The organism is Terriglobus sp. 2YAB30_2, assembly GCF_052114765.1.
In the GTDB taxonomy this organism is placed as follows: domain Bacteria; phylum Acidobacteriota; class Terriglobia; order Terriglobales; family Acidobacteriaceae; genus Terriglobus.
Genome location: NZ_JBFRFJ010000022.1, coordinates 1 through 53219, shown reverse-complemented (window position 1 = coordinate 53219; position 53219 = coordinate 1). Strand labels below are relative to the sequence as shown.

At 59.2% G+C, this 53219-nt stretch carries 46 protein-coding genes and 1 pseudogene; 29 read left to right on the top strand and 18 right to left on the bottom strand.

Features of this window, described 5'->3' with window-relative positions:
• Window positions 1–819: 819 nt before the first annotated feature.
• Window positions 820–3483, bottom strand: coding sequence for an ADOP family duplicated permease (locus AB4Y89_RS22595; protein ID WP_442303202.1), 2664 nt, complete (start codon window positions 3481–3483; stop codon window positions 820–822).
• Between the two features lie 2 nt (window positions 3484–3485).
• A complete protein-coding gene (locus AB4Y89_RS22590; protein ID WP_442303201.1) occupies window positions 3486–3854 on the bottom strand; it encodes a PadR family transcriptional regulator in 369 nt (122 codons plus the stop codon).
• 138 nt (window positions 3855–3992) lie between these two features.
• Here AB4Y89_RS22590 and AB4Y89_RS22585 point away from each other — a divergent pair, with 138 nt between their 5' ends.
• The 3 genes from AB4Y89_RS22585 (at window position 3993) to AB4Y89_RS22575 (ending at window position 6311) form a co-directional block, all read left to right on the top strand.
• Window positions 3993–5255, top strand: coding sequence for an RNA polymerase sigma factor (locus AB4Y89_RS22585; RefSeq protein WP_442303200.1), 1263 nt, complete (start codon window positions 3993–3995; stop codon window positions 5253–5255).
• A 130-nt stretch (window positions 5256–5385) separates the two neighbouring features.
• Complete coding sequence (locus AB4Y89_RS22580; RefSeq protein ID WP_442303199.1) at window positions 5386–5739, top strand: YciI family protein; 354 nt, start codon at window positions 5386–5388, stop codon at window positions 5737–5739.
• Between the two features lie 173 nt (window positions 5740–5912).
• On the top strand, window positions 5913–6311 hold the full coding sequence (locus AB4Y89_RS22575; protein ID WP_442303198.1) for a YciI family protein: 399 nt from the start codon (window positions 5913–5915) through the stop codon (window positions 6309–6311).
• A 314-nt stretch (window positions 6312–6625) separates the two neighbouring features.
• Here AB4Y89_RS22575 and AB4Y89_RS22570 read toward each other — a convergent pair whose 3' ends face one another.
• From AB4Y89_RS22570 to AB4Y89_RS22555, 4 genes are all read right to left on the bottom strand, one after another.
• On the bottom strand, window positions 6626–7153 hold the full coding sequence (locus AB4Y89_RS22570; protein WP_442303197.1) for a nuclear transport factor 2 family protein: 528 nt from the start codon (window positions 7151–7153) through the stop codon (window positions 6626–6628).
• 477 nt (window positions 7154–7630) lie between these two features.
• The gene (locus AB4Y89_RS22565; protein ID WP_442303196.1) at window positions 7631–8170 is read right to left on the bottom strand and encodes a DinB family protein; all 540 of its coding nucleotides are present in this window, start codon (window positions 8168–8170) and stop codon (window positions 7631–7633) included.
• Complete coding sequence (locus AB4Y89_RS22560; RefSeq protein ID WP_442303195.1) at window positions 8160–8585, bottom strand: hypothetical protein; 426 nt, start codon at window positions 8583–8585, stop codon at window positions 8160–8162. The genes AB4Y89_RS22565 and AB4Y89_RS22560 overlap by 11 nt, the downstream gene beginning before the upstream one ends.
• Window positions 8582–8995 carry an FAD-dependent oxidoreductase gene (locus tag AB4Y89_RS22555; RefSeq protein WP_442303194.1) on the bottom strand — a complete coding sequence of 138 codons (414 nt, stop codon included), beginning with the start codon at window positions 8993–8995 and terminating at the stop codon, window positions 8582–8584. The genes AB4Y89_RS22560 and AB4Y89_RS22555 overlap by 4 nt, the downstream gene beginning before the upstream one ends.
• A 220-nt stretch (window positions 8996–9215) precedes the next feature.
• Here AB4Y89_RS22555 and AB4Y89_RS22550 point away from each other — a divergent pair, with 220 nt between their 5' ends.
• The gene (locus AB4Y89_RS22550; RefSeq protein ID WP_442303193.1) at window positions 9216–10685 is read left to right on the top strand and encodes an FAD-dependent monooxygenase; all 1470 of its coding nucleotides are present in this window, start codon (window positions 9216–9218) and stop codon (window positions 10683–10685) included.
• 375 nt (window positions 10686–11060) lie between these two features.
• Window positions 11061–11396 carry a PadR family transcriptional regulator gene (locus AB4Y89_RS22545; protein WP_442303192.1) on the top strand — a complete coding sequence of 112 codons (336 nt, stop codon included), beginning with the start codon at window positions 11061–11063 and terminating at the stop codon, window positions 11394–11396.
• A 110-nt stretch (window positions 11397–11506) separates the two neighbouring features.
• Here AB4Y89_RS22545 and AB4Y89_RS22540 read toward each other — a convergent pair whose 3' ends face one another.
• Entirely contained in the window at window positions 11507–12031 is a 525-nt protein-coding gene (locus tag AB4Y89_RS22540; RefSeq protein WP_442303191.1) for a hypothetical protein, read from the bottom strand.
• A gap of 438 nt (window positions 12032–12469) precedes the next feature.
• Window positions 12470–13180 (bottom strand): XRE family transcriptional regulator, encoded by a 711-nt coding sequence (locus AB4Y89_RS22535; protein ID WP_442303190.1) that lies wholly within the window; start codon window positions 13178–13180, stop codon window positions 12470–12472.
• A gap of 81 nt (window positions 13181–13261) precedes the next feature.
• On the opposite strand from AB4Y89_RS22535, the gene AB4Y89_RS22530 reads away from it, so the two are divergent.
• The 3 genes from AB4Y89_RS22530 to AB4Y89_RS22520 are packed head-to-tail and all read left to right on the top strand — an operon-like array spanning window position 13262 to window position 14926.
• Window positions 13262–13441 (top strand): hypothetical protein, encoded by a 180-nt coding sequence (locus AB4Y89_RS22530; protein ID WP_147649922.1) that lies wholly within the window; start codon window positions 13262–13264, stop codon window positions 13439–13441.
• 3 nt (window positions 13442–13444) lie between these two features.
• Entirely contained in the window at window positions 13445–13834 is a 390-nt protein-coding gene (locus tag AB4Y89_RS22525) for a helix-turn-helix domain-containing protein (RefSeq protein ID WP_442303189.1), read from the top strand.
• Window positions 13835–14926 (top strand): DnaA N-terminal domain-containing protein, encoded by a 1092-nt coding sequence (locus tag AB4Y89_RS22520; protein WP_442303188.1) that lies wholly within the window; start codon window positions 13835–13837, stop codon window positions 14924–14926.
• Window positions 14927–14929: 3 nt separating this feature from the next.
• Here the strand turns inward: AB4Y89_RS22520 and AB4Y89_RS22515 are convergent, their stop codons facing one another.
• Entirely contained in the window at window positions 14930–15550 is a 621-nt protein-coding gene (locus AB4Y89_RS22515) for a heme NO-binding domain-containing protein (protein WP_442303187.1), read from the bottom strand.
• A 207-nt stretch (window positions 15551–15757) separates the two neighbouring features.
• Here AB4Y89_RS22515 and AB4Y89_RS22510 point away from each other — a divergent pair, with 207 nt between their 5' ends.
• Genes AB4Y89_RS22510 through AB4Y89_RS22485 form a run of 6 tightly spaced genes read left to right on the top strand, consistent with a single transcriptional unit; the run spans window position 15758 to window position 20736 of the window.
• Complete coding sequence (locus AB4Y89_RS22510) at window positions 15758–16816, top strand: type III polyketide synthase (protein WP_442303186.1); 1059 nt, start codon at window positions 15758–15760, stop codon at window positions 16814–16816.
• Window positions 16806–17516 carry a methyltransferase domain-containing protein gene (locus tag AB4Y89_RS22505; RefSeq protein WP_442303185.1) on the top strand — a complete coding sequence of 237 codons (711 nt, stop codon included), beginning with the start codon at window positions 16806–16808 and terminating at the stop codon, window positions 17514–17516. Before AB4Y89_RS22510 ends, AB4Y89_RS22505 begins: the two co-directional genes overlap by 11 nt.
• Window positions 17513–18904 carry an NAD(P)/FAD-dependent oxidoreductase gene (locus AB4Y89_RS22500; protein ID WP_442303184.1) on the top strand — a complete coding sequence of 464 codons (1392 nt, stop codon included), beginning with the start codon at window positions 17513–17515 and terminating at the stop codon, window positions 18902–18904. Before AB4Y89_RS22505 ends, AB4Y89_RS22500 begins: the two co-directional genes overlap by 4 nt.
• Complete coding sequence (locus tag AB4Y89_RS22495) at window positions 18792–19088, top strand: acyl carrier protein (protein WP_442303183.1); 297 nt, start codon at window positions 18792–18794, stop codon at window positions 19086–19088. The genes AB4Y89_RS22500 and AB4Y89_RS22495 overlap by 113 nt, the downstream gene beginning before the upstream one ends.
• Window positions 19085–20299, top strand: coding sequence for a beta-ketoacyl-[acyl-carrier-protein] synthase family protein (locus AB4Y89_RS22490; protein WP_442303182.1), 1215 nt, complete (start codon window positions 19085–19087; stop codon window positions 20297–20299). The genes AB4Y89_RS22495 and AB4Y89_RS22490 overlap by 4 nt, the downstream gene beginning before the upstream one ends.
• 8 nt (window positions 20300–20307) lie before the next feature.
• Window positions 20308–20736: a DUF2147 domain-containing protein gene (locus tag AB4Y89_RS22485; protein WP_442303181.1), complete on the top strand. Its 429-nt coding sequence runs from the start codon at window positions 20308–20310 to the stop codon at window positions 20734–20736.
• 307 nt (window positions 20737–21043) lie between these two features.
• Here AB4Y89_RS22485 and AB4Y89_RS22480 read toward each other — a convergent pair whose 3' ends face one another.
• The 4 genes from AB4Y89_RS22480 to AB4Y89_RS22465 form a co-directional block, all read right to left on the bottom strand.
• Window positions 21044–21484 carry an REP-associated tyrosine transposase gene (locus AB4Y89_RS22480; RefSeq protein WP_442303180.1) on the bottom strand — a complete coding sequence of 147 codons (441 nt, stop codon included), beginning with the start codon at window positions 21482–21484 and terminating at the stop codon, window positions 21044–21046.
• A gap of 199 nt (window positions 21485–21683) precedes the next feature.
• Complete coding sequence (locus tag AB4Y89_RS22475; RefSeq protein WP_442303179.1) at window positions 21684–22322, bottom strand: Vgb family protein; 639 nt, start codon at window positions 22320–22322, stop codon at window positions 21684–21686.
• Between the two features lie 39 nt (window positions 22323–22361).
• Window positions 22362–23582, bottom strand: coding sequence for a helix-turn-helix domain-containing protein (locus tag AB4Y89_RS22470; protein WP_442303178.1), 1221 nt, complete (start codon window positions 23580–23582; stop codon window positions 22362–22364).
• 423 nt (window positions 23583–24005) lie between these two features.
• Window positions 24006–24476, bottom strand: a complete 471-nt coding sequence (locus AB4Y89_RS22465; RefSeq protein WP_442303177.1) for a cupin domain-containing protein — start codon at window positions 24474–24476, stop codon at window positions 24006–24008.
• A gap of 485 nt (window positions 24477–24961) precedes the next feature.
• Here AB4Y89_RS22465 and AB4Y89_RS22460 point away from each other — a divergent pair, with 485 nt between their 5' ends.
• Together AB4Y89_RS22460 and metH are read left to right on the top strand one after the other, a co-directional pair.
• Entirely contained in the window at window positions 24962–26080 is a 1119-nt protein-coding gene (locus AB4Y89_RS22460; protein ID WP_442303176.1) for a homocysteine S-methyltransferase family protein, read from the top strand.
• Between the two features lie 2 nt (window positions 26081–26082).
• A complete protein-coding gene (gene metH, locus AB4Y89_RS22455; protein WP_442303175.1) occupies window positions 26083–28803 on the top strand; it encodes a methionine synthase in 2721 nt (906 codons plus the stop codon).
• Between the two features lie 536 nt (window positions 28804–29339).
• Here the strand turns inward: metH and AB4Y89_RS22450 are convergent.
• Both AB4Y89_RS22450 and AB4Y89_RS22445 read right to left on the bottom strand, forming a co-directional pair.
• On the bottom strand, window positions 29340–30404 hold the full coding sequence (locus AB4Y89_RS22450) for a hypothetical protein (protein ID WP_442303174.1): 1065 nt from the start codon (window positions 30402–30404) through the stop codon (window positions 29340–29342).
• Between the two features lie 251 nt (window positions 30405–30655).
• Window positions 30656–31766: pseudogene (locus AB4Y89_RS22445) on the bottom strand (IS5 family transposase).
• A gap of 377 nt (window positions 31767–32143) precedes the next feature.
• Here AB4Y89_RS22445 and AB4Y89_RS22440 point away from each other — a divergent pair.
• The 10 genes from AB4Y89_RS22440 to AB4Y89_RS22395 all read left to right on the top strand — a co-directional run bounded on the left by AB4Y89_RS22440 (window position 32144) and on the right by AB4Y89_RS22395 (window position 46230).
• Window positions 32144–32965: an alpha/beta fold hydrolase gene (locus tag AB4Y89_RS22440; protein ID WP_442303173.1), complete on the top strand. Its 822-nt coding sequence runs from the start codon at window positions 32144–32146 to the stop codon at window positions 32963–32965.
• A 295-nt stretch (window positions 32966–33260) separates the two neighbouring features.
• A complete protein-coding gene (locus AB4Y89_RS22435; protein ID WP_442303203.1) occupies window positions 33261–33824 on the top strand; it encodes a LysR substrate-binding domain-containing protein in 564 nt (187 codons plus the stop codon).
• A 46-nt stretch (window positions 33825–33870) separates the two neighbouring features.
• Entirely contained in the window at window positions 33871–34353 is a 483-nt protein-coding gene (locus tag AB4Y89_RS22430; protein ID WP_442303172.1) for a lipocalin-like domain-containing protein, read from the top strand.
• A gap of 558 nt (window positions 34354–34911) precedes the next feature.
• Entirely contained in the window at window positions 34912–35238 is a 327-nt protein-coding gene (locus AB4Y89_RS22425) for a PadR family transcriptional regulator (protein WP_442303171.1), read from the top strand.
• Window positions 35235–35954, top strand: coding sequence for a hypothetical protein (locus AB4Y89_RS22420; protein WP_442303170.1), 720 nt, complete (start codon window positions 35235–35237; stop codon window positions 35952–35954). Before AB4Y89_RS22425 ends, AB4Y89_RS22420 begins: the two co-directional genes overlap by 4 nt.
• A 217-nt stretch (window positions 35955–36171) precedes the next feature.
• Window positions 36172–37227, top strand: coding sequence for a tetratricopeptide repeat protein (locus tag AB4Y89_RS22415; RefSeq protein WP_442303169.1), 1056 nt, complete (start codon window positions 36172–36174; stop codon window positions 37225–37227).
• 362 nt (window positions 37228–37589) lie between these two features.
• Window positions 37590–38543: an RNA polymerase sigma factor gene (locus AB4Y89_RS22410; RefSeq protein ID WP_442303168.1), complete on the top strand. Its 954-nt coding sequence runs from the start codon at window positions 37590–37592 to the stop codon at window positions 38541–38543.
• Window positions 38540–39853 (top strand): carboxypeptidase regulatory-like domain-containing protein, encoded by a 1314-nt coding sequence (locus AB4Y89_RS22405; RefSeq protein WP_442303167.1) that lies wholly within the window; start codon window positions 38540–38542, stop codon window positions 39851–39853. The genes AB4Y89_RS22410 and AB4Y89_RS22405 overlap by 4 nt, the downstream gene beginning before the upstream one ends.
• 503 nt (window positions 39854–40356) lie before the next feature.
• On the top strand, window positions 40357–45690 hold the full coding sequence (locus AB4Y89_RS22400) for a carboxypeptidase regulatory-like domain-containing protein (RefSeq protein ID WP_442303166.1): 5334 nt from the start codon (window positions 40357–40359) through the stop codon (window positions 45688–45690).
• Between the two features lie 6 nt (window positions 45691–45696).
• Entirely contained in the window at window positions 45697–46230 is a 534-nt protein-coding gene (locus AB4Y89_RS22395) for a hypothetical protein (protein WP_442303165.1), read from the top strand.
• A gap of 300 nt (window positions 46231–46530) precedes the next feature.
• Here AB4Y89_RS22395 and eat read toward each other — a convergent pair whose 3' ends face one another.
• Window positions 46531–47907, bottom strand: coding sequence for an ethanolamine permease (gene eat / locus AB4Y89_RS22390; protein ID WP_442303164.1), 1377 nt, complete (start codon window positions 47905–47907; stop codon window positions 46531–46533).
• A gap of 170 nt (window positions 47908–48077) precedes the next feature.
• Window positions 48078–48233: a hypothetical protein gene (locus tag AB4Y89_RS22385; protein WP_442303163.1), complete on the bottom strand. Its 156-nt coding sequence runs from the start codon at window positions 48231–48233 to the stop codon at window positions 48078–48080.
• Here AB4Y89_RS22385 and AB4Y89_RS22380 point away from each other — a divergent pair.
• Window positions 48232–49941: an alpha/beta hydrolase-fold protein gene (locus AB4Y89_RS22380; protein WP_442303162.1), complete on the top strand. Its 1710-nt coding sequence runs from the start codon at window positions 48232–48234 to the stop codon at window positions 49939–49941. The two genes, AB4Y89_RS22385 and AB4Y89_RS22380, sit on opposite strands and share 2 nt — an antisense overlap.
• Before the next feature lie 137 nt (window positions 49942–50078).
• Here the strand turns inward: AB4Y89_RS22380 and AB4Y89_RS22375 are convergent, their stop codons facing one another.
• Window positions 50079–50978, bottom strand: a complete 900-nt coding sequence (locus tag AB4Y89_RS22375) for a transaldolase family protein (RefSeq protein WP_442303161.1) — start codon at window positions 50976–50978, stop codon at window positions 50079–50081.
• Window positions 50979–51373: 395 nt separating this feature from the next.
• Here AB4Y89_RS22375 and AB4Y89_RS22370 point away from each other — a divergent pair, with 395 nt between their 5' ends.
• Both AB4Y89_RS22370 and AB4Y89_RS22365 read left to right on the top strand, forming a co-directional pair.
• Window positions 51374–52312 carry an alpha/beta fold hydrolase gene (locus tag AB4Y89_RS22370; protein WP_442303160.1) on the top strand — a complete coding sequence of 313 codons (939 nt, stop codon included), beginning with the start codon at window positions 51374–51376 and terminating at the stop codon, window positions 52310–52312.
• Window positions 52313–52327: 15 nt separating this feature from the next.
• Window positions 52328–52981: a leucine-rich repeat domain-containing protein gene (locus AB4Y89_RS22365; RefSeq protein WP_442303159.1), complete on the top strand. Its 654-nt coding sequence runs from the start codon at window positions 52328–52330 to the stop codon at window positions 52979–52981.
• Window positions 52982–53219: the final 238 nt, after the last annotated feature.

The window sequence follows — 53219 nt, the reverse complement described above, 5'->3', positions numbered from 1 at the left end:
GATTCCCACCGCCTCCACCACTACCTGAGATCAAAAAAACTCAGATACATAAACCTACCGAGCAAAAAGTGTTACCCATCTGCCCGGTCTAAACTGTTACCTATCTCCCAGGCTGCACAGATCTCTACTGGGACGCGGCTTTAGCCGCTGAGGGCATAGCCTCGGTACCTCAGCGGCTAAAGCCGCATGCATTTCAGTGCGGGGACGGGACGGCTGAAGCCGTCCCCTTAAGCAAGGCATTCGCACCTTCGGTGCGAAATGGTTGCGCCGCCGCGCAACGGTTACAGATTTGGAGGCTGAAATATAGCCGGCCATCACCGTCTTCGACCGAAGATAGAGCGATTGGTTTAGGGGATCGCGTCCCCCGAGCTGCATCCAGGATGTTGTATTCCCCTTCCCGGTGATCGCAGCAGTGCTGAGCATCTTCGCGGGTGTTGATATCCCAATTGTTTTCATGAGCATTCGCTGGTGGCGTACCCAGCATCCTTCACCCGTCTTAAGCGGCGACGGCTCACTCGATCGGAGCATGTGGCCCGCGTTCCTGATCAATTTGGCAGCGTGTTTTTGTGGGGATGCACCTTGGTCTATGCTCGCTATGTCATCGTGAGACATGAACAGCGCTCTGTCGAGTGCGATGCCATGGAAGGGATAATGGTTTAACCATGGGTTATACGATCAACAATCTCCACTTCCTATGGGCCGCGGCTCAGGAAGCGCTGGGCAATCGCTAAACGCCAAACGAATGGCAGATAGCCTATCAACCATTGAAACCTGATGGGTGGGCCTATTGCGCCAAAGTCGTCAGCCGGCGGCGCAAAACTATTCTGTTCGCAGGGCAGTCAACGGTTCGATACTGGCGGCGCGCCGCGCGGGCACCGCACTCGCTGCAAGCGCAACGCACACAACCGCGGTAATCGCGAGGAAATAGCTTGCCCCGTCCAACGGCTTCACTCCGTACAGGGATGAGTCCAGAGCTCGCCCCACGAGCATTGCTAGCGGAATGCCCAGGCTGACCCCGATTGCGGTGAGGGCCAGAGAGTCCCGAATAATCATCCAAACCACCTGGCCTCGTCCGGCTCCCATCGCCATGCGTATTCCGATCTCTGCCGTTCGCCTGTTCACTCGATACGCAAGCGTGCCGTAGAGCCCAGTCGCTACCAATGCGACCGCCAATAGTCCGAAGAACCCGGCGAGCCGAGCGAAGAGCATTTGATTCGAGATCGTCAAATCATACTGGGCGCGCTGGGTTATCGGCTGAATCAAGGGAAGATTCGGATCCAACTGCTGTACCATTCTGCGGGCCGAAGGCAGAATGGCAAGCGGCTCTCCCTGCACACGCATCTCCACTTCCATCTTGCCAATGATGGGAATCTGCGCATACATATACCAGGCCATGGGAATCGGCTCTTCATCAATACTGCGGTACTTATGATTCTTCACCACGCCGACAATAGTCATCTGATACATCCCGTTATCAGGACCGATGATATGTCCCAGTGGGTTTTGATCGGGAAGGAAGCGCTTTGCGAACTCCTCGTTGATGATGCCGACGTGAGGCGAAGCCGGTGTGTCGGAATCGGCAAAGTCACGGCCTTCAAGCACGGGAACTCCGAGGGTCGTAAAGAAGCCTGGGCCGGCTACGTTACTGCGAACCGTTCTCGAACTTCCATTTGCAACCTCCGGCAGTTTGCCGTCAACCATCATGTCGCTGTTATCGGACCACCATGCCCCAAGGCGCTCTTCCATGATGGTTACGGATTCGACGCCGGGAAGTCCCCGTAATTTTCCGATCAGCTCGCGGTAGAACTCTCTGCCCTGGGGAAGCGACTTAATATGCGGACTCACCCCGAAGACGACAAGACCATCGACCTTCATCCCAAGCGAAGTGTTTTCGAGATTGCGCAGCGTGCGAAACAGAAGTCCAGCACCGACGAGCAGAACAACGCAAAAGGTCATCTGAAGCGTGACGATGATCCTGCCAGCACGCGACTTTCCTGTATCGGTCGCAGAGGTCGCTGCGGAGGTCTTGAGAGCGAGCGATGGCGCTGCTGCGAGAGCGATGCGAAGAGGGGCCAGTCCAAACAGAATGATCGCCAATGTCAGAACAGCCACAGTGAAACGCAGAACCGTTCCGTCCGGAGCAAGGCTCGATTCGATCTGGGCCCAGGCGCCAAGTGCCCTGGTCGCGAAAACAGCGAAGGTCCAGGCCACGACTCCTCCCGCCACCACGAGCAGCAGGCTTTCCGTCAGCAGTTGCCGCAGCAAGTCACCGCGACCTGCGCCCAGGGCCAGCTTCATGCTGAACTCCCGCTGCCGGCCTGTATTGCGCGCCGTCAGAAGCATCACAACGTTCGTAAGCGCGATCAGCAATACCAGCGCAACCATGCCCATCAACAGCCGCAGAGGCTTGCCGTACTGCTCGGCATATCCAGGGAATCCTTTTGCCTCAACGAGACTTAAGGTTGGCCTCTGCTCGCCGGCCATCGGTGAGCCAAGACCGATGTAAGCTGCTGTCTGAAACACGGGCTGCAACTGCGCCACGGCCTGTGTCTTTGTGACGTCCGGGCTGAGCCGCCCAATCAGCCGCAGACACCACCACGTCGGGTTGGCCATATATGCCTTGCCATCTTCGGGCGGATTTCCCCATGCATTCAGCTCGGGCCGATTCTGTAAGGGCACCCAGAAATCAGTCGACTTCCCGGCCTCCAGACCTTCAAAGCCGTTCGCAGCAATACCAACGATGGTGAAGCCAATGCCGTTTACGTATAGCGTCGTACCCAGCACATCCGGATTGCGCGTAAAACGCCGGGTCCAATACTCGTTGCTGATGACGGCTATCGGCGCGTGGTCCTTCTCGTCCTGTTCCGTAAACCCGTGGCCGCGTTGCAACTTGACACCCAGGCCAGAGAAGAAGGCGCCGCTCACCATATCGCCCTCGGCCTCTTCCGGTTCCGATCCGTAGCGAACTGCCACTTTGTTTCCCGATAGCGGGACGTATGCGATCACTGCGGACATTCCGCCAGCCTGTTTGCGCAGGGCGTCGTAGACCGGGTAGGAGAAGGTCTGCGTGCTATCGATCGTGCCGGTCCCGCGCGGGGCATTCGAGGTATGCAGATAGACGAGTCGATCGGCATCGGCTACCGGCAGCGACTGCAGCAACACCGCATTCATCACACTGAAGACGGCCGTGTTTGCACCCATGCCCAACGCAAGCGTCACGATGGCCGTGATGGTGAACCCTGGGCTTTCCAACAGGGAGCGGACGCCATGCCTGAGGTCGCGCAGCAATTTATCCAGCCATATCCAGCGCCCATGCATGTAAAACTTCTCCTGTGCCGCACGCACGCTGCCGAAATTCCGCCTTGCCTTCCAGTGCGCAGCGTCCTTGCTCAGGCCCTCACGCTGTAACTCCTCGGCTTCCAATTCGATGTGAGCCTGAATCTCTTCTGCAAAATCCTTCGCAGTGCGCTTGCGCCTGAACATACTCATCCCTCCTCGGACCGCGGCTGATTTGCATCCAGAATCAGCCCAACTGCTCGCGTCAGCCGCCGCCATTCACTCGTTTTTTCCGTCAGCTGGTCGCGCCCCTTCTCGGTAAGCGAGTAGAACCGCGCTTTGCGATTGTTTTCGCTTACGCCCCACTTGGCGCGAATCCACTTCCTGTCTTCCAGCCGTTGCAAAGCGACATAAAGCGACCCATGTTCGACAAGGAAGACATCTTCCGATTGCCGTTGAATCGATCGCGCAATCCCCTGACCGTGGCACGAACCGAAGACAAGGCTCTTGAGGATCAGCAGGTCCAGGGTGCCCTGCAACAGGGCAATTCGTTCGTCGTTATTCTCTCGGGTCGACATTCTGCCCAAGTATCCGCTTGCTTGGGTAGAATGTCAACACGAGTCTGAACGTCGGCGATTATGCACTTATTCACAAGGTGTAAGCGATGAATTCCAGGGCAGTTGCCTCCGGCGCCTCCGTTTGTTAAGTTGGCGTACATGCCGTCATCTGTGCCCGAACAACTCAGCAGGACCATTGAAACTCTTTACCGCTCCGAATCGGGCCGGGTTCTGGCGACACTGGTGCGCCTGCTCGGAGACCTGGACCTGGCCGAGGAGTCGATGCATGAGGCCTTCGCTGCCGCATTGGACACATGGCCGAAGAGCGGCATTCCGGACAACCCGCGTCCCTGGCTGATTTCAACGGCACGCTTCAAGGCCATTGACGCCATACGCCGTCGCGCGCGCTTCGATGGAGCGCAGCGAGATCTAGTTGTCCACATGGAGTCGCGCGTCAATGACGAACCGGGCGGAAGTGGCGAGGCGGCGGATGAAGAGATAGAGGACGATCGACTGCGTCTGATCTTCACCTGCTGCCATCCCGCTCTGGCTCCGGAAGGACAGCTTGCGCTCACTCTGCGGGAGATCTGCGGCCTGACCACGGAGGAGATTGCCCGGGCATTTCTGGTGACGCCGGCAACGCTGGCCCAACGCATCGTGCGTGCCAAGACAAAGATTCGCGAAGCGCGGATTCCCTACGAGGTGCCGGCGCCGCAGGAGTTGCCGGAGCGGCTGAACGCCGTGCTTCAGGTCATCTATCTCGTCTTTAATGAGGGCTATTCGGCTGCGGCGGGAGCCGAGGTCACGCGGGCCCAACTCACCGGCGAAGCCATTCGATTGGGACGGCTGCTGATGGAGCTTCAGCCAGAGCCGGAGAGTATGGGGCTGCTTGCCCTGATGTTGCTGCAGGAATCCCGCCGCGCCGCAAGGACCTCGCCGACCGGAGAGCTGATCCTGCTGGAACATCAGGACCGCTCGCTCTGGAACCGGGAGCAGATCGCCGGGGGAGTGGCACTGGTGGAGCGCGCCCTGAGCTCCCGCCGCTTCGGCGTTTACACACTACAGGCTGCGATTGCGGCCGTTCATGCGGAGGCGGAATCGATCGCTGCGACCGACTGGCGGCAGATTGTCGCGCTTTACAACCAATTGGTGCGGATTCAGCCTTCACCGGTTGTGTATCTCAACCGCGCCGTGGCCATTGCCGAGTGCGATGGTCCGGAGGCTGGTCTGACGCAGGTCGAAGCGGTGTTAAAGCAGGGCGAATTGGCGAATTACTACCTGGCGCACTCCGCCCGTGCCGAGATGTACCGCAGACTGGGCCAGACAGCTGAAGCCCGGGCTTCGTATGAGAAGGCGTTGGCGCTGACTCAACAGGAACCGGAGCGGCAGTTCCTGCAGGAGCGGATTCGGCAGTTGAAATAAAAAACTGAAATAAAAATCGGAACGGCTGTCGAATTTCCGTCTCCCCAACGACTATAGGGCAAAAGAACGATGCGCTGCGGTTTCCTGAGTGAATGGGAAACGAGCCACAGAGACCAAGGAGAAAAAAGTCATGCCGCAATATATGGTTTGCAACTACCTTCCCGATAACTTCGACCCGTCCACCGTAACTGAGGCGATGATGGAAGAGATCCACGCGCTCAACCGCGAAATGATTGCAGCCGGCGCCAGGAAGTTCGCCTGCGGTATTGCCCCGGTTGCCAATGCAAAGACGCTGCGGAAGCAGGCGGACGGCAAGGTACTCATCACCGACGGACCGTACATCGAGACCAAAGAGCACATGGGCGGATTCTGGATTCTGGAAGCCGCCAATCTGGATGAAGCACTCGCATGGGCGAAGAAGGCCGCCATCGTCTGCGATGTGCCCGGCGAGGTGCGCGAGCTTCTTTTCTTTCCTGCCCCGTAGCCACAGATCTAAGCACCAAAGGCCGGGGTCCCCAATGAACGTGTTCATTGGGGTGAAAAGGCGCGTTCTATACCAGCCTGGGGCAACGCCCAGGTCTACGGCCCATAGAAATTAAAGGGCTGAAGGCCCGCTCTATAGCCCTCAGTGAAGGCGGAAGCAAGAGGAGAAGAACTGTGAAATACCTATGTTTTGGCTACTACGACAAAGACAAATTCGATGGCATGACTGATGCCGAGCGAAACGCGATGTTCGACACATGCTTTGAATACGACGACCATCTGCGAGCCAACGGGCACTGGGCCGGTGGCGAAGCACTTCAGGGTCCGGAAACCGCTTTGACCTTGTCCTGGAAGAACGGCAGAGTGGCAACGACCGATGGTCCCTATACGGAAACCAAGGAACACCTCGGCGGCATCCTCATCCTTGAGGCGAGAGATATGAATCATGCTGTACAGCTCATCGGCCAGCATCCGGCGCTGAGGTATGGCAACAGTTTCGAGATTCGGCCAGCCGGAGATATGAGCGAAATCGTCAAGGCAAGTGAGCAGCGACGGCGGGTCACTGCTCACTGAAGATGGCTCTAAGGCGTATCGGCAAATTATGTTGACCTGAGATAGAAACTGGTGGGAGCAGCGGGCTTTAGCCGCTGAGGGCGATCAGAATATAAACGTGCCTCAGCGGCTAAAGCCGCGTTCCTTCTCACGTCGGTACGGTATGGCTGAAGCCATGCCCTTAAGCAAGGCATTCGGGCGTTGCGCGAACAGAAAAAGTTCCATCTCTCGATGAAGAATAGAAACAGAGGGTCTACTCTTCCAGGCCTTGTTTATTCTGCGCTGCCTTGGCCTTCACCAACCGCGGTCCGGCACACAGCCATTCCCTTCGCACCCTAATGGGCATAGCTGACGACACGTGTCAGCTTCCAGCTTCCGTCTTTCAGTTGCCAGATATGCAGGAACTTGGCTTCTCCTACCTGCCACTCATCCGCACCTGGATCGAGAAAGCGAGTCATGCCTAGTTGCTTTGCTGCGGGAAACTCTTTCTCGTGGCCAGGGTGATGGAAGCGATGGACACCCATCTCGATCGCTCCATAGCCTTTGACCGGGTAGACCTGCAGACTTCCGGGCACGAGTTCGCGAACCATCACGCCGCAGGTGTTGTGTTTGACGGAGTCGAGAAAGGCCTGCCTGCCCTGCATCAGGCCGCCCTGGTCATGGTAGAACTCGAGATTCTCGTCTACCAACGCGGTCAGCTTCTCGTAGTCGCAGTGATTCGCCGCATCAAACAACTGCGTATCGAGGTTTTGCATCGTCTCGAACAGCTTGGATGGTTCGGTTTGGGATCCGGTCTGGGAGAAAGCTGCGGTCGAACCCAGCAGCAGAAGGTACAGGAATGACTTCGGTATCACGAACTGCATGGGCGGTCCTCCCTGTTCCCTGCGACGAATAGAAGGCATTACGCAGTTGGAGCCGCTAAAGTTCAATGGGTATCGACATATTCGCGATACCCATGCACCGGGTGCCCCGGGTCCCTCAAGGGACCTGGGCCCGGCCTTTCCTGTCCCGAGCAAGAATTCTTCAGCGATTTCGCGTGAGGATTATAGATCGGGCCTTCAGCCCTCAAACCTCTTAACTATCCGAGACCTGGGGCGTTGCCCCAGGCTGGTATAGAGCGCGCCTTCAGCGCTCGGAGCCAGGCACCTTTTGCTTTGTCATTTCGAAGCGCAGCGGAGAAATCTGCTTCTCGTTTCTTCGCCCGGGTACCCCACCCTCACAGAGTTAGGGTGGGTTAGGAAGACCGGCAAACCCTAACCAAACACAGAAACGAAATTGTCGATACACCTACTAACACCAACCATCTCTGCGCCGCATCCGCGGCGCAGAGATGCTATCAACTACTTCGACCACGGTGGCACGACACCATTCATGCGGGCATAAGCGATCGACTGGCCAAGATGCTCATGCTGATCTGAGAGCAGCAACATAATCGCGCTCTGCTTGGTCATGTCCCTGCCGAACAGCTTAACCGGTGCGCTGAGGTCGCTGTCGGAGAGGCCGCTGATGGCCTTCTGCAGATCTGCATACGAGCTCTTCAGTGCGGCCTGAAGTTTGGTGGGGTCGGTGATCGGCTCCGGTTTGGGGCCTGACGGAGCAGCGGCGCCTGTGATCACGCGGGTGAGCATTCCGTTTTCCATCACGATCAGGTTGAGGACTTCGCCGACGGAGCGAACACCCTGACCCGGCTTCCAGTCATACTTGCCGGTCATTGCTCCGGCAAGGCCGACGAACTTTCCGGACAGCCGATCTGCGTCCGATGCGTACGCACTCTGGAAGCCTGGCTGTGCGGCGGCCGTTTGGGCACGAAGACCCGAAGCGGCGAGAACGACAACAAGGAAGAGCCCACACGCAAGCGAAGCGATTCTGTTATGTCTCATGATTTGTACTCTTTCTACCTGCGCGTGCAGGCGGTTCGGATTTAGCGGCGAATGTGCTCGTATGTTGACCGAGAACCATTGGATGAGTGTGAACCGAATTGTACTCGCAGAACATGTCCCCTGTTACCAGGTAGCCCGGAAGCGCACCGCTCACTCCGCTTATTTCTTCGTGCGTCTCGGCGCGATATCGTTTGCCTGCCGCATGAGGAAGTTCCGAAATGCTCCAACGCTCCCTACAGGTGACCGGGGCCTCCGGATCGAGCCGGTCGAAGGTGTCAGCAGCCCAGGCATTATGCCGGTAGACACCGGCCGTCCGCGCCTGCTGCGCGATGCCGGGAAGTGGGGCCGGATCGAAATTACCCAACGCCAGCACGACGGCTCGCGCTTCCAGCGTTCTGCCGTCGTGGCAGGTCAATATCGCTCTGTTTCGCGCGAGTTTAGATCGACCACCTTGGCGCGGAGATACCCGATCCCGGAGACAGAGGCCAGCAGCGACTGAATGTATCTCCCGAAGACGGCACGCGGTGCGAAGGTCTTGGGCTGCGCCATCATGGGCTCCGCGTGCGGATCATGGTTCGCTCGCAGCCACGTCAGGAAATGATCGGGCTCGTCGCGCAAAGCACTGATCTTGCCAGCCGGCACGTTCAACAGATGTCTGTAGCTTGGTGTCGCATAGGCCAACCCAAGTCCAGGCGACGTGCCGGGATCCACTACAACGACGCGAACCTTCGGGTTTTGGCGGATGAGGTGATAGGCCGTGAGAGCTCCACTCACTCCACCACCAATGATTGCGATCGGTGCTGTTGCTGCGTCGTGCGTGTCCATGACTCGACACTAGGCCGAGATCGTCGGCATTGGAATTCGCAAATTCTTATGCGGTATAAGCGGAGCGCGATGTAGGGGTTTTAAACAGAAAAGAGAAAGGAGAGGCTATCGCCCCTCCTTCCCATTCTTAGGATATCGCAGGCCGGGGGGCTTGCCGCAAGGCCCGGGTTTTGCCGCACAATCGGCAGGCTGTACTCAGAACCTGGGAGGCAAAATGGATATGAAATCGAATGGATCGCATGCAGTAGTTATCGCCGGAGGAGGTCCGGCGGGACTGATGCTGGCAGGTGAGCTGGCGTTGGCGGGTGTCGATGTCGCCATTGTCGAGCGGCGCACCAGCCAGGAGCTTGAGGGGATACGCGCAGGCGGCCTGCACTCGCGGACGATCGAGGTGCTGGACCAGCGCGGAATCGCGCAACGGTTCATCGCACAGGGCCAACCGCACGACATGATGAGCTTCCACGAAACTCCTCTGCGGGTCAGCGATCTCCCCTCCCGGCATAACTACACGCTCGCACTATGGCAGAACCACTTCGAACGCATCCTCGCCGAACATATCTGTGAGCTGGATGTACCGATCTATCGCGGATGCGACGTGACCGGCTTCGCGCAGGATGATACCGGCGTCGATGTCATGCTCTCCGACGGCGGATCGCTGCGGGCGGAGTATCTGGTCGGATGTGATGGAGGCCGCAGCCTGATCCGCAAAACAGCTGGCATCGAGTTCCCCGGCTCGGATGCAACGACAAGCTGGCTGATCGCCGAGATCCAGACGACCGAGGAGCCGGCATGGGGCTTCCGCAACAACGCCGTCGGCATTCACGGAATCGGCAAGCTTGACGATGGAAAACGCGCCCGTGTCGTACTCACCGAACCGCAGGTGGGTACAAGCGAACCGACACTGCGCGATGTGAGTGAAGCGCTGATCGGAATCTACGGGACCGACTTCGGGGCTCATAGTCCTAACTGGGTCTCGAGATTCACCGATATGACACGGCAGGCTGCGACCTATCGCGATCGACGAGTGCTGCTGGCCGGCGACTCTGCCCACGTGCATCCCCCGATGGGCGGACAGGGCTTGAACATCGGCGTGCAGGACTCGATGAATCTGGGATGGAAGCTCGCCCAGGTAGTGAAGCGGATCTCGCCGGATCACCTGTTGGACACGTATCACGCCGAGCGTCACCCGGTCGCTGCTCGCGTGTTGCGCAACACCATGGCGCATGTCGCGCTGCGCCGTCAGGACGAACGCTCGAAGGCCCTGGCTGAGTACGTCTCGCAGTTCCTCCGCATGGACGAACCGCGCGTACGAATGGCCGCGGAGGTATCGGGCCTCGACGTCCATTACAACCTCGGCGAAGGACATCCCCTGCTCGGCCGCCGTATGCCTGATCTTGATCTGGTCACCGCAAATGGCTCGTTGCGGGTCTTCACTTTGCTGCACGATGCCCAGCCGGTGCTGATTAATTTCGGTGAAGGCAGCTTCGACATCGCTCCGTGGAAGGATCGGGTTCAGTTGGTCGATGCGAAGTACACGGGTGCGTGGGAACTTCCGGTGATCGGAGTCGTCACTGCTCCCATTGCCGTATTGGTGCGTCCCGATGGATATGTGGCCTGGGTGGGAGACTCGACGCAAGAGGGACTCGTTGATGCACTGACGATGTGGTTTGGACCTGCTGCGGAAGCGTAGCGTGTAGGTTCAGATTAATTTCAACAAGGTACAGACTGGGTGCCCCATATCTGGCGGTTTCATCGCCAGATGTGGGTTCGGCGAACTTCGGTATCTTCTCCGATACATTGCCCTCAGCGGCTAAAGCCGGCTGTTGTTGGGGCTGATACGGGACGGCTGAAGCCGTCCCCTTAAGCAAGGCATTCGCGCGTTGCGCGAACGGGTTTTTAGTCTTGCTTAAGGGCATGGCTTCAGCCATGCCGTACCGGCGCAGAAAGGAATGCGGCTTTAGCCGCTGAGGTCAAATCTATCCCCTACCACCCTGCCACGGCGGACAAAGTCCCCATGACGATCACATCTTGACAATCAAGACGTGAAGCTGCCAAGCTTGGTTCCATGACTGAGCAGAACACCGATGTCATCCAGGGCACACTCGACCTGCTGATCCTGAAGACTCTGAGTCTCGAGCCGATGCACGGCTTCGGCATCGCCCGCCGCGTCGAACAGGTCTCCCGCGGAGTGTTCAAGGTGAACCCCGGTTCCCTTCTCACGGCGCTGCAGCGATTGGAACGTGCCGGCTGGCTCGATGCAGAGTGGAAGAACACCGAGAACTCGCGCCGTGCGAAGTTCTACATGCTTACGCGCGCGGGCAGGAAACAGTTGGAGTTGGAAGAAGAGGACTGGAACCGGCGATCCTCCGCCGTAGCCAGGCTTCTCCGCCAAGAGGCGTAACAGCCACTCTGGTGTCAAGCATGTTTCTCATCGAGAACCCACACACTGGGTGCCCAAACGGTGTATGGGAGTTCAACTAGCAACCAGGAACCAGCAACTAGCAACTACTTTCAGCTCGCTTCCACCAACTGGATCCGGTACGTCCTGCCGACTCGCAGGCTTCGGAACTCTTCTTCCGGTACGGAGAGGTTGGGGCCGTTCAGTAGTTCGTGAGACGGAGCGTCCGTGGCGTCGCTGTCGCGCACGATGCGGGTTGAGGCGATGAACTCCTGTGGCTCCCATGACTCCAGGCCGACGACGCGAAGACCGATAACTGGCATAAAGACTCTGCACTCCTTTGAAGAAGATCTTGGAAGCCGCAGACTGGGCCGGTTGCGTTGTGCGAGGACGCGGCGGGCGCGGTCCAGTCTGCGGCAGTACACGATGCGGCGTGCCAGCACATCCTTCGCCGCAGCGTCCAGAGCACTTACCGCCTCCTTCTCCTCGGCGGTTCCGAAGAGCTGCAGATCGCAGTGGCAGTAGCGCTCGCGCTCGCAACAGGTGGAGCGGTAGCGGGCCAGGATCACCGCCCGGCGCCGGTCGGCTTCCAGATAGCTGCGCCATAGGCAACCGGCTTCAGCCTCCCAGGCAGCCATTCGCCGCTCCAACGCGTCGGGATGTGCCAGCACAGGCATCGTGTGTACATCGCGCTTATCAGCATTGCGATAAACGCGATAAACAAATGATAACCATACTAATCAAATTTAGCAAGAGCGCTAAGCGATATTTTTATCAATTCTCCCCTCCCGGGGTGCCCCACCCTCGCGGAGCTAGGGTGGGTTCCAGGAGCCACGAATTCCAAGCTCTGACGAAATATTGTGGATGCGATTGGTGAAAGAGTCGTGGCTTCTCCGCCCGCCCTAGCGTTGCGAGGACGGGGCACCCAGGCGGGGCGGACCTTTGTCTTCGACAAAGAATGGGGCAACGGAGATCCCGGCGCCGATAGGCGCCTTATTCAATCATTCAATTCTTCAATCATTCAATCGCCCGCGCACCATTCAACTATTCAACAATTCAACCATTCAACAGGCGGGCTATAACCCGCCCTCCCCCATCTTGTGCATCACCTGGCCGATGATGACGACGCGGTCGATCTCTTCGCTGTTGACGATCTCTTCGGCGTAGGCCTTGTTGTCGCTGACGATGCGCAGGCGGCCGTCGGCCAGCCAGAAGAGGCGTTTGATGCGCAGGTCGTTGCCGTAGGCAAGCGCGAAGACGCGGCCGTCGACGACGTTGCGCTGGTTGATATTTACCGCGACTTTGTCGCCGCCCCACAGTGTGGGAACCATGCTGTCGCCCTCCACCGTAACGATGCGCAGGTCGGCTTCACGCAGGCGCTTCTTGCGCAGCCAGGAGCTCTTGAAGGTGAGCCGCTCCAGGGTCTCGATAAACTCCGGCGGCTGTGCTCCGGGGCCGGCCTGCAGGCGGACGTCGTAGACCGGGATGCGAACCTCGCCCTCGTCGTCATCCTGATATTCACCATCATCCTCGGCGCGGACGCGCTGCATGGGAAACGGCTCGTTCGGATGAGCGTCGCCTTTGCCCCAGATCAGGTAGTCGACGGTGGTGTTCAGCGCCTCTGCCGCCGACTCCAGCAGAGAGCGGCGGATGCGGTCAGGCTGCGTCGTGTCCGACTCCCAGTTGAAGATCGTCGGCCCGGTGGCGCCGATCAGCGTTCCCAGCTTGCGCTGCGAATAACCCAGTTCTCGCCGCAACGCCTGAATCCGATGTCCAAAGGTCTGCATGTTAATCAAACTTAGCATAGAATTGCACAATTTTCGATTAGAGTTATTGACTAATTTGGTTAGTACGCTTATCGTCTCTCTATGACGAAACAAGAGGCGCTTACCCTGCTGAGAATCAACCAAGCGCAGATGGCCCGGATCTTCGGCGTGAGCCGAGCCGCGGTCTCCCAGTGGCCCAGCGATGCGCCGCTGCCCCCCAAGCGCCTGATGCAGTTGAAATACGAGCTTCATCCGGAGCTCTTCGACCAAGAGGAGGCCTGAACCGTGGAAACATCCTCCCGCGAGATCATCCGCTGCACCCGCTGCCGCATGCAGCAATATATGACTCAGACCCAGCGCTGCCGCCGCTGCAGCGGAGACCTTCTGCCTCCTTCGCCGCCGCCCGAACCTGAACAGCCAGAAACAGTCGCCGCATCAAGCCTGATGGCCACGCGCCTGCGCTTAGTCCGGCGCTGCCGGCACTTCAGCCAGCCCGAGCTGGCAGAACGCGCCCAGGTCTCGCAGCAGTTCATCTCGGTGATGGAGCGGGGACGCTCGCGGGTCACGCTCGAAACGCTGGAGCGTTATGCCAAGGCGCTGAATCTTCCGCTGCATGTGCTCTTCGCACCGGCGCCGCAGTTCGAGCGCTTCCTGCAGAAACAAGGGATGGTGTAAATGGCGCGTATCCGCACCATCAAACCCGACTTCTTCAAACATGAGGACCTCTTCGACCTGGAGCAGGAGACTGGGCTTCCCGTCCGCATCGCCTTCGCCGGGTTGTGGACCGTGGCCGACCGCGACGGTCGCTTCGAGTGGAAGCCGCGAACGCTGAAGACCGATGTACTTCCGCATGATCCGGTGGACTTTGCCCAGGTGCTCGACGCGCTGGAGACGCGTGGCTTCCTCAACACCTACGAGGTGGACGGCAGACGCTACGGCGTCATCCCCTCGTGGGACAGGCACCAGGTGATCAATAACCGCGAGTCGCAGAGCGTGCTTCCGCCTCCTCCGCAGTTAGACAACGTGTCCCCCACACGTGAGCCACGCGTGCAGGACGCGGACAAAGATTCCCTGACGCATGCACCAGCGGAAGGGAAAGGAAGGGAAGGGGAAAGGAAAGGAAGGGAGCAACGCGGACGGCCACGCGTTGACGCCGCCGGTTTAGCTCGTGGAGTCCTCGATGAGCTGCGACTCTCCGGAGACGATCTACTCCGCACCCTCACTGATGTCTGCAAGCTTGAACTCCAGGCAGGCGCGGCGCCGGAGAAGCTGCGAGAGACGCTCGTCGAGAGCTTCCGCCATTTCAACCAGGCACGGCCGCGATTGCAGATCACCTGGGGACCGGCACGCTTCTTCGGCGAAGGACACTGGCGCGATGCAACGCTGTGGCCGTGGAAGGACGGAGCCTCTTCAGCAGTCACCAGTCAAGCCACGGTTGGTGTCTACCGGCAGTCTGAGATTGACGAGGAAGCCAGGGCAAAGGCGGAGCGACGAAAGGCGGAGTTCGAGCTCCTTGAGGGCGCGAACGCGAATGCCGGGTATACCGTCTGGCAGTCGATGCGGTCACGACTGCAGGAGTCGCTCGACAGTCAGAGCTTCGATACCTGGATCAAGCCGCTGGGAACTGCCGGAATCAAAGACGCGCAGTTGATTCTGGTTGCTCCCAATGAAGCGTTTGGACAGGTGCCTGACCGGTTTCAATTCAAACGCTTCCTCCCCCACACTGTTCCGTCCATACGGATAATCTTTGGAGATGGTGGAGGATAGGAATTACAGAAATAGGACGAACTTCGAATCGTCTACATCAAGAGGTTCGTGGTCTGAGCTCAGGAAGCGCACGCGATACAGGCATGTTTCATCTTCCTGATTGGCGCACTTCAGGCGGTCGATCTCGATGACATCGCCGAAGTATTCTGCTGCGCCCTGGGTCAGGCCTTCGACCAGTCCGCAGAGATTGATGGGTGACCTGTAGCCCACCAGCAGCGTCTGATTGTCGCCCTCGCAAACGGTGAAATCCGGGAGGACCTCTGACATGTTCATCGTTTCCACATCCAGATCGAGCAACAGATCCCGCAGTGTATTTGCCGCTGCGAACACTATGGGATAGTGGATGGCCAACAGAGGCGCAGCTCGGCGGCCAAGCCAACGCCAGGTCTCCACTTCGGTCTTGCCAAGGCTCGTGGCAGTGACCTGCACCAGGCGAATCAGCTCGTCGTCCGGATAGCTGCCGAACGAGGCATGGATGCCATCACTGCCGGCTTGATCCAACAGCTCGTCCCACACATCAGAGTCGAACTCTGCGGTGACGATCTCTTCAAGCCAGTTAAATAGGATGCCCTTCACAGCTACTTCCCTCGGATACTTCTTCGCCTCATCGGCGGGTGGAGGCATGGGATGAGAGAGGTTGGAGCAAATCGAACCATGGGCACGGTACGAAAGATTTGGGGGTGATTTAGAGGGCTTATAGCGTGGTGGCGGTCCTAGCCCACCCTAGCGTTGCGAGGGTGGGGCACCCGGCGATATAAGCGGCAATGACAAGAGAGTTACATCCATATTTTTCAACCGCTAAAAGGCGAGCGTCTAAGATACTGAGACATCGTGACCCAGGCTTTCATTCATCGCATTGCAACAGCGGCTCCGGAGCATGAGGTCCATGGAGCCTTCGTCGCCTTTGCCGGCAAACTGCTGCAGGATGACCGCGCACGGTCACTCTTTCATCGCATGGCGGCGAAGGCAGAGATCGATCGCCGCTACTCCGTACTGCAGGTTGTCCCGCCCTTTGCGGACGATGCGGTGAATGCGCATGAGTTCTACCAGCTCAACAGCTTTCCGGGCACCGAGGAGCGTATGCGTGTCTATGAACGCTGGGCTCCGCGGCTGCTTTACAAAGCGCTTGACCGGCTGAATCTGACGCAGGCGGAACGCGGCCGCATTCGCCATGTGATCGTGACCTCATGCACCGGCCACTATGCGCCGGGGCTGGACTTCGCGATCATCGACTATCTCGGTCTGTCGCGCGAGGTCTCGCGGACGATGGTCGGGTTCATGGGCTGCTATGCCGCCATCAACGGCCTGCGTCAGGCGCAGCACATTGTCCGCTCCGCACCGGATGAGAGTGTTCTGCTGGTCAACCTGGAGCTGTGCACACTGCATCTGCAAGAGTCACAGGATCTGGCTGAGGTGCTGTCGTTCCTGATCTTCGGCGATGGCTGCGCTGTCAGCTTGATCTCGGCCGAGCCCGGCGGTCTGGCTATCGATGCGTTCCGCACCGTGATGGTCGATGGCACCCGGGATCTGATCACCTGGCGTATCGGCGATGGAGGCTTCCTGATGCATCTCTCAGGACAGGTGCCAGGTGAGATTGAGAAGTGGCTTCGGCAGGCTGGCGGAGAACTTGCAAACAACGGTACTTCGCTCTGGGCGATTCATCCCGGCGGCAACTCCGTTCTGGATGCGGTGGAGCACGGACTTGGACTTCCGGCTGAAGCGCTGACCGCGTCGCGTCATGTGCTGCGCAGTTATGGCAATATGTCTTCCGCGACGGTGATGTTTGTTCTGGAGGAGCTGATGCGCTCGGCACAGGCAGGAGAGAAAGGTCTGGCGATGTCGTTTGGCCCGGGGCTCACGGCGGAGACGATGGAGTTCCATGCGGTCTGAACGGAAGGACTTCACCCAGCGCGCTCACATTTCGGAGTGGATGGATGAACCATGTTCCTATCCAACGTTTCGCGAATGCCTGCGCGACCTGGAAGAGGTGAACCGTGTGCTGGGGGGGTACACGCCTTCGCTTGCATGGATTGAGGAGTCGCTGCAGCACTGCAACGGACCGGTTCATCTGCTGGATGTGGGCAGCGGCGGCGGAGGCCTGCTGCGCGCGGTGGAAGCTTCGGAGACAGCCCGCCGGCGTGGCGTGCACCTGACAGGAATCGATCTGAATCCGCATGCGGCCCAGGCGGCGAAGGAGTTCACGCCGAAGGACTCTGCCATTGCGTGGATGACCGGCGATGTGTTCACGTATCAGGGGCCTGCAACGCTGATCGTCAGCTCGTTGCTGACACATCATCTGACCGAAGATCAGATCGTGCGCCTCCTGGCATGGATGGAGGCGACGGCCACCGGCGGATGGCTTATCAACGATCTTCGCCGCAGCGCCAAGGCGTATTACAGCTTCAAGGTGCTGGCCTGGGCCCTGCGCTGGCATCGCTTCGTGCGTCATGACGGGCCGATATCGGTCCGCAGAGCATTTCTGGCGGAGGACTGGCAGCGTATGTGTTCCGCCGCAGGGCTTCCGATGAGCGAGATTCGCATTGAAGAAAAACCGTTTGCCCGGCTGTGTGTTTCTAGGCGGAAGTTATGAGCGCGATGCTCGATGTCATCGTCGCCGGAGGAGGACCTGCCGGCGCGGCGCTGGGCACGTTGCTCGCCGGGCAAGGCCGTACCGTGATGCTGTTTGAGAAGACAGCTGCAGCGCAAGACAAGATGTGCGGTGAGTTCTTCAGCGAAGAAGGAGCTCGCTATCTTGCTGCTCTAGGGGTCGATCTGCGTGTACTTGGAGCGGTCACGATCGATCGAGTCCGGCTGGCGGCGAGGGATGTTCTGGCCGAGTGTGCACTCCCCTTCCCTGGTCTCTCTCTTCCTCGCCGCATCGTCGATGAGTGCCTGCTGCAGCGTGCGTCTGAAAGTGGCGTTGCTGTCGTGCGGGGAACAAGTGTAGAGCAACTTACGGGCGCACCTGGCGAATGGCGCGTACGTCTTAGCGACGGCGCTGAACAAACATCGAAGGATGCCTTCGTCGCCACGGGTAAGTACGATCTTCGTGGGCGGAAACGTAACGGCGGCTCGCAGAACGACCTTGTCGCTTTCAAGATGTACTTCCGGCTGTCCGCAGAACAAGAGCAGCACCTGCGTGGCTGGGTGGAGCTGATTCTCTTCCCCGGCGGCTATGCCGGGCTGCAACTTGTTGGAGAGGGCTGCGCCAACCTCAGCCTGTTGCTCACGAAGTCCGAGCTGAAACGCAGTGCAGCTGAGTGGGACCGCGTACTCACACATGCCATGACATCGTCAGCTCATTTAGCAAGCAGACTTGCGGGCGCAACGCAGTTACGTTCCAGGCCGATTACGCTGTCATCAATTCCGTATGGGTATCGGCGAACGGCAACAGAAGATGGCCCGTGGTATCTCGGCGATCAAGGCGCGGTGATGCCGTCGTTCACCGGTGACGGCATGTCGATTGCGCTGCACTCCGCCTTTCTCGCCGCGGATGCATATCGTCACGGCGTGACGGCGCGTGCGTATCAGGCGCTGCTGGCGCGGCAACTGAAGCGGCCCGTACGATTTGGTACTGCGCTCTCGCGGTGTATGGTCTCCATACCGGCGCTGGCACAGGCGCTTCGTCTTTATCCCGGCGCGATGGCGTGGATTGCCTCATGGACCCGGGTTCCATCACACTTTGTGAAGATTAGAGCATTTTTCCTGTTGCTGGGTATCCCGGGAGGAGCGTGCAGCGGCGTTTTCATTGCGGAAAACGCCCATAGATGCACAAGCCCTGCAATACACCTACAGGAAAAATGCTCCGTGACAGTCAACGTACTTCGTCGTACCCCTCATTTCACCGCTGTGCAGGAGATATCTGATGGAGATAGAAACGATTCGGCAACTGGAAAAAATCCAGCAACACTGCATCCAACTGATCGCCGCGGCCAAGAAGGTTTCGCCGGAGACGCTTTCACCTGCTTCGACGTTTGAAGAGATCGGGCTGGACTCGCTGGATAAGGTGACGCTGGCCTTCGATGTGGAAGAGGCCTACGACATCGCCATTCCGGAGAGCGCGCTGGCAACGATCGATAACATTGGCGCGATGGCGGCGGCCATTCACCAGGCAGTCGAGGCAAAGCCTCTCACTCCTGATTCCCAAACGAGCACCGCATGAGACGTGTTGCCATTACGGGCATGGGCTGTGTCACCTCCATCGGCATCGGCACGGATAAGTTCTTCCGCGCGCTGCGCGAGGGCAGTGACGGCTTTCGTTCTCTCTCCGACGAAGAGCAGGTGGGGTTGACCTTCTGCTGCACGGCGCGGGTGGATGACTTCCAGCCCGAGAAGCTGCTCTCGCCGGACCAGATGCTGCTCTCCGAGCGGTCGTCGCAGTTTGCCCTCGTAGCGGCACACGAAGCAATCGAGCAGTCTGGCCTGCCGGCTACGCTCGACGGCAGCCGGATTGCCGTTGTCTTCGGGTGCTCTGCCGGCGGCAGGACGGCGGAAGAGCCGGCGCTGGAGAAGCTATATACACAGGGCGCGCGCGTTCATCCACTCACCGTGCCGCGTGCGATGGCCAATGCGGGAACCAGCCTGGTCTCGATGGAGTATGGCATCACTGGCCCCTCCTATACCGTCTCCACTGCTTGCGCTTCGGCGACGCACGCCATTGGCCAGGCCTTTCACATGGTGCGCTCCGGCATGGTGGATGCTGCGATCACCGGCGGTCATGATGCTCCGCTGACCTTCGGCTTTCTGCGGGCATGGAACAGCCTGCGTGTGGTCTCGCCGACCTTCTGCCGTCCCTTCGCCAAAGACCGCGACGGCATGACCCTGGGCGAAGGCTCGGCTGTGATGGTTCTGGAGGAGATGGAGAGCGCGGTGCGGAGAGGAGCGCAGGTGCTGGGAGAGATCGTCGGCTTCGGTATGTCTTCGGATGCGCGGCACATCACACAGCCTGCACCCAGCGGACCGGCCACCGCGATGCGCAGTGCGCTGCTGGATTGCGGCGATCTGCGCGCGCCTGTGCGCTACATCAATGCGCACGGTACGGGGACCATTGCCAACGATGGAATAGAGGCAGAGGCGATCCACATGGTCTTTGCGGAGGATGCCGGCAAAATTCCGGTGAGTTCTACCAAGTCGATGCATGGCCATGCGATGGGCGCCTCCGGAGCGCTGGAGGCAGTTGCGACCGTGCTTGCGTTACAGCATGGTGAGCTGCCGCAGACAGCACATGAGAGCGAGATCGATCCTGCGCTCGCGCTCGATGTGATTACCGGAGAAACGCGGGGAATAGAACGAACCAGTGAACCGGTGCTCGCACTCTCCAACTCCTTCGCCTTTGGCGGGCTCAATGCTGTTCTGGCCTTTCGCTCGGTTTGAGGTGGTCTATGTTGAAACTGATTGCAGGTCTTTTCCTGGTGATTGCGGCCACGCTGCAGGCCGAGCAGCCCGGTGTTCTGGGTGACTGGACGGATCCCACTGGGTCCGTTATCCGCATTGCACCGTGCGGACAGGAGCTATGTGCGCGGTTGATTGCGGTCAGCCGCCAGGCGCCGACGCCCTTCGACAGCCACAATCCGGATGCGGCAAAGCGCAAACAGCCTCTGTGTGGCCTGGTGATCGGACATGGGTTTCATCTCTCTGACCAGAACCATGCGGATGGTGGCTATCTCTATGATCCGAAGTCGGGCAGGACGTATCACGGGTCGATGATGCGGAATGGAGATCGGCTGGAGCTGCGGGGGTATGTGGGAATCAAGTTGTTTGGAAGGACTGAGGTGTGGAGCAGGCCGGGGAATGTGAATGCTTGTGTGTGAGTGCGGTACCTCAGCGGCTGAAGCCGCGTGTTTTGCGGCTTTTATATGGCACGGCTGAAGCCGTGCCCTTAAGCAACGCATTCGCACCTGCGGTGCGAAATGGTTGCGCGTTGCGCAACGGCTGGTTGAGTCGATGTAGAGGATCATCTGGAGATTGAGCACCGCGGTCTAAAGCTTCAAACAAGTTGCAACGTCAGAACGTTGAGAATAATTCTCGAGAGTCGTTTCTCCGTTCGCGCGAACGCGCGAATGTTTTGCTTAAGGGCACGGCTTCAGCCGTGCCGTAGCCCTGAATGAGAGCGCGGCTTTAGCCGCTGAGGTACTCGTCCAACCGAATCGTTGGATTGACGGAAGAATACGGATACTCCTCCGCAGTTGCACACAGTCTAGCTCGCACAGGATTCTGTGCAATGTATTCGAGGCGCATCGCATAGCCCTCTGCATCCCGAATCCGATGGTCCGTAAATCCTCGCTGCCATACAGGTTGCGATGCATGGAAGCGATGAGAGAACCCTCCCTTGATCAGTTGCATTGTTCGTTCGAGCGTAATCTGCGTCGGAGTCAGCAGCAGATGAATATGGTCGGGCATCACGACGTACGCGTGTAGAAGGTAGTTCTCACGGTAATGGTCCAAGGTTTCAAGAAGCAACTCGGCATTGTGCGTAACTTGAAAGACCCTACGTCGATTAGCTACTAGGGATGTGACGAAGTACGTCCCGGGTCTCGCGGTACGTGTCGGGATCGCCATAACGTGAATTGTATTTGACGTTGACGATTGCCCTCAGCGGCTAAAGCCGCGTGTCTTGCGGCACCCGGTACGGCACGGCTGAAGCCGTGCCCTTAAGCAAGGCATTCGCCCCTGCGGTGCGAAATGGTCGCGCTCCGCGCAACGGCTGGTTGAGTCGATGTAGAGGATCATCTGGAGATTGAGTGCCCAAACTCACCAACTACTTCTTCGCCTTCCTGCGCACGGCGCGGATGACGCCGCTGCCGCCGCCGCCGCAGTAGAACTGGTCGCTGCCGTAGGACTCAAGGCCGGAGACGCCTGTGCCCTGGGGCATCTCGATCTGTTCCAGCACTTCTCCCGTCTTTGGGTCGATGTGGCGCAGGTTGCTTTCGTCGCCCTCCCAGGTGCCGTGCCATAACTCGCCATCGACCCACGTCACGCCGGTGACGAAGCGGTTGGATTCGATGACGCGGAGCACCTTGCCGGTCTCGGGGTCGACCTGGTGGATCTTGCGGCTGCGGTATTGCCCTACCCAGAGTGAGCCCTCGGCCCAGGCCATGCCTGAGTCTCCACCGCCACCGGGGGCGGGAATGGTTGCGAGCACCGTGCCGGTGGCGGGGTCGATCTTGTGGATGCGGTCTTCGGCGATCTGGAAGAGATGCTTGCCGTCGAAGGCGGTCCCGGCGTGTCCGGCGACGTCGAGGGTGCGAACCGTCTCTCCGCTTATTGGATCGAGGGCATTGATGCTGCCGCCGGCGGCGAACCAGATGTTGCTGCCGTCGAAGGTCACTCCGTGGACCTGGTCAACGCCCGGGAATGGGCCGTACTCGCGGACGATCTCTGCTTTGCTTCGGTTCATGGGGCAATCCTCGTCAGCTAGATACTAGTTGCCTTGATACTAGTCACCTGGCAGAGGGGATGGGAGTAACAACGTGGTCGTGAATCCCGGCAGTGGCGGCGTCATCCAGCGGCGGGCGCGGCCGTGTCCGAACCACTGTGTCTTGCCCGATGCCGCCAATGAGTCCAGCGCGCGCTGCACGGTGCGTTGACTGGTTCCCATGGCAAGCGCCAGCGCCGAGCTGGACCACGATTCCCCGTCCGCCAAAAAGGCTAACACCGCGGCATGTTCTTCTTCGACCGGCCTTGCCAACACCACGACCTCGCGCGGGTGTGGAAGGGAGAAGGCAAAGCCCTTCTTGGTTGCATGGATGCCGGCGACAGGGCGGAGCATGCGGCGCAACCTGCCGATCTCCACGCGCAGGCGGCCGCGGAGCGATTCGTCCACCCACCTGGTGCCGAAGGCTCGTGCCAGCAACACATCGCGTGAGACATCGCCGGGCCAGGCTTCTCCGAGAGCCTGTGCGAGCGCGAAGAGCACTGGCCGGCTGGTCAGCGAGATGACCGTGCTGCCGCTGCGCACAGCATAACGGCAGGCGTCTACGACTACGGTCTTTGAGGCGAACAGAGCCTCGACCTCTTCCAGCAGTAATGGACATTCCTCGCCGCCGGCGATGCGGCGTGCGGCGGGTGTCTTCAGAGCGCTCCAGGCGTTTTCTACTTCCGCGAGCAACATGGGAATGCGTGCCTGGCGAGCTGCCTGTTCCGCGCGGGTGAGTGCGGCGCGGGCCGGCCTGGTCTGCAAGCGGCGGAGGGCGATGCCTGCGGCGGCCAGTTCATGCACGGTCCGCAGGGTGGGCGGGAGAGGTGCGGGGTCGAGTGTGGAGAGCAGCTCCTCGGCGTTGTCGAGGCGGCCGATCAGCAACAGCCGGCGGACTTCGAGGTAGCGTGCGTGGGCGGCGTTGAGTTGGTCGCCGTGTTCTTCCAGCACGGCTCTTGCCGCATCGAGCGTCCTTGCAGACCAACCCAGGTCACGCGAGGCCAGCGCGATCTCGGTCTCGGCGACCAGGCAGCGGGCGCGGGCGACGGCTTCCCTGGGACCGAAGGAGCGGGCGGCGTTGCGTAGCAACAGCTTTGCCCGGGCGAGGTCACCGAGCTGAGCCATGGCGATGCCGCGGAGGGCGAGGGCCGGTGGGTCGTCGCGGAGGGCGATGCGTTTCAGGGCTCCGAGGGGGTCGCCGGCGGCGAGGGCACGGGCTGCGGCTGTGATCAATGAGTCCATCGGAATCCCGCCACAGTTGTCACTCCCACCCCGCGTTTGCCCTGCGGTAAATCTATCTCATGGCATGGGGCACCCAGTGTGGTGGTTAGTCGGATGTGAGGTGAAGGATGAATTGCTTACGGAGAACCAACAACGCTCAAGCGCCGCACCAGACCATGGCTTGCTGCCGTGCGGTTTCACAACACGGCATGTTGCGGCGGTGGTGGAAAGGCGCAGGCGCATCCGCAGGTTCTGGTGTGTTGTTGGTGCTACTACCGAAGTGTCCGTTATGCATAGCCGCGTATCTTGCGGTATGGATGGGAGCCGGCGCGGCGATGTCGATCGCTACGCAAGCCAAGCCGGTGTTGGAGCTGCTGTTTGCTGCTTCACTGACTCTGCTGGCCGTACGCTTCTGGCGGCAGCCACGCAGAGTTGTGTCCTGATCTACTTCTGGTCCTTATTCGGCGACCAGTTGATGACGTGGTACTGTGCTGGAGTCTTACCGACGTTGCGGAACTGGTGGAGGCTGTTCGAGGCGTTGAAGATGATGTCGCCCTTGGTCACCTTGATCCACTTGCCGTCTGAGAGCGTCTCGCACTCGCCGCTGTCCATGATGATGAGCTCTTCGTTCACGTGACGATGCGCGGGGTGTGAGGTCTGGCCGGGGTTCAGCGTGGTGATGTGCATCTCCAGTTGATCGACGGTGGCTGTCGGCTGCTTGACCACGGAGCGGACCTCGCCGGTGGCGTTCTTCGTGACCGGCAACTGGTCGAACTTGAACACCGTGGGACCGAGGATAGAGGTCTTCTCGACACCAACGGCGGTGGGGGCGGCCTCTGGGGCCTTGTTCTGCGCCAAGGAAGAGACTGCGGTCAGCAGGACGGCCGCCGCAATGCTGCGAATCTCAAGCTTCATTGTCGTGCTCCTTTTTTGTGACGAGACCATCCTAGATCAGGAGGATTGGGGTTGGGTTGATTGGGGCGCCGGCACTCCCTCTTGTTTTGTCATTTCGCAGCGACCGAAGGGAGCGGAGAAATCTGCTTCTCTACCGAAGAGATAGGGGTAGAAAAGCGGATTTCTCCGCTTCGCTACGAAATGACAAACAAAAAGACGATTCGCGGGGACCGGGAACTGGGTGGGAGCGGCGGGCTTCAGCCCGCCGATGTGGGCTTGTAAAGAATTGGGCTTTAGCCCTGGGCCTTTTGCTGTGATGGACAGAAAGGCCCAGGGCTAAAGCCCGACGTAATGTTGGGTATTAATCAGCGGGCTGAAGCCCGCTGCTCCCACCCAATCACCTCATGACGTATGGGGCTGCGACCCGCACTTGCCATGAATGAGATAATGAAGAGTGGCCCACAGACGCCGTTGCGTGGGTCAGGATATGGGGGCATTCGGAAGCTATGACCAATCCACAGCATCCTCTTCAGAAGATTCTGGAAAATCGGATCGCCATCATCGATGGAGCGATGGGCACCACCATTCGCACCTACGGGATGAAGGAAGCCGATATCCGTGGGGAGCGCTTCAAGAATGCCACCAAAGACCTGCTGAACAACGGTGATCTGTTCTCGCTGACACAGCCGGAGATGATCGGCGATATTCATCGCCGCTTCCTCGAAGCCGGCGCCGACATCATTGAGACCAACACCTTTGGCGCCACCAGCATTGCCCAGAGCGAGTTCTTTGTCGACGATCCGCGTGAGCACGGCGGCCGCAAGGACCCGGAGTTCTACCAGAAGATCATCGACGACGCTTCGCTGAGCGCGCTTGCGTGGGAGATCAATGAGCAGTCGGCGCGGCAGTGCCGTGAGTGGGCCGACCGGGTCGGCAATGACACCGGCCGGCAGCGCTTTGTTGCCGGAGCCATCGGTCCGCTGACCGTCTCGCTTTCAAACTCGCCGGATGCGGATGATCCCGGCTTCCGCGTCGTGACCTTCGACCAGGTGAAGAAGGCGTACGCGGAAGAGGTGCGCGCCCTGATTGCCGGCGGAGTCGATCTGCTGCTGGTGGAGACCATCTTCGACTCACTGAATGCTAAGGCGGCACTAGTCGCCATTCAGGAAGTATTTGAGGAGGACGGCAAGAAGCTGCCCATCATGATCTCTGCCGCGGTTGGCCGGGGCGGTGAGACGATGATCTCCGCACAGACGGTTGAGGCCTTCTGGAATGCGGTCAAGCATGTGAAGCCGTTGTCGGTGGGCCTGAACTGCTCGCTTGGCCCGGATCTGATGTATCCGTTCCTGGAAGAGCTTTCCGGCAAGGCTGACGTGGCTATCTCGGCGTATCCGAACGCAGGTCTGCCGAATCCGCTTTCGCCCACGGGCTTCGATCTCGAACCCGCCGATATGGGCCGATATCTTGGCGACTTCGCCAGGGGTGGACTGATCAATATCGCCGGCGGATGCTGCGGCAACACACCGGAGCACATCGCAGCCATCGCCAAAGCTCTGGCACACCTGGAACCGCGCAGCCTGGAGCCGCATCACCAGGAACATGAAACCGAGGCCGTGGGAGCCTGAGGATGAGTATCGACACGACAGAATCAAAACCTCTTCGCCTCTCAGGATCGCAGCCCTTCACCCAGCAGCCCGGCGTCTTCATCATGATCGGCGAGCGCACCAACGTCGCCGGCTCGCCGAAGTTTGCCAAGCTGATCAAAGAGGGCAAATACGAAGAGGCCGTCAGTGTCGCTCGCCAGCAGGTGGAGAACGGCGCCAACGTCATCGATATCTGCATGGACGAGGGCATGATTGACGGCGTCGCCGCCATGTCCCGCTTTCTGCTGTTACTGGCCAGCGAACCCGAGGTCGCCAAGGTTCCGTTCATGGTCGACTCCTCCAAGTGGGAGGTCATCGTTGCCGGCCTGAAGTGCCTGCAGGGCAAGGGCATCGTGAACTCCATCTCGCTGAAAGAGGGTGAGGAGAAGTTCCGCAAGAATGCCGCGACGGTGCAGCGCTACGGTGCCGCCGTGGTTGTGATGGCCTTTGATGAACAGGGCCAGGCGGCGACTTACGAAGACAAGATCCGCATCTGCGAGCGTGCGTATCGCATTCTGGTGAACGAGGTTGGCTTCGCGCCTGAAGACATCATCTTCGATCCCAACATCCTGACGGTTGCGACCGGCATGGAGGAGCACAACAACTACGCGGTCGACTTCATCAACGCGACCCGCTGGATCAAGCAGAACCTGCCGCATGCGAAGGTGAGCGGCGGCGTCTCCAACATCTCGTTCAGCTTCCGCGGCAACAACAAGGTCCGCGAGGCGATGCACGCTGCCTTCCTCTACCACGCCATTGCAGCCGGTATGGACATGGGCATCGTCAACGCCGGCATGCTGGAGGTGTACGAAGAGATTGCGCCCGAGCTGAAGGAACTGGTCGAAGACGTCCTGCTGAACCGCAGGCCCGACGCCACGGAGCGCCTGGTCGACTTTGGCGAGCAGTTGAAGGCCTCGTCCGCGTCCGGCGGCGCCACCATCGAGAAGAAGACCGAGGAGTGGCGCAACGGCACTGTCGAAGACCGGCTGGCGCATGCTCTGGTGAAAGGCATCGACACTTATATCGCCGGCGATACGGAAGAGGCGCGCGCAAAGCTGGGCCGTCCGCTGCTGGTGATTGAGGGTCCGCTGATGGCGGGCATGGGCATCGTGGGCGATCTGTTCGGGGCCGGCAAGATGTTTCTGCCGCAGGTGGTGAAGTCGGCCCGCGTGATGAAGAAGGCTGTCGCGTATCTGACGCCCTTCATGGAAGCCGAGAAAGAAGCGATGGCCGCTGCCGGTATCGAGGTAAAGACGCAGGGCAAGATTGTACTGGCCACTGTCAAAGGCGACGTACACGATATCGGCAAGAACATCGTCGGCGTGGTGCTGGCCTGCAACAACTACGAGGTCATCGACATGGGCGTGATGGTGCCTGCCGAAAAGATCCTCGAGCGCGCCAAGGAGATCCGCGCCGACATCATCGGTCTGAGCGGCCTGATTACTCCGTCGCTCGATGAGATGGTGCATGTCGCCCGCGAGATGGAGCGGCAGAACTTCAAGATTCCGCTGCTGATCGGCGGCGCAACAACCAGCCGCGCGCATACAGCGATCAAGATCGCTCCGCACTACAGCGAGCCGGTGGTGCACGTTCTGGACGCAAGCCGCGCTGTGCCGGTAACCACCAGCCTGCTGAGCGAAGAGGGCCGGCAGAGCTTCATCGATCAGCATCGCGCGGAGTATGAGGGCGTGCGTAAGGCTCACGCTGCACCGAAGCTGAAGGCTGTGCCGATCGAAGCCGCGCGTGCGCGTCGTACACCGATTGAGTGGCGTGCGGAGGATATCTCGCAGCCTGCATTTACCGGCGTTCGCATGTTGGATAACTTCCCGCTCGAAGAACTGCGCAAGTTTATCGACTGGTCGCCGTTCTTCCATGCGTGGGGTCTGAAGGGGATCTATCCCCGCATTCTGGATGATGAGAAGCAGGGCGCTCAAGCCAGGCAGATCTTCACCGAGGGCAATGCCCTGCTGGACAAGATCATTGACGGCAAGCTGATTACGGCGCGCGCGGTGTATGGCCTGTTCCCTGCCAACGCTGTCGGTGATGATGTTGAGCTGTACGCCGATGAGACACGCTCCACGGTGCTGGACCGCTTCTACTTCCTTCGTCAGCAGGTGAATCGCGAAGGCAAGGAGCCGTGCCGCTGCCTGTCAGACTTTGTCGCACCGAAGGAGACGGGGCTGCCGGATCACGTCGGCGCCTTTGCCGTCACCAGCGGCATTGGTTTGCGCGAGCTCTGCGACCGCTTCAAGGCGGATCATGATGATTACAGCGCCATCATGGCGGAGGCTCTGGCCGATCGTCTGGCCGAGGCCTTTGCCGAATGCCTGCACAAGCGTGTGCGCGAGGAGTGGGGCTATGGCTGCGAGGAGAATCTCACCAACGAAGAGATGATCCAGGAAGAGTATCGCGGCATTCGCCCGGCGCCTGGGTATCCCGCGAGCCCTGACCATACGGAGAAGGGCACCATCTGGAAGCTGATGGATGTGCAGGCGAAGACCGGCATTATGATCACGGAGTCGTACGCGATGTGGCCGGGGTCGAGCATCAGCGGAATTTACTTCGGACATCCGGAGTCGCGGTATTTCAGTGTCGGGAAGATCGATCGCGATCAGGCGCAGGATTACAGCGAGCGTAAGGGCATGACGTTGAGTGAAGTCGAGCGGTGGTTGGGGCCGAATCTGAACTACGATCCTGAGAGATAGTCGGCGTTTGATGTAGCGAGAAGAGAAGGTATTGGTAGAGAAGCAGATTTCTCCGCTCCCTTTGGTCGCTGCGAAATGACAAACGAAAATGAGGTCGCCGGTATACGCGATACTCGTTGGAACCCAGATATGTACCTCAGCGGCTAAAGCCGCGTTTCTTCTCGCGCTGATACGGCACGGCTAAAGCCGTGCCCTTAAGCAAGGCATTCGCACCCTCGGTGCGAAATCGTTGCGGTGCGCGCAACAGAACAATACAGCAAAACACCATCCGCTACATCCGTTCGCGCGCAGCGCGATGTCTCGCTTAAGGGCATGGCTTTAGCCATGCCGTATCGGAGCAAAAAGCAGTGCGGCTTTAGCCGCTGAGGGCATGTGTCCAGCGAAGATCTAATCCGCACTACGGGACGAAGACAAAACAAAAAAGACGATTCGAGCTTCGCTCGAATGTCCCACCCATCGCGTATCGGGGTCCCCGACGAAACTTCGTTCGTCGGGGTGAGTGGCGATGGATGGGGCACCCAGAGTATGGGCTAAACCTATCCCTCGTCCGGCAACCCCGCGAGGCTTCGTACCAGCTTGCTGACTCCGTGGGAAACAGTGAAGGACTGCGGCACTGACTCAGGCTCCAGGAGACCAAGCCCGCAGGTCGCCGTAATCATCGCCCGTTGCGCAAGCTTCTGCGGATCGCCGACGCGAGATGCGCACTCAAGCCAGCGGAGAAAGATCTGTGCAGCATCCATGGCGTCGAGATGCCGCTTCGTCGGCACCAGGCCGTAGGCGACCGTGCCTCCCTGATTCACGAAGTCCATCGCCTGTGGATGACTGAAGAATGACTCCAGCCCTTCATGCGCATCGAAGGAGAGGATGTCAGGCCTGACGCGGAACATACGATCGAAGGGTTGCGATGCGCAGCAGTGCAGACCGGCGTAGACGCCACGCGTGCGGGCATCGTCGAGGATTGCCGCCAGAGCGCTGAGGCGATGCTCTTCGGGGAGTCCGGGGATCTCGAGACACAGGCCCGGCTCATCGACGAACAACAGCACGGGGAGGTTTGTTGCACGAAGCCGATTCGCCTGCCAGCAGATGAGTTGTGAGACGTGGAAGGCTACCGACGAGAACAGCACGGGATCAGAGAGAAACGGCCGGCCTTTGTAGAAGAGAAAGGCTGCCAGCGTGATGGGACCTTCGATCTGTCCTTTAACCGCGATGGCCTGGGGAAAGAGCCCCGACTCTAGCGCCTCTTCCAAAGCGAAGAAGCCGGCGGCGTTGTCTTCGGTGAGATAACCGTCGCCGTTGTGCAGAACGTCGATAACGGCATCGATGCTGCCTTCCTTCACCTCATAGCCATAACCGTCGGTGCGTGGCTCGACCAGGTGGCGGATACAGTCGAAGCCCTGCCCGATAGCAGCCTCACGTTCCGAGCGCTGCGGAAGCTGCGGCCAGAAGGGTACCTGCGGCGAGAAGCTAATCACCGATTCCAGGGCTTCAGGAAGCGAAGTGAGCGGCAGGCTGCCGACTCCGGTAACAGCTCCGGCGGGATCGAAGGAGGGGCGGCGAAGAGCTGTCTGCGACGTTGCGAATACGGATGGGGTCGACGGCAAGCGTTGAGATTCTCCTTCGCTGTTTTCAAGCTATCACGGTGGAGATTTCCAATTTTCAAATTGGAAATTGAGGCGTTTCATGAAGCGGGTGGGAGCGGTGGGCTTCACAGGTTGCGGAAAAACTAGGTTATTTCTCCCTAAGAGAGCCCTCTGATGAATTTTTTATCGCCGCTGAGCGTTGGTGAGGTGGATTGGCCTGTTGTTTTGGTGTGCTGGAGAGGCTTTTTGGCCACTCCAGACACACTTCGGCCCTAGCATGCTTGCTCCTGGATGGGGATGAGCTTGCGCAAGCGGGTCAAGTTATAGGCGGTGATCATCAGCCGGTAGAACAAGTCCACCTTGGCCAGACCGCGTACCTTCACTTGACGTAATCCTCGATCGAGCTTGGACCAGCCGAAGACTCGTTCGATCCGCTTGCGTGCCTTCTGACTGATCTGGAAGCGTGGGTCCTGTCGCTCCTCTTCCGTCAGCGCGTTCTTGCTCATGTTCTGGCCGCTGGTGTACTCACTGACATGGGGCGCGACCTCGCGACCGCGCAGTTGTTCTATGAACTGCGCATCCTGATACTGTGTCGGCTCCCAGCGTGATCGTCTTCTGATGCTCCGGTTTGCGCTGGTCTGGCGAAGGTACAGCCCGATCCAGCAGGATCAGCGCCATATCGCGTTCCGCCACCGTAGCCGAGAGACTGGCCTCAGCCGCGATCACCAGACCGTTGCGGTTCTCCATCAACGCATGGCCCTGATAGCTGGGCACCGCCTTATCCGCTGTCGCCTTCTTGTACAACCGCGCCTGGGGATCGGTGCTGGACTCCACCTTATCGCGCAGCAGAACCTCGCCCTTATGTCCAGAACCCTTGCCAGGAGCGGGCGGATCCTTCTTATCCTTGAAGCTCCGGCACGAGGCCCAGGCTTGGAGCAGAGTGCCGTCCACGGTGAAGTGCTCTTCGCTGAGCAGCTTCTTCTCCCGCGCTTCCATCATCACCGCTTCCAACATACGCTGGCTCGCCTCGGCCTCGATCAGACGGTTACGGTTCTTGGTGAACACCGTCACGTCCCATACCGCGTCGTCCATCTCCAGTCCTACGAACCAGCGGAACAGAAGGTTATAGTCCAACTGCTCCATCATCCGGCGCTCACTCGGGATGCTGTACAGAACCTGCAACAAAAGCGTCCGCAACAGCTTCTCCGGAGCTACCGAAGGACGGCCTGTATGCGAGTACATCGCGCCCAACGTCGCCTCCATCCGTACAAGGGCACGGTCCACAAGCACTCGGATCGACCGCAAAGGATGGTCCGATGGAACCCGACGTTCCAACGTCACATAACTAAACATCGCAGACTGAAGCTCCCAATCTCCTCGCATATCTTACTTACTAGCACCTCGCGCGATGGAAAACAAAACCACACCCGAGTTTTTCCGCAACCTGTTCAGCCCACCGTTATCGGATCAAGAAAAGAATGGGCTTTATCCCTGGGCCTTGCGTCTCGGATAGTAAAGGCCCAGGGCTAAAGCCCGACGTATTACTAGGCCTAAATCAGCGGGCTAAAGCCCGCTGCTCCCACCAGAAGACACACCGAGAGTTGTGCCCGCATCTCCAATCAGCCACACGAAAGTGTGACTGGTTTTATGCCCCTCCGTGGGTGCACACGCATCTGTCACCGGCGTTAAATAAGATGCGACCACGTGCTTTCCCTGGACAATCAAACCCCTTCAACCGCTAACCACGAATGGAGACCACTATGAAGACCATCACCGTGAAAGACGGTACCACGATCTACTTCAAGGACTGGGGCTCCGGCCACCCGGTTGTGTTTTCGCACGGCTGGCCGCTGAATGCCGATGCGTGGGATGCGCAGATGCTCTTCCTCGGCGAGCGCGGATATCGCGTCATCGCGCATGATCGCCGAAGCCACGGACGATCGGACCAGACATGGGATGGCAATGAGATGGACACGTATGCCGACGATTTGGCTGCTCCGTTCGAGGCGCTCGATCTGAAGAGCGCCATACTCGTGGGTCACTCCACCGGTGGCGGTGAGGTGGCACACTATCTGGGCCGCCATGGCACCAGCCGCGTCGCCAAGGCCGTACTGATCGGCGCTGTTCCTCCGGTAATGCTGAAGAGCGAGAAGAACCCCGGCGGGTTGCCGATCGATGCCTTCGATGCGATCCGCAATGGAGTGGTGAATGACCGCTCGCAGTACTACATGGATCTGACACTTCCTTTCTATGGCTACAACCGCCCTGGCGCTGCGGTCTCAGAAGGTGTGCGCAAGAACTTCTGGTACCAGGGCATGCAGGGCGGCATCAAGGGGCAGTACGACTGCATCAAAGCCTTCTCTGAGACCGACTTTACAGAAGACCTGAAGAAGATCGATATTCCCACACTGATAATGCACGGCGATGACGACCAGATTGTTCCTTACCTTGACGCCGGTGTGCTGACGGCGAAGCTGGTAAAGAACAGCCAGTTGAAGATCTACCCCGGGTATCCGCACGGCATGGCGCAGATTTATGCAGACCAGATCAATGCGGATCTGCTGGCGTTTATTCAGAGCTAGGAAAATTGAATGATTGAAGAATGGCCCATGTTCCGGGAGAGAATGGGCCATTTCTACCTGCCTTCGGCTAGAGTATTTCTCCTGTAGGTGTAGTGCAGGGCTTATGCATCTATGGGCGTTTTCCTCAATGAAAACGTCACTGCACAGTACTCACGGGATGCCCAGCAACAGGAGAAATGCTCTACACTACGCGCACGATGGCTACACGGCTTACGCTTGATCTCGATACTCTGCGCACCCTCACCGTTGCGAATGATCTTGGCAGTCTGGCGCTGGCGGCGGAGCGCACTTTGCCCTGCTGTATCCGCGCATGCAGGTCGAGCTGCGCATCGAAGGCAATGCGGCGCTGGCCGATGCGGTGGAAGCATCGCAGATCGATCTCGCGGTCGCGATCGGACATGAGACACGGGCAGCAGCCGAGACCATCGGACAGCTTGAGATCGTGTGGATTGCGGCTTCCACCTTTGCTCTTCCGCAGAATCATCCTCTGCCACTGGCTGCGCTGGGGCCGCAGTGTGCCTTTCGCCGATGCGCCATCGAACATCTGGAGACGGCCACAACACCGTATCGCATCGCCGCCAGCAGTCCCAGCCTCGACGGCCTGTGGGCCGCGTTGCTTGCGGGTCTCGGCATCACCGCGCGGACTGGGTTGCGCCTTCCCGAGGGGTTGGTCTCAGCCGCATCGCTCTTCGGTTTGCCTGCACTTGGTGCACTGCCGGTTACGGTTCATCGCAATCCGCAGTCCACAGGTATCGCGGTCGATCGCATGAAGATCCTGCTGACGGAATCGGTGCAGTCAGCACTGGCCTTGCAGGCGAAGACCGCGAAGAAGCATAAACAGAGCTCACGTGTCGCTTGAGAACAATCAAATTGTTCTTGCTGTGCCGCGTTGTTAGAGTTGCGGGATGAAACGGTATTTGCTTTTGCTCACTGCGCTTCTGCTTGCCCCGCTCTCCGGCATGGCACAGACCTCTTCCATCGTTGGCACATGGGTTCTTACTGCCGCGGATAAGCTGATGCCGGATGGCACACGCGTCTCTGACTATGGACCGAATCCTCACGGCCTGGTGATCTTTACTGCCGATGGACATTACTCCGTACAGATCTATCGTGGAGACCGCGTGAAGTTTGCCTCAGGGGACAGACTGAAAGGCACGCCTGAGGAATATCGCGCGGTTGCGACCGAGATGAGTGTTCACTTCGGTACCTATATAGTCGATGACACGAAACACACCATCAGCTTTCATATCAATCGCTCTTCGGTTCCGAATCAGGATGACACCACCGCTGTGAGGTCCTATGAGATGCAGGGAGATGTTCTCTCCTGGAAGGTCGCGGCAAGACCGGATGGATCGATCCCGATGACGGTGTTGAAGCGGGTGAAGTAGGGGTGTGGCTAATTACTTGCTCGCCGTAGGATTGGGTGGGAGCGGCGGGCTTCAGCCCGCCGATATATAGCGCTGAAGGCGCGCTCCATACCAGCCTGGGGCAACGCCCCAGGTCTCGGATAGTTAAGAGGTCTGAGGGCTGAAGGCCCGATCTATAATTCTGATGCCAAATAGCTGAAAGAGCCCATCTGGACTGTAAACCGTGGACTAAAGTCCACCGCTCCTACCCGTTCGCACATTAGAACTCATCTGCCTTCACTGCAGAGTTATAGAGCGGGCCTTCAGCCCTTTAACATCGTGTGAGCACTGAGACCTGGGGCGTTGCCCCAGGCTGGTATGGAGCGCGCCTTCAGCGCTTATAGTGCCTGCCCGAAAGACCGCTAAACACCCCAGCCAGCAAAGTTGGCCGGGGTCCCCGCTGCACCCACTCGTTTCCACATCAGAAAGAAGCGGGCGGGTGCTGACGACATGAGTTTAATGACACGCTCTGGGAGGTCAAAAATTTCCCTCACCTGTCTTGACAGCCGCATTTATTACTCTCACAATGTAGTACTAACGATGCTTGGAGAGTTTGAGTACCTGATCATTACGGCGGCAGCGGGGCTTGGCGAGCGGGCGTATGGCGCCACCATCCGCGAAGAGGTTGAGGCCAGCGGCCGAGGCTGTTCGATTGGAGCGCTGTACACCACCATCGATCGGCTGGAGGCGAAGGGTCTGCTGAAGACCTGGATGAGCGATGCCACGCCTGAACGCGGTGGCCGCGCCAAGCGCATGGTAAGCATTACGCCCAGCGGGTTGAGTGCGGCAAAAGAGTTCTACGAGACGGTGATGCGGATCAGCCGCGGAGCCTCATGGGTGGCAAACCAGAGCAGGAGTGTTCTATGACGGGCTGGACCATCGTGGAAGTCGTCGCTTCACGTCTTCTGGAACGCAATGAGTGTGAAGCTGTGCTTGGCGATCTGGCGGAGACACGTAAGTCCACAAGGGCAGCGATGCTGGACGTCGTGGGTCTTGCATTTCGCCGTAAGGCAACGCCATGGCGCACTCTGGGCCCATGGGTTGCCGCCTTCGGCCTGGCTCTGCCGTGCAGCCTGCTGTTGATGGGCTTGTCGGTCTCAATCAGCGCGACGTATGTGCGGCTGTTCAATACCACGGTTCTGAAAAACAGCGGCCTCACGCTTGGACCTGGTGTCGCCATGCTGATCTGGAATGTGATTCTGCTGATCGGCTGGGCGTGGACCGGCGGCTTCGTGATGGGATCGCTCTCACGCAAGACCATCCGCATCAGCGTGCTGATGTCATCGGTTCCCTGCGTCTTCTGCATGGCGCGATTTCACGTGGAGTCGCTCTCACGCTTCTGCCTGCTGCTCTTCCTTATTCCCGCGGCGTGGGGCGTCTATCGCGGTCTGCGGCTCACCCGTATTTATCTTCCCGCTGCACTGGTGCTTGCACTCGGTATCACGCTGCTGACGATTCCCATGTGGCGCAATCCCGGTGCATGGCTCCCGAACTGGGCGCTGAGCTGGCCCGCGTGGTACTTAGTCCTGACTGCGTGGAGAAGCTCCAGGCGCGCAGAAGGCGCACGACAACTGGCTACCTGACACACACGGATATCAGGCCGCTTCATGCGGCCGCACACACCGTCACTGCGAACCGGTACGGAATTCCCTGCGTTAAAGTTCGCGATTTTTTCTGAAAGAGCGGAACCATCGTCCCAGATGAAACGTATCAGCGGGCGTACGTCGCAATACCGCGCGGCCGTCTCAGCACGTAATCAGGATTTATAAGCGTCACACCTTATCTCTGAGGAGCACTCCCATGTCGACTGCTCGCGTATCCCCGTGCGTCTTAAAACGCCTGGCGATGATCTGGCTCATCGTTACGGCACTTCCCCTGGTCTTCTTTGATGGCGCTATCGTGTACGCACGTCCCGCGATGCAATCGAGCCCAGGCGCTGAACATACCGCGAAGCCTGTACCGGCAACGACGCAGCAGATGTATCGCAAGCTGATTCAGGAGGCTGAACAGAGGAACGATCCGCCCGCGCGCATTGGATATCTATGGGCTGTGCTTGCCTCTTCGTATCACGATGTCGGCAATATTGCCGAGTCCCAGCGAGCCTACGAACGTGCCTTGCCCTTGCTGGCGCAGTCGCCGCAGTCACGCGGCAACTATGCGACCGCGCTCGATAATCTTGGAAGTATTTATCTTGAGCTCGGCAACATTGCCGATGCGGAGAAGGTGAGGACGCAGGCCTTCCATCTTCGCGAAGAGATGGGGAACCCCATCGATCTTGCCCGTGGTCACGAACATCTCGCCGAGGTGCTGCTGGCACGGCATCGCTTCAAGGAAGCCGAGCAGCACGCCCGCGCCGCTTATGACACGCTCTCCGCCAAGCCGGAGCCTGACGATCAGGACGCTCCCACTGCCGAGCATCCGCAGTACACGCAGAGGCGCGGCAACACCATGCTTGCCGCATTGATCACCCTGGTCTTTGCGGAATGCAATCAATCGGAGCTACAGGAGTGTCTGCAGGCGGCAAAGCAGGCCGACCAGATTGCAACGGAGAACTTCGCTTCCGGATCGCTGGAGCAGGCACACGCCGCCATGGCGTTGGGCTATGCGCAGTGGAAGACGGGAGATATCTCCACCGCCGATCAGACATTACGCGGTGGTATGGCCATGATGAAGGCAAGGCTCGGCGATGGACATCCCCTCGTGCTTGATTCCATGTATGAATACCGGGAGTTCCTGCAGGCGCAGCATCGCAAGGCGGACCTTTCGTCGCTGGATCATCAGATCAAGGATGTAAAAGAGCATCAACCAGCGACGGCGTGTGCGAATTGCACGATCAGTGTGTTTGCGTTGCGGTGAGGAGGTATGAATTGGGTACCCATTCATCGCGTTACGTGATGAGTGGGAGCTTCATAGGAATCGTTGAAGACCCGCGCTACGGTACCTCAGCGGCTAAAGCCGCGTGTTCTCTGCTCTTTTACGGGACGGCTGAAGCCGTCCCCTTAAGCAAGGCATTCGCACGTTGTGCGAACGGAGAAATATCTGGTGTAAGTTTAGGCATCGGTTTTGCTTAAGGGCATGGCTTTAGCCATGCCGTACCAGCACGCAAACGACGCGGCTTTAGCCGCTGAGGGCTTCGCTTCTTTGCCTTCATCGTCAACGTCGTGGATGCATATCGGGAATAAACACGCATCTTGCATCGCTCGCGGTATCTTGGGAGCGTGGATTCTCTGCCTCTCCAGGACGGGTTACAGAGCGGGCTTGCGGAAGATGTACCGCTTGCTGCGCCGGTGGAGCGTGCAGGCATCTCGCCCGGGGATCTGCGGGAGTTGTGGACACAGGCGCAGGCTGCGGCCTGTGAACTTTCTGAAGCGGAGTTTGCGCTGGCTCTCGCCGCTGCCGGGGCGAAGTACAACTTCGGACTTCCGGCACAGCAGGCATCCACACCCAGCCAAAGGCTAGCGTTTTACCGGAACCTGCACCTGAAAGAGCTGGCGCTGGCGCATGCCTGCGCGCTGGGTCGCGATGCAGCGTGGCAGGTGTTTGTCTCTCAGTACCAGGCGGCGCTCAAACAAGCCGCTATTAGAATCACGGGGTCGGCTTCGCTGGGAGAAGACCTGGCGGGCGCGCTTTACTCCGAGCTCTTCGGACTGACGGAGCGTGATGGTGTGCGCCGATCTCCGCTGGCGAGCTATACCGGCCGCGGATCGCTGATGGGATGGCTGCAGGCCACACTGGCGCAGCGACATGTGGATCATCATCGCCGCACCCATCGCGAGACTCCGCTCGAAGACAATGATTTTGCCGCGGCGCCGGCGGCCGCTGCTCCTCCTTCGCAGGAGATCGAACGGCTGAAGGACGCCATCGGCAATACCTTCAATACCTTGCCGGCAGAAGATCGCTTACTGCTCGTATCGTATTTTCTGGATGGGCGTACCCTGCTGGAACTGGCGCGGCTTCTTCGCGTGCATGAGGCCACGATGAGCCGCCGATTGAAGCGGCTGACGCAGGACCTGCGAAAGAGGCTGCTGAAAGATTTACAGGCGCATGGCATGAGCCGTGCCGCCGCGGAGGAGGCGCTGGGAACCGATCCGCGGGATATCGACATCAATCTGCGAAGTCTGCTGCAAGCTTCGCCATTTTCTCCGTTCTCTCAACAGGCAGGGACCAGATGAACGAGCCTCTCCAACCCGGCCACCACCTCGACGCGGACCAGCTTGCCGCGTTCGTGGAGGGCGCGCTCACCGAGCAGGAGCGCCAGGAGAGCCTTGCCCATATGGCCGTGTGCGAGCAGTGCCGCGACATCGCGTTCCTGATGCAACCGGAGATGGCAGCCGAGTCCGCAGCTGTTGCAGCGCCGCGACTTCCCTTCTGGCGTCGGTTTACGCCGCTGGTCTATGCAAGTGGGCTGGGCGTCTGCGCTACGGTGTTGATTGTCTTTGCCTGGATGCATCAGGGGCCACCGCCACCACCGAGGAGCAATGTTGCCCAGGTCGTTCCTGCTCCGCCTGTTTCGCAGATCCCGGCTCGCACAGCATCTGAGGTACCGGCAGCGCCGCCAAACCGCGCACAAAACCAGAAGAAAGCTGAGCCTCCTCCAGCCACTTCTCCGAAGGCTGTAGAACCGGCGCTTGCATCCGCGAAAACTCCAATGCCTTCCGCCGATACCGCTGCGATCCCGGCTATCGCTGCGAGACAGAACGTCAGGATGAGCCAGCCCGCGACTGCGGCTGCCGGCTTAGCTCCGCTCAATAACACGCAGGTCATCAATGGCCGGAATTTCTCAACATCTCTGGCGATACAGCCGGTGGTGAACTCTGCGACTCCCACATTGCAGTTCCCGCCGCCCAACGGGCAACTCGCGCTGCGTATCGAACACGGTCAACCCCTTGCCGGACCGCAGGCAAAGGTGGCCGGTGTCGTGCTCGACCTCTCGGGAGCTACCATCTCCGGAGCCACCGTCACCCTGCGGCAGCCCAACACGCCGCTGCGCCAGACAAAGACAGATAACGCCGGCAACTTCACGCTCGCCTCCCTTCCCGCAGGCAGATACAACCTGGAGATTGCGGCACCCGGTTTCCGGACCGTGACGCAACCGCTGGACCTGCAGGCGAATGATCTTGCGCTGCTCACGTCGCAGGTTCCGGTCGGCTCTACAAGTGAGTCGGTCGAAGTTACGGCCGAGGCACCGGCGCTGCTGACAGAATCTGCCTCGGTCGCCTCTATCCCGGTCGAGATGAAGCTGCCTCACAATGCGGAGGTAGCTAACACCGTCTATCGGGGCAAACGCGTGCTCGCTCTCGACGTTACGGGGAAGGTCTACTTCAGCACCAACAGCGGTAAGCGCTGGAAGACGATCAAGCCGCTGTGGGATGGGAAAGTCTCACAGATAGAGGCTGCGGAGCATGGAGAGGGATTCTCTCTCACTACGGAATCAGGTGGCGTCTGGTCAAGCGAGGATGGGAAGCACTGGCGGAAGTACTAGGAGTGTGTCCAGTTCTCCCTTTTCCCACAGATACGAGGTCGTACGGTACCTCAGCGGCTAAAGCCGCACGTCCTTTTAGAACCGATACGGCACGGCTGAAGCCGTGCCCTTAAGCAAAGCATTCGCACCGCTGGTGCGAAATGGTTGCGCGACGCGCAACGGTAGTTAACCGATGCCGCTAAGCTCTATCATCCGTTATCAACTTCACGAATAGCAAGCAAGTAGGGACACCGTGTTCCAGACAGCGACGTTATATCCGTAAACGTTGTCTTTCGTTCGCGCGAAGCGCGAATGCCTTGCTTAAGGGGACGGCTTCAGCCGTCCCGTAACAAGCTCCCCAAGGACGGCGGCTTTAGCCGCTGAGGTACCTTTCTGTACTTCATTCCTACCCAAATTAATCTCAAAAAATTCCTGCAAGTTTTACGGCAAGGCACGTTCTCCACATAGAGACGAAGAATACCGGCGCGAAGACGCGTATGTTCGCGCCGCGGAGAGGCCCTGTCATGAACGCTCGTTTGTCCCGCTGCTGTGTACTGCTCTTCTGCCTTTTGGCGTTGCTAACACTCGGCCATCCGCTATGGGCGCAGACCATGCATGCGTTGCTTACGCATCATGTGCTCTCGCTTGAAGTTCCCTTTCATGCAGATCGTGCGGGCAGCGGCCGGCTGATCGTCGACCTTCTCAGCCCCGAAGATGAAGTACTTGGACATAGCGAACGTACGGTACACGCGGTGGCCGGTGATAACTTGTGGCGGACAGAGATCGCCGGCAAACCGCACGTTGTTGACAGCGAATTGGTATGGCACCGGGTTCGCTGCCGTTTTCTTCTCGATGGCGAAAAGACGCCTGCCATGGAAAGCACGGAGACCGTCGCCACCATTCTACGCAGGCCGGTGATGCGCATCCTCGCGCAGAGCTCGTATCTCTCCGGTGCGCAGGCGGCGATCCGCGTCATTGTTCTTGACCGCGATACCGGCGATCCATTGCAAGGTGTGGAGAACAGCACACTTCGTATCGAGCTCGAGGAGCAGACCACAAACGCACCTCGCTTCGTCGTCAGACCTGACCAACAGGGTAATGTCGCGATTGAGCTCGAAGACACGCAGAAGAAGCCCATCACACTGTTCAACGGTAAGCTCGATCGCCGGGGCACCATCGATGCCGCGTTTCATTTTCCCGCCGGAGTGACAGGGGCGCGGATGCTGCATCTCGTCGCTGAGACCGCCTTCGGGACAATTGAAAGCACCCAGCAGATTGATCTGGAATCCAAGACCGGCATTCTGCTGACCACGGAAAAACCGATCTATCAACCGGCGCAGACCATCCATGCGCGGGCGCTGGCTCTGGACCGCGCTGACCATCATGCCGTCGCCGGACGCAAGCTTACCTTCGAGCTCGAAGATTCGCGCGGCAACAAGGTCTTTCGCCGTGCGGCGCAGACCGATGCCTATGGTGTGGCCTCAGCCGAGTTCACCCTTGCCGGTGAGGTTAACCTCGGCGCCTATCATCTGCGCGCTGTGATGGGCGACACCGATCATCCCTCCGATACACAGGAGGTCACGCTGCAGGTGCAACGCTACGTCCTGCCCAAGTTCCGCGTTGCCATCGATCTTGCGCAGAAGAATGGCAAACCGAAGCGCGACTATCGCCCTGGAGAACACATTACCGGTACTGTGCACGCAAACTACTTCTTCGGTAAGCCGGTTTCAGATGCTCCGATCAACATTACGGTGCATGGCATGGATGTCTCCCTATTTACTGCGGCTCACGCGGAAGGCCGCAGCGACACAAACGGCGACTATCGCTTTGACGTAGCTCTACCGGAGTACATGACAGGACGCAAGCAGAACCAGGGAGCCGCGCCTGTTCTGATTGAGGCCTCGGTCAAAGACTCTGCCGCACACACCGAGACGAAGAACGAACCCATCACGGTGAGTCAGTCGCCGCTGCTGATCACCGCGGTCCCCGAGGGTGGAACGCTGGTTCCCGGTATCGAGAACCAGGTCTTTGTTCTTGCCTCCTATCCGGATGGCACACCTGCGCCGGCGGAGATACGCGTCCAGCTCAACGGGGGCTCTACCCAACGTCTTGAAACGGACCTTGGAGGAATTGCCATCGCCCACATAACGCCGACGCGCGGTGTGGAGATGAAGCTGCACGTCGATGCGGACGATCATCACGGTAACCGGTCCACAAATACGATCAACCTCAATACGCGGTACGGTGAGGACCAGGTCCTGCTGCGCGTCGCCCATGGTGTCTATAAGCCTGGCGATTTGATACGAGCGACGGTCTTCAGCACGCGGCAGAGCGGCACTGCTTACATCGACATTGTGAAGGATGGGCAGACCATCCAGACACGCGACGTCGACATCGTCCACGGCCGCGCGGAACTTTCGCTCCGTGCCACGCCACAGATGGCGGGTACGTTGAGTATGCATACGTACATCTTCGGCGGCGATGCACAGACCGTGGCAGATCATCGCATGATCTTCGTGCAGCCTGCGGATGAGCTGCACATTCAGGCCACAGCCGATGCAGCCAGCTATCTGCCGGGTTCAGAAGCGCGTGTGCGCTTCCATGTCACCAATGAGAAGGGCGAAGGCGTGCAGGCGGCGCTCGGACTTGAAATCGTAGACGAAGCTGTCTTTGCGCTGGCGGAGAAACAGCCTGGATTTGCCAAAGTCTTCTTCTACCTGGAAGAGGAGCTGTTGAAGCCGCGCTTTGAGATCCACTCCCTTTCCATGAACGATGCCGTCGTTCCAGCGGACGCGTCCCAGCAGGATGCACATGACCGCGCCGCGCGGGTTCTGTTCTCCGCAGCGGAGGATGTGCGCGAGCACGCGGTTCGAACAGAGGCAATCCAGGCGCTGCCGTTGGCACAAACCTTCGCCTTCCATGACCGTTATCAGGCGGCGTACACCGAGCACGTTCAGCTTCTTCTGCAGCAACTGCCTCAAGAGGACGGTCACATACAGGATCTTCCTAAACGTTTTGCCCTGGTCAAAGAAGACGAAGGCAGTAAGCCGCACGATGCCTGGGGAGTATCGCTTCGTGTCGAGCCTGTCTGGCAAACGACGCGGCGCCAGAATTCATTGCTTCGCTTCTATAACATCCGAAGCGCAGGCCCCGATCACAGGTTCGGGACGCAGGATGACCTTATAACGATGGTCAGCGGCTCAGGCGATACCTTTTCTGAGCAAAGACCCGGCGCTATGGAATGGCGGTTGGAACATGATCGTGGGCCGCTGAACGGACGCAGCGAGATCACCGGCGTCATCACTGATGCCAGCGGCGCCGTCATTCCCAACGCCTCTCTTCAATTGCACCGCATCGACGCAGCCGGCACATGGCGCGGCACCTCCACCAAGGACGGCTCGTTCCGCTTCGCTGCGCTTACCAGCGGTCGTTACCGGCTCAAGATCTCGGCTTCGGGGTTTGCCTCCGCCGCCGATGAAGTGACCTTGCGGCCGCAGGACCGTGCGATCGTCACCTGCACGCTTGCAGTTGGTTTCGTCACGCAGAGCGTGGAGGTCGCCACGGCGGCAGCGCCTGTGGTGATGACACAGAGCGCTGAGATGGTGCAGGTTGTCAATGGGCGTGAATTCGGAAATCTGGCACGGATGGCTCCGAGGGCCGGGGCCGCATTGGCCCATGCGGACAGTAGCGCGAAGGCTCCTGCGTCCGAAGGCAACGCCGATCATGTGCGCTCTTACTTCCCGGAGGCGTTGTATATCAATCCGGAGATCATTACCGATGGTCATGGCAACGCCAGTATCGGCATTCCGATTGCCGACTCCATTACGACATGGCGCATGGCGATGTTTGCTTCTACCAAGGCAGGAACGCTGGGCAGTGGCGTCTCCAGCCTGAAGGTCTTTCAGGACTTCTTCGTGGACCTCGATCTTCCGGTCACGTTGACACAGGGCGACTGCGTCTCGATTCCCGTCGCTGTCTACAACTACACCTCGGGCCGGGGCGAGGTAACGCTCTCACTACAGCAGGAGGACTGGTTCGATCTCGTCGATGACAACGCGGAGAAGCACGTCAGTATCGATGCGGGCAAAGTCGGCGGCGAACAGTTCACGCTGCGGGTGAAGCGTCTGGGGAAGTTCAAGTTGACCCTTGCCGCTCATCTGCAGGGTGAGTCAGATCGCAAGGACACGGTCGTCCGTGAGATTGAGGTTGTGCCGAACGGACAGCAACAGGAGGTAGTCTTCAACGGACGCCTGGAGTCGACCGCGCAACATAGCGTGCGTTTCCCGCAGAATGCACTTCCCGACGCCAGCAAGCTCTTCGTACGGCTGTATCCAGGCCCGCTCAGCCAGGTGATTGAAGGCATGGACGGCATTCTCCAGATGCCGGGGGGCTGCTTCGAGCAGACCTCATCGAGCACCTATCCGAACGTACTGGCGCTGGATTACATGAAGCACACCAAAAAGCTGACACCCGAAGTCCATGCAAAGGCTGAAGGGTACATCGCCAACGGATACCAGCGTCTGCTCACCTTCGAGGTACCGGGAGGAGGATTCTCGTGGTTCGGCAATACACCGGCCAACAAGATCCTGACGGCATACGGCCTGATGGAATTCCGCGATATGTCGCATGTTTACGATGTCGATCCGCGCGTGCTTGAGCGCACGGGGGCGTGGCTTGCGGCACAACAGCAGCGTGACGGAAGCTGGAAGCCCGATACTCAGTTCATCAACGAAGGCGCGACCAACCGTTACAACTCAGATGCATTGCGCATTACCGCCTATCTTGCCTGGGCACTGGAAGGAGATAGCGAACAGCATGCCGCTGTCGAGAAAGCGAAAGGCTACATCGTCTCGAATCTGGATAGCGTGACCTCAAATAAGACCGATGCATACACACTGGCGGTGCTTGCCAACTTTGCCGTAAGCGAGGACAAGCACTCAGAGCTGACACGCCGCGTCCTGCAACGGCTGGCGGATGCGCGTACCGAAAAGGGAGAGCAGGCATGGTGGAGCAGCGCTGAAACAGGGCTCTACGCAACCGGCGACTCCGCCGCGGTGGAGACCACAGGCCTGGCTGTACAGGCGCTGCTTCACTCCGGGCAGTATCCCGAGATTGCACGCCGCGCGCTGGCATGGATCCTCAGCAAGAAGAACAGCTACGGTAACTGGGGCTCAACCCAGGCCACCATCATGGCGTTGCGCGCTTTGCTGCTGGCCTCTGAAGGAAGTGCAGGAGACGCAAGCGGCAAGGTACAGGTGCTGCTGAACGGTGAGGCCGTGCAGACTCTGAACCTCGATGCCGGAAACAATGATCTGCTCCATCAGTTTGTCCTACCACAGCCAGGAACAGGCGCCGAGAATGCGGTGGAGCTGCGCTTCACCGGCTCAGGCAGCATGGCCTACCAGATCGCCGGCCGTTACTTCACACCCTGGCCGGTGAAGAAAGACGCGCCTGCGCTCTCCATTGATGTAGCGTATGACCGCACGCATCTGGCACAAAACGATGTCGTGACGGCAACCGCCACAGTGCACAGCAATCTCGACAAACGGGCCAACATGGTGATGGTCGATCTTGGGATTCCTCCGGGCTTCGATCTGCAGAGCGAGGATCTGCAGCAGATGGTGGAGAAGACCGCGAACAAACCGACCGGACGGCTGGAGAAGTTCAGCCTTACGGCCACCCAGGCGATTCTCTACTTCAACGCCATCGGCGCAGGCGAGACGATGACGCTGAAGTTCCGGCTGCGTGCGAAGTATCCCATTCGCGCCGCCAGCTTTGCGTCGCATGTGTACGAGTACTACGATCCGGCGGTCAGAGGCACGGCCAAACCGGCACAGCTTGAAGTTACGGCGAAATAGGAGCTCATGATGAAGATCGCCATCCTTTCCATACTTACGGCTCTGCTTCCATCGGTTACATACGCACAGCAGCCACATGGACCCGAGCTACAGTTCAATCCACGGCGGTGGCACACACTCAATCCGATCTGTCCGGTTGTCTTTGGAGCGCAGGCCAATGCCGCTCCACTCATGACACTCGCGGCGGACGGAAGCTCCACGCCGGTGCGGACTGTCTCGCTGCAGTTCGGCATGAGAGATAGCCGCACCATCGACAGCGCGACCGTTACGATTCGCGGTGTGACGCAATCGCATCTGTATCTTAAGACCGGGAAAGGTCCGGAAGAGAAGCAAGAGCGCACCTTCCACATTGAGTCACGCGCAGGATCGAATGGATTCACGCAGAGCGATCTCTCGGTTTCTGGCATTATGTCGTTACGTACGGCTGAGATTACGGAGATCCGTTTTACCGACGGAACGAGCTGGCGTCCGACCGGCATTGACGGGTGCGTTGCTTATTTCAATGGAGTTCACCTGGTGAATGCGGATTCGATGAAGTAGCGCAAGGAGAATAAAGAGCGCTGAAGGCGCGTTCTATACCAGCCTGGGGCGTAGCCCCAGGTACGCGAATAGCGAAACGGTAAGAGGGCTGAAGGCCCGACCTATAATCACCAATCGTCACAAAGGAAACGGTTCGTGAAACCGTTGTATGCCTATCGAAACGATGCGGTCGGATTGAAGGCTGTTATATGGAGCGGGCCTTCAGCCCTTTAACATCTTGTGGACACTGAAACCTGGGCGTTGCCCCAGGCTGGTATAGAGCGCGCCTTCAGCGCTTTAAATCGCCTTTTTGATCGAGCATCACCTCTCCTGCATGACGCGGTCGCGGCTCTCGCGCTTCTGCCGTCTCGACCAACCCAGGCGCAGGCCGAGGTAGCCTGCGACCAACAGGCCTGCGAAGAGCATCGCGATCAGGCGGTTGTAGTAGACCAGGCTGGCCAGGCAGATGCCGGCTGCGATCAGAGTCCAGATGGGCAGCAGCGGATACAGCGGAGCGCGGAAGGGGCGGGCCATCGCGGGCTCGCTCTTTCGCAGGCGGAAGAGTGCCAGCATGCTGACGATGTACATCACCAGCGCTCCCAGCACCGACATGGTGACGATGTTGGCGGTAAGCGGCTGGCCACCGAACTGAATCCAATTGTCACTATAGATGGCTGCGATGCCCACCACCCCGCCGGCGAGGATGGCAATGTGGGGTGTGCGGAAGCGCGGATGGATCTTGCCGAGGAATGATGGAAGATAGCCGGCGCGTGCCAGGGCGAAGATCTGCCGCGAGTAGCCAAAGACGATACCGTGCAGCGAGGCCACCAAACCAAAGAGGCCGAGCCAGACCAGCATGTGCAGCCATCCACTGCTGCCGCCCACCACAATCTTCATCGCCTGCGGTAGCGGGTCGTTGATATTGGCCAGCACGCTCCAGTCGCCGACTCCACCGGCAAAGACCATCACGCCCAGGGCAAGAATCAGAAGCGTGATGATGCCGCCGATGTAAGCGATAGGAATGGAACGCGCCGGGCGCTTCACCTCTTCTGCCGCCATTGCTACACCTTCAATGGCGAGAAAGAACCAGATGGCGAACGGCACTGCTGCGAACATGCCGACCGCCGTATGCGCTGAGAGGTGATCGTGGCCTGCCCATCCATGGGCGAGGAAGTTCGTCAGCCGGAAGCCGGGCGCAACCACAGCCATAAATACCAACAGCTCCACAATCGCGAGCACTGTCACCATCAGCTCAAAGCTGGCTGCAACGTGCACGCCGAGGATGTTGATCGCCATGAAGAGCAGGTAGGCGAGGACAGCAGCGTGCTTGGGAGCGAGGCCGGGGAACTGCACATGAAGATACGCTCCGATGGCCAGCGCGATAGCAGGCGGGGCGAAGACGAACTCGACGAGCGTGGCCGCAGCGGCGATGTAGCCACCGGTGTCTCCGAAGGCGCGCTGTGCGTAGGCGAACGGTCCGCCGGCGTGTGGGATCGCGGTGGTGAGCTCGGTGAAGCTGAAGATGAAGGCCGCATACATCGTTGCCACCAGGATGGTGACCAGAAGAAAGCCGAGTGTGCCGGCGCTGGCCCAGCCGTAGCTCCAGCCGAAGTATTCGCCGGAGATGACAAGGCCGACAGCGATTCCCCAAAGCTGCCAGGTGTTGAGCGTGGCTTTCAGGTGCGAGTGATCTTCCAAGGTCGCCTCGTGCGATACGTATGATGTTTGAGCTTATCCGATAACGGTGGCGCGATACACCCACATAAGCTTCGCGTATGTGGGGCACCCGGCCAGAAAGATGAAAAAGCAAACGGTGCGGCGTAACAAAATCACTCCCGGCATGGAGTACCGTTTTATAGAGCGGGCCTTCAGCCCTTTGCCTTTCTGGCTATCTGCGACCTGGGGAGTTGCCCCAGGCTGGTATAGAACGCGCCTTCAGCGCTTAGACCGACGGTCACCTTCTGATCCTGCGGAATGACAAAAATACGGGAAAAGTAGAGTCCGCGATACCATAGCTTGCACATGCGACATGCTGCTCTTTTCTGCGCTTTCTTTGCCACTTCCTTCGCCTTCGCCGCCCCTGTAAAACATACTGCAGGTCCACGCATCGAGATCACGGTTACGCCGGCGGCTGCTGGTAGTGCTCCGCTGACAGGGCGTGTTCTTGTTGCCATCTCGAAGGCAGCCACGGGAGAACCGCGCAATCTGATTGATGAGTCGTATGAGTCGCAGCAGGTCTTCGGCATGGATGTCACCGGGGCTGCGCCGGGCACGCCGATCGTGCTCGATGACGCCAGTGCGTATGGCTATCCCATTCGGCATCTCGCCGATCTGCCTGCCGGCGAGTACACGGTGCAGGCTGTCTTCAATCGGTATGAGGAGTTCCATCTTGCCAATGGCAAGGCCGTCCTGTTGCCGCCTGACAAAGGCGAGGGGCAGCACTGGAATACTAAGCTCGGCAACCCGATGAGCAAGCCGGTCAAGCTGACCTTTGCGAAGGATGCGGCGCTAACGATTACGGCGGACACAACCATTCCCGAACCGCCTACGCCTGCGCCCGATACGAAGTACATCCGTCACGTGCGTATTCGTAGTGAGCTGCTCTCGAAGTTCTGGGGACGTGAGATGTTCGTCTCTGCCATTGTGCTTCTGCCGGAAGGCTTCGACAGTCATCCTGACGCGCATTATCCCACGGTCGTCTATCAGGATCACTTTCATCCCAACTTCAGCGCCATCGGCTGGCGTGAGACGCCGCCCCCTGCGGACCTGCAGGGACGCGAGGCCAGCCGCGCGAAGTGGCAGTATGCCTTTTACCAGGCGTGGACCAACGGCACCCTGCCACATGTTTTGATCGTTGAGCCGCAGCATGCCAATCCGTACTACGACGACTCGTATGCGGTGAACTCAGCCAGCATTGGACCGTATGGTGACGCCATTACGCAGGAGCTGATTCCTGCGGTCGAAAAACAGTTCCGCGGCATCGGCCAGGGATGGGCGCGCGCGACCTACGGCGGCTCGACCGGAGGTTGGGAGGCGCTGGCTTCGCAGGTCTTTTATCCGGAGTTCTACAACGGCACATGGTCGTTCTGTCCTGATCCGGTCAGCTTCCACGCTTACCAGGGCGCGGACCTTTATACGGACACCAATGCCTACACGCGCTCTGGTCCCTTTGAGACCATCGACATTCCCTCCGATCGGCGCGGCGACTCGCACATCACGGCCCAGATGGCACAGGTGAATCACTACGAGCTCGCTCTTGGATCGCATGGCCGATCGGGCGAACAGTATGACATCTGGCAGGCTGTTTTCTCGCCGCAGGGCGCGGATGGTTATCCCACGCCGATCTATGACAAGGACACCGGCGCCATTGACAAAGAGGTGGTGAAGTACTGGCGCGATCATTACGATCTGGACGCCATTCTGATGCGCGACTGGACGACGCTAGGGCCGAAGCTCGAAGGCAAGCTGCACATCGCCGTCGGCGACTCCGATACTTACTATCTGAATAACGCTGTCTATCTGCTGGAGGCCGATCTGAAGGGCACGCGCAATCCGCATTCGGATGCAACGTTTGATTTCGGTCCGCGCAAGCCGCACTGCTATACAGGTGCGTTGCCGGAGTGGGATGAGAGTCAGGGTGCGGATATGAACCAGCGTGTACTGCCGCTGATGACCCGTCACATGCTGGAGACCGCGCCGAAGGATGCCGATACGAAGTCGTGGGTGTATTGAAGCGATGAACAACCCATTAGTTAGAGGATCGGTATATCCGAGCGTTGCTCGGATGTCCCACTCACGCTACGCGTGAATGGGGCACCCAGTGTATTGGTAGGTCTAAGTAGGTCTGAACGGATATTGAAGCCTTCTCGTTACGACGCTTTCCGCAATGTCGAGCGGTAGTCTTCGACGAACTTGCGGATGCCTTTGTCTGTGAGCTCGTGTTTGATATTGAAGTTTTGCCAGGGCTGGTTCAGATCGATCTGGCGATACTCCATCGGCTTGCCGTTGAACTCGTAGCGGAAGTTTTCATCCGGCATGGGCCGACCAGCCGCAACCCATTCCAGAATCACCTTTGCTGGAACGGTCACGAGGTCAACGCCAATCTGGAAGCAACGCATCAGGTGCGGGATACTGCGAATACTTGCGCCGAGGATCAGAGTGTGGCCGTCGCCCGAGGTGAACATGCGCTTGATGTTCGCCAATAGCTCCATGCCGTTCCATCCTATGTCGTCGAGGCGTCCGACGAAGGGTGAAACATACGCCGGCGCCTTTGTTCCTTTCGTTGCCGCGTAAACCGCCGCGGCCTGCTCCTGTGAGAAGCACAGGGTGATGTTCACGCGCATCCCCTGGGCGACGGACCGCTGCGCAGCCTTCAGACCTTCCGGGGTGCAGGGATATTTGATGTAGGCGTTCGGAATCCAGGTAAACATCTCCTGGCCCTGCTTCAGCATCTGGTCGGCGGTGGTGTCGAAGTCGGCGAAGACCTCGATCGAGACGCCCGCGCTGCCGACCAGAGGCGAGATCTCCTGCACGATCTTGCGGTAGGCGGCGCTCTCCTCGGCTTCCGAGAGCGAGCGGCCGGACTCGACCCGCTTTTTCACTTCGGGGTTCTTGGCGATCAGGGATGGATTAGTGGTCTGGCCGTCGACGTATCCGAGCGCCTCCTTGACCCGCATCGTCTCTGCCGGGTCGCCGCCATCGACGAGAATCTTCGTGGCCAGATGGCTGGAACGGCCATCTTTAGCTTGAGCGGTATCAACGTTTGCCATGTGATTTTCCCCCTCACGGGTTTGCGGCTCGCAGACTCAGGCGACGAGAGGTTGCCGACACACGGCGTCGGCGCCATCCGGCGGTGGTCTCTGGATGCATGCGGACAGGCAGACAGTGGCTTGTGTCCATGCCGAGCCGTCTTCCCCTTAAAAGTTAGACGCCGGATCTCTTCAGCCCGTGGCCTCATGATGCAAATTTGATATCCGGGGGTGGGTTACGCCGGCGTTGCCGGGTACGGTTTATCCAGGAAAACCGAAGGCTCTTCCCATTCTTAGGATAGCAAGCCTGCCTTTTCAGAAACAGACTGTTTTTCGGCCTTGTTTCCGGATACGTTCAACCCTCGGGCTGGAGGAGGAGCGTGCGTCCTTCACCGCCCAAACGGGAGGGAACAAACGTGTTAGTTTCAGCGAACAGGTTCGAGGCTTCCACGGTCGATGCAATCGTAAAGAAGGTTGGCCCGGCGGGCATCGATATCTCCTACCAGCGTCTCGGCGATCCGCTGGCGCCCGCGGTGCTGCTGATCATGGGAGTTGCGGCACAGTCCATCCACTGGCCGGACACCCTCTGCAATACGCTGATCGATTGCGGGCTGCAGGTGATCCGTTTCGACAACCGCGATGCCGGACTATCGACCCACCTCAGCGATGCGCCGTTTCCCAACCTTCCCGCCGCACTTGCCGGAGATCTGTCGTCGGTGTCCTACACACTCTCCGATATGGCGGCCGACGCGGTGGGATTGCTCGACGCACTGGGTATCGGCGAGGCTCATGTCGTGGGCGCGTCGATGGGCGGGCAGATCGCGCAGACGATGGCGATCGAGCATCCCCAGCGTGTCCGCTCGTTGTGTTCGATGATGTCGACGACCGGCAACATGGCCGTGGGCCAGCCCTCTCCGGAGGTACTGCGGGAGCTGTTCTCCGGCGCTCCTGCGGAGACGCGCGAGCAGGCCATCGAGCAGTATCTGCGGGCGATGCGCATCGTCGGCTCGCCGGGATATCCGGCCGACGAAGACGAGGTGGCAGAACGCGCAGGCCGTGCGTATGACCGGTCGCACGATCGTGTTGCCGCGGCTCGTCAGGCAATTGCGACCGTTGCCTCGGGAGACAGGACAGAGCGGCTGCGGCAACTGCAAGTTCCAACGATGGTGATTCACGGCCTGGCTGACCGCATGTGCGACGTCAGTGGAGGACGCGCCACCGCCGATGCGATCTCTGGGTCAAAGCTCGTACTGATCGAAGGCATGGGGCATAACCTTCCACCGGGACTGCGGCTGCAGCTTGCCGCGCAGATTACCGAGTTTGTCTGGCATGTGGAGCGCGTCTCGCTGCGGTGAGTTTAAGATTTCGTTATGCCCGCAGACATCACGATCAATCTCTGGAAGCAGCATCTTGGCACGGTCCCGGTAGACATATGGGAACAGACGGACACTACCGTGTTGATTCTGGCCGACAACGAGCTGACGGAGATCTCGTCACGCATCGGCGGCATGCAGCGGCTGCGAACGTTGGATCTTGGGCACAACCAGCTTGCATCGCTACCGAAAGAGATCGGAGACCTTACCGAGCTCTCCGATTTTCTCTATCTTCACGACAACCGGCTGACGTCGCTGCCGTCTTCGATCGCCGGACTTACCCGGGTGCGTTATCTGAACATCAGCGAGAATCAGTTCACTGTGTTTCCAGAGAGCGTCTGTCAGATGTCGGGTCTGCTGGAACTGCGAGTGACAGACAATCAGATCTCGAAGCTCCCGGCATCGATTGGCAGGATGTCGCGGCTGCGGGAGCTTCATCTGAGGAACAATCGGCTGCGCACGCTTCCGGGAGAGATTGCGGGCTTGTCAGAGCTGCGGCAGATCGATCTTCGCGGGAATCCGATTGAAGCTCTGCCGGATGCGATTGCACAACTTCCTAAATTGGAAAAGCTGGACATGCGATGGGTGACGTTTGAAGAACCTGCCTGGTTGAGTGATCTGGAAGCGCGTGGGTGTTTGGTTTATCGGTGATGTCTGTGGTTGGGCTTGACGGTATGTACCTCAGCGGCTAAAGCCGCGCCTCTCTCTCGCTTTGTGCAGCCTGGGAGATAGGTAACAGTTTAGACCGGGCAGATGGGTAACACTTTTTGCTCGGTAGGTTTATGTATCTGAGTTTTTTTGATCTCAGGTAGTGGTGGAGGCGGTGGGAATCTGGGAAGTGGTGGAGGCGGTGGGAATCTGGGAATTTCGGTTGTATGAAATTTCCAGA

What these genes read in the sequence shown, in the direction of transcription:
- AB4Y89_RS22595 (WP_442303202.1), bottom strand. Translation starts at nt 3,483, where the DNA reads ATGTTCAGGCGCAAGCGCACTGCGAAGGATTTTGCAGAAGAGATTCAG.
- AB4Y89_RS22590 (WP_442303201.1), bottom strand. Translation starts at nt 3,854, where the DNA reads ATGTCGACCCGAGAGAATAACGACGAACGAATTGCCCTGTTGCAGGGC.
- AB4Y89_RS22585 (WP_442303200.1), top strand. Translation starts at nt 3,993, where the DNA reads ATGCCGTCATCTGTGCCCGAACAACTCAGCAGGACCATTGAAACTCTT.
- AB4Y89_RS22580 (WP_442303199.1), top strand. Translation starts at nt 5,386, where the DNA reads ATGCCGCAATATATGGTTTGCAACTACCTTCCCGATAACTTCGACCCG.
- AB4Y89_RS22570 (WP_442303197.1), bottom strand. Translation starts at nt 7,153, where the DNA reads ATGCAGTTCGTGATACCGAAGTCATTCCTGTACCTTCTGCTGCTGGGT.
- AB4Y89_RS22565 (WP_442303196.1), bottom strand. Translation starts at nt 8,170, where the DNA reads ATGAGACATAACAGAATCGCTTCGCTTGCGTGTGGGCTCTTCCTTGTT.
- AB4Y89_RS22555 (WP_442303194.1), bottom strand. Translation starts at nt 8,995, where the DNA reads ATGGACACGCACGACGCAGCAACAGCACCGATCGCAATCATTGGTGGT.
- AB4Y89_RS22550 (WP_442303193.1), top strand. Translation starts at nt 9,216, where the DNA reads ATGAAATCGAATGGATCGCATGCAGTAGTTATCGCCGGAGGAGGTCCG.
- AB4Y89_RS22545 (WP_442303192.1), top strand. Translation starts at nt 11,061, where the DNA reads ATGACTGAGCAGAACACCGATGTCATCCAGGGCACACTCGACCTGCTG.
- AB4Y89_RS22540 (WP_442303191.1), bottom strand. Translation starts at nt 12,031, where the DNA reads ATGGCTGCCTGGGAGGCTGAAGCCGGTTGCCTATGGCGCAGCTATCTG.
- AB4Y89_RS22535 (WP_442303190.1), bottom strand. Translation starts at nt 13,180, where the DNA reads ATGCAGACCTTTGGACATCGGATTCAGGCGTTGCGGCGAGAACTGGGT.
- AB4Y89_RS22530 (WP_147649922.1), top strand. Translation starts at nt 13,262, where the DNA reads ATGACGAAACAAGAGGCGCTTACCCTGCTGAGAATCAACCAAGCGCAG.
- AB4Y89_RS22520 (WP_442303188.1), top strand. Translation starts at nt 13,835, where the DNA reads ATGGCGCGTATCCGCACCATCAAACCCGACTTCTTCAAACATGAGGAC.
- AB4Y89_RS22515 (WP_442303187.1), bottom strand. Translation starts at nt 15,550, where the DNA reads ATGCCTCCACCCGCCGATGAGGCGAAGAAGTATCCGAGGGAAGTAGCT.
- AB4Y89_RS22505 (WP_442303185.1), top strand. Translation starts at nt 16,806, where the DNA reads ATGCGGTCTGAACGGAAGGACTTCACCCAGCGCGCTCACATTTCGGAG.
- AB4Y89_RS22500 (WP_442303184.1), top strand. Translation starts at nt 17,513, where the DNA reads ATGAGCGCGATGCTCGATGTCATCGTCGCCGGAGGAGGACCTGCCGGC.
- AB4Y89_RS22495 (WP_442303183.1), top strand. Translation starts at nt 18,792, where the DNA reads ATGGAGATAGAAACGATTCGGCAACTGGAAAAAATCCAGCAACACTGC.
- AB4Y89_RS22490 (WP_442303182.1), top strand. Translation starts at nt 19,085, where the DNA reads ATGAGACGTGTTGCCATTACGGGCATGGGCTGTGTCACCTCCATCGGC.
- AB4Y89_RS22485 (WP_442303181.1), top strand. Translation starts at nt 20,308, where the DNA reads ATGTTGAAACTGATTGCAGGTCTTTTCCTGGTGATTGCGGCCACGCTG.
- AB4Y89_RS22480 (WP_442303180.1), bottom strand. Translation starts at nt 21,484, where the DNA reads ATGGCGATCCCGACACGTACCGCGAGACCCGGGACGTACTTCGTCACA.
- AB4Y89_RS22475 (WP_442303179.1), bottom strand. Translation starts at nt 22,322, where the DNA reads ATGAACCGAAGCAAAGCAGAGATCGTCCGCGAGTACGGCCCATTCCCG.
- AB4Y89_RS22470 (WP_442303178.1), bottom strand. Translation starts at nt 23,582, where the DNA reads ATGGACTCATTGATCACAGCCGCAGCCCGTGCCCTCGCCGCCGGCGAC.
- AB4Y89_RS22465 (WP_442303177.1), bottom strand. Translation starts at nt 24,476, where the DNA reads ATGAAGCTTGAGATTCGCAGCATTGCGGCGGCCGTCCTGCTGACCGCA.
- AB4Y89_RS22460 (WP_442303176.1), top strand. Translation starts at nt 24,962, where the DNA reads ATGACCAATCCACAGCATCCTCTTCAGAAGATTCTGGAAAATCGGATC.
- metH (WP_442303175.1), top strand. Translation starts at nt 26,083, where the DNA reads ATGAGTATCGACACGACAGAATCAAAACCTCTTCGCCTCTCAGGATCG.
- AB4Y89_RS22440 (WP_442303173.1), top strand. Translation starts at nt 32,144, where the DNA reads ATGAAGACCATCACCGTGAAAGACGGTACCACGATCTACTTCAAGGAC.
- AB4Y89_RS22430 (WP_442303172.1), top strand. Translation starts at nt 33,871, where the DNA reads ATGAAACGGTATTTGCTTTTGCTCACTGCGCTTCTGCTTGCCCCGCTC.
- AB4Y89_RS22425 (WP_442303171.1), top strand. Translation starts at nt 34,912, where the DNA reads ATGCTTGGAGAGTTTGAGTACCTGATCATTACGGCGGCAGCGGGGCTT.
- AB4Y89_RS22420 (WP_442303170.1), top strand. Translation starts at nt 35,235, where the DNA reads ATGACGGGCTGGACCATCGTGGAAGTCGTCGCTTCACGTCTTCTGGAA.
- AB4Y89_RS22415 (WP_442303169.1), top strand. Translation starts at nt 36,172, where the DNA reads ATGTCGACTGCTCGCGTATCCCCGTGCGTCTTAAAACGCCTGGCGATG.
- AB4Y89_RS22405 (WP_442303167.1), top strand. Translation starts at nt 38,540, where the DNA reads ATGAACGAGCCTCTCCAACCCGGCCACCACCTCGACGCGGACCAGCTT.
- AB4Y89_RS22400 (WP_442303166.1), top strand. Translation starts at nt 40,357, where the DNA reads ATGAACGCTCGTTTGTCCCGCTGCTGTGTACTGCTCTTCTGCCTTTTG.
- AB4Y89_RS22395 (WP_442303165.1), top strand. Translation starts at nt 45,697, where the DNA reads ATGATGAAGATCGCCATCCTTTCCATACTTACGGCTCTGCTTCCATCG.
- AB4Y89_RS22380 (WP_442303162.1), top strand. Translation starts at nt 48,232, where the DNA reads ATGCGACATGCTGCTCTTTTCTGCGCTTTCTTTGCCACTTCCTTCGCC.
- AB4Y89_RS22385 (WP_442303163.1), bottom strand. Translation starts at nt 48,233, where the DNA reads ATGTGCAAGCTATGGTATCGCGGACTCTACTTTTCCCGTATTTTTGTC.
- AB4Y89_RS22375 (WP_442303161.1), bottom strand. Translation starts at nt 50,978, where the DNA reads ATGGCAAACGTTGATACCGCTCAAGCTAAAGATGGCCGTTCCAGCCAT.
- AB4Y89_RS22365 (WP_442303159.1), top strand. Translation starts at nt 52,328, where the DNA reads ATGCCCGCAGACATCACGATCAATCTCTGGAAGCAGCATCTTGGCACG.